This is a genomic window from Desulfofundulus sp. TPOSR (assembly GCF_011393055.1).
GTDB lineage: Bacteria > Bacillota > Desulfotomaculia > Desulfotomaculales > Desulfovirgulaceae > Desulfofundulus > Desulfofundulus kuznetsovii.
Map to the genome: position 1 here is coordinate 515389 of NZ_JAAOEF010000001.1, position 56187 is coordinate 571575.

General features: G+C 57.4%; 70 protein-coding genes (2 of these 70 cut by a window edge). 2 read left to right on the plus strand and 68 right to left on the minus strand.

Features of this window, described 5'->3' with window-relative positions; translation table 11 throughout:
* From G7K71_RS02630 to G7K71_RS02670, 9 genes are all read right to left on the minus strand, one after another.
* Positions 1-119, minus strand: the 5' portion of a protein-coding gene (locus G7K71_RS02630) for a hypothetical protein (RefSeq protein ID WP_166343247.1). Its footprint begins 49 nt before the window's first position; only the first 119 of its 168 coding nucleotides appear in the window; its start codon is at positions 117-119; the stop codon falls past the left edge of the window.
* A gap of 273 nt (positions 120-392) precedes the next feature.
* Complete coding sequence (locus tag G7K71_RS02635; protein ID WP_166343249.1) at positions 393-689, minus strand: hypothetical protein; 297 nt, start codon at positions 687-689, stop codon at positions 393-395.
* A gap of 376 nt (positions 690-1065) precedes the next feature.
* On the minus strand, positions 1066-1959 hold the full coding sequence (locus G7K71_RS02640) for a hypothetical protein (protein ID WP_166343251.1): 894 nt from the start codon (positions 1957-1959) through the stop codon (positions 1066-1068).
* Positions 1959-3179, minus strand: coding sequence for a restriction endonuclease subunit S (locus tag G7K71_RS02645; protein WP_166343253.1), 1221 nt, complete (start codon positions 3177-3179; stop codon positions 1959-1961). The genes G7K71_RS02640 and G7K71_RS02645 overlap by 1 nt, the downstream gene beginning before the upstream one ends.
* Positions 3172-4680, minus strand: coding sequence for a type I restriction-modification system subunit M (locus G7K71_RS02650; protein WP_166343254.1), 1509 nt, complete (start codon positions 4678-4680; stop codon positions 3172-3174). The genes G7K71_RS02645 and G7K71_RS02650 overlap by 8 nt, the downstream gene beginning before the upstream one ends.
* Positions 4677-7355, minus strand: a complete 2679-nt coding sequence (locus tag G7K71_RS02655; RefSeq protein ID WP_166343256.1) for a DEAD/DEAH box helicase family protein — start codon at positions 7353-7355, stop codon at positions 4677-4679. The genes G7K71_RS02650 and G7K71_RS02655 overlap by 4 nt, the downstream gene beginning before the upstream one ends.
* Positions 7356-7688: 333 nt before the next feature.
* Entirely contained in the window at positions 7689-8090 is a 402-nt protein-coding gene (locus G7K71_RS02660) for a hypothetical protein (protein WP_166343258.1), read from the minus strand.
* Between the two features lie 19 nt (positions 8091-8109).
* Positions 8110-9000, minus strand: coding sequence for an AAA family ATPase (locus G7K71_RS02665; protein WP_166343260.1), 891 nt, complete (start codon positions 8998-9000; stop codon positions 8110-8112).
* Between the two features lie 336 nt (positions 9001-9336).
* Positions 9337-10191, minus strand: a complete 855-nt coding sequence (locus G7K71_RS02670; RefSeq protein WP_166343262.1) for a tyrosine-type recombinase/integrase — start codon at positions 10189-10191, stop codon at positions 9337-9339.
* A gap of 350 nt (positions 10192-10541) precedes the next feature.
* On the opposite strand from G7K71_RS02670, the gene G7K71_RS02675 reads away from it, so the two are divergent.
* Positions 10542-11744 carry a stalk domain-containing protein gene (locus G7K71_RS02675; RefSeq protein ID WP_166343264.1) on the plus strand — a complete coding sequence of 401 codons (1203 nt, stop codon included), beginning with the start codon at positions 10542-10544 and terminating at the stop codon, positions 11742-11744.
* A 215-nt stretch (positions 11745-11959) separates the two neighbouring features.
* A complete protein-coding gene (locus tag G7K71_RS02680; RefSeq protein WP_166343266.1) occupies positions 11960-13270 on the plus strand; it encodes an IS110 family transposase in 1311 nt (436 codons plus the stop codon).
* A gap of 885 nt (positions 13271-14155) precedes the next feature.
* On the opposite strand, the gene G7K71_RS02685 is transcribed toward G7K71_RS02680, so the two are convergent.
* The 59 genes from G7K71_RS02685 to G7K71_RS02975 all read right to left on the minus strand — a co-directional run.
* Positions 14156-14974, minus strand: coding sequence for a hypothetical protein (locus tag G7K71_RS02685; RefSeq protein WP_166343268.1), 819 nt, complete (start codon positions 14972-14974; stop codon positions 14156-14158).
* A gap of 140 nt (positions 14975-15114) precedes the next feature.
* A complete protein-coding gene (locus G7K71_RS02690) occupies positions 15115-15558 on the minus strand; it encodes a zinc finger domain-containing protein (protein ID WP_166343270.1) in 444 nt (147 codons plus the stop codon).
* Between the two features lie 258 nt (positions 15559-15816).
* On the minus strand, positions 15817-16155 hold the full coding sequence (locus tag G7K71_RS02695) for a hypothetical protein (RefSeq protein WP_166343272.1): 339 nt from the start codon (positions 16153-16155) through the stop codon (positions 15817-15819).
* Positions 16156-16323: 168 nt separating this feature from the next.
* A complete protein-coding gene (locus G7K71_RS02700; protein WP_166343274.1) occupies positions 16324-16518 on the minus strand; it encodes a hypothetical protein in 195 nt (64 codons plus the stop codon).
* Between the two features lie 117 nt (positions 16519-16635).
* Positions 16636-18015 carry a hypothetical protein gene (locus G7K71_RS02705; protein ID WP_166343276.1) on the minus strand — a complete coding sequence of 460 codons (1380 nt, stop codon included), beginning with the start codon at positions 18013-18015 and terminating at the stop codon, positions 16636-16638.
* A gap of 66 nt (positions 18016-18081) precedes the next feature.
* On the minus strand, positions 18082-18495 hold the full coding sequence (locus tag G7K71_RS02710) for a hypothetical protein (RefSeq protein WP_166343278.1): 414 nt from the start codon (positions 18493-18495) through the stop codon (positions 18082-18084).
* Positions 18496-18548: 53 nt separating this feature from the next.
* Complete coding sequence (locus G7K71_RS02715; RefSeq protein ID WP_166343280.1) at positions 18549-18728, minus strand: hypothetical protein; 180 nt, start codon at positions 18726-18728, stop codon at positions 18549-18551.
* 124 nt (positions 18729-18852) lie between these two features.
* Positions 18853-19146: a CopG family antitoxin gene (locus G7K71_RS02720; protein WP_166343282.1), complete on the minus strand. Its 294-nt coding sequence runs from the start codon at positions 19144-19146 to the stop codon at positions 18853-18855.
* Between the two features lie 2 nt (positions 19147-19148).
* Positions 19149-19424 carry a BrnT family toxin gene (locus tag G7K71_RS02725; protein ID WP_313884870.1) on the minus strand — a complete coding sequence of 92 codons (276 nt, stop codon included), beginning with the start codon at positions 19422-19424 and terminating at the stop codon, positions 19149-19151.
* 101 nt (positions 19425-19525) lie between these two features.
* On the minus strand, positions 19526-19951 hold the full coding sequence (locus G7K71_RS02730; protein WP_166343286.1) for a reverse transcriptase-like protein: 426 nt from the start codon (positions 19949-19951) through the stop codon (positions 19526-19528).
* Between the two features lie 328 nt (positions 19952-20279).
* Positions 20280-21131 (minus strand): ArdC-like ssDNA-binding domain-containing protein, encoded by an 852-nt coding sequence (locus G7K71_RS02735; RefSeq protein ID WP_166343288.1) that lies wholly within the window; start codon positions 21129-21131, stop codon positions 20280-20282.
* A 76-nt stretch (positions 21132-21207) separates the two neighbouring features.
* Positions 21208-21630: a JAB domain-containing protein gene (locus G7K71_RS02740; protein ID WP_313884871.1), complete on the minus strand. Its 423-nt coding sequence runs from the start codon at positions 21628-21630 to the stop codon at positions 21208-21210.
* A 112-nt stretch (positions 21631-21742) separates the two neighbouring features.
* Positions 21743-21940, minus strand: a complete 198-nt coding sequence (locus tag G7K71_RS02745) for a hypothetical protein (protein WP_166343292.1) — start codon at positions 21938-21940, stop codon at positions 21743-21745.
* Positions 21933-22166 (minus strand): hypothetical protein, encoded by a 234-nt coding sequence (locus G7K71_RS02750; RefSeq protein WP_166343294.1) that lies wholly within the window; start codon positions 22164-22166, stop codon positions 21933-21935. Before G7K71_RS02750 ends, G7K71_RS02745 begins: the two co-directional genes overlap by 8 nt.
* Positions 22167-22536: 370 nt before the next feature.
* Positions 22537-23106, minus strand: coding sequence for a DUF6927 domain-containing protein (locus G7K71_RS02755; RefSeq protein WP_166343296.1), 570 nt, complete (start codon positions 23104-23106; stop codon positions 22537-22539).
* A gap of 85 nt (positions 23107-23191) precedes the next feature.
* Positions 23192-23509, minus strand: a complete 318-nt coding sequence (locus G7K71_RS02760) for a hypothetical protein (RefSeq protein WP_166343298.1) — start codon at positions 23507-23509, stop codon at positions 23192-23194.
* Positions 23510-23585: 76 nt separating this feature from the next.
* Positions 23586-24251 carry a hypothetical protein gene (locus G7K71_RS02765; protein WP_166343300.1) on the minus strand — a complete coding sequence of 222 codons (666 nt, stop codon included), beginning with the start codon at positions 24249-24251 and terminating at the stop codon, positions 23586-23588.
* A gap of 128 nt (positions 24252-24379) precedes the next feature.
* Positions 24380-24811: a hypothetical protein gene (locus tag G7K71_RS02770; protein ID WP_166343302.1), complete on the minus strand. Its 432-nt coding sequence runs from the start codon at positions 24809-24811 to the stop codon at positions 24380-24382.
* Between the two features lie 195 nt (positions 24812-25006).
* The gene (locus tag G7K71_RS02775) at positions 25007-25489 is read right to left on the minus strand and encodes a hypothetical protein (protein WP_166343304.1); all 483 of its coding nucleotides are present in this window, start codon (positions 25487-25489) and stop codon (positions 25007-25009) included.
* A 741-nt stretch (positions 25490-26230) separates the two neighbouring features.
* Entirely contained in the window at positions 26231-26563 is a 333-nt protein-coding gene (locus tag G7K71_RS02780; protein WP_166343306.1) for a hypothetical protein, read from the minus strand.
* Positions 26503-27000: a hypothetical protein gene (locus G7K71_RS02785; RefSeq protein WP_166343308.1), complete on the minus strand. Its 498-nt coding sequence runs from the start codon at positions 26998-27000 to the stop codon at positions 26503-26505. Before G7K71_RS02785 ends, G7K71_RS02780 begins: the two co-directional genes overlap by 61 nt.
* A gap of 15 nt (positions 27001-27015) precedes the next feature.
* Positions 27016-27837 carry a hypothetical protein gene (locus G7K71_RS02790; RefSeq protein ID WP_166343309.1) on the minus strand — a complete coding sequence of 274 codons (822 nt, stop codon included), beginning with the start codon at positions 27835-27837 and terminating at the stop codon, positions 27016-27018.
* A 140-nt stretch (positions 27838-27977) separates the two neighbouring features.
* Positions 27978-28172: a hypothetical protein gene (locus G7K71_RS02795; RefSeq protein ID WP_166343311.1), complete on the minus strand. Its 195-nt coding sequence runs from the start codon at positions 28170-28172 to the stop codon at positions 27978-27980.
* 75 nt (positions 28173-28247) lie between these two features.
* Positions 28248-28646, minus strand: coding sequence for a copper amine oxidase N-terminal domain-containing protein (locus G7K71_RS02800; RefSeq protein WP_166343313.1), 399 nt, complete (start codon positions 28644-28646; stop codon positions 28248-28250).
* Positions 28647-28711: 65 nt separating this feature from the next.
* Positions 28712-29515 carry a hypothetical protein gene (locus G7K71_RS02805; protein WP_166343315.1) on the minus strand — a complete coding sequence of 268 codons (804 nt, stop codon included), beginning with the start codon at positions 29513-29515 and terminating at the stop codon, positions 28712-28714.
* Between the two features lie 163 nt (positions 29516-29678).
* Complete coding sequence (locus tag G7K71_RS02810) at positions 29679-29999, minus strand: hypothetical protein (protein WP_166343317.1); 321 nt, start codon at positions 29997-29999, stop codon at positions 29679-29681.
* Positions 30000-30038: 39 nt separating this feature from the next.
* The gene (locus G7K71_RS02815; protein WP_166343319.1) at positions 30039-31136 is read right to left on the minus strand and encodes a hypothetical protein; all 1098 of its coding nucleotides are present in this window, start codon (positions 31134-31136) and stop codon (positions 30039-30041) included.
* A 25-nt stretch (positions 31137-31161) separates the two neighbouring features.
* Positions 31162-31878, minus strand: coding sequence for a BRO family protein (locus G7K71_RS02820; protein ID WP_166343321.1), 717 nt, complete (start codon positions 31876-31878; stop codon positions 31162-31164).
* 81 nt (positions 31879-31959) lie between these two features.
* Positions 31960-34629, minus strand: coding sequence for an AAA family ATPase (locus G7K71_RS02825; RefSeq protein ID WP_166343323.1), 2670 nt, complete (start codon positions 34627-34629; stop codon positions 31960-31962).
* On the minus strand, positions 34629-34889 hold the full coding sequence (locus tag G7K71_RS02830) for a hypothetical protein (RefSeq protein ID WP_166343325.1): 261 nt from the start codon (positions 34887-34889) through the stop codon (positions 34629-34631). Before G7K71_RS02830 ends, G7K71_RS02825 begins: the two co-directional genes overlap by 1 nt.
* A gap of 7 nt (positions 34890-34896) precedes the next feature.
* A complete protein-coding gene (locus tag G7K71_RS02835) occupies positions 34897-35457 on the minus strand; it encodes a hypothetical protein (protein ID WP_166343327.1) in 561 nt (186 codons plus the stop codon).
* On the minus strand, positions 35441-36268 hold the full coding sequence (locus G7K71_RS02840; RefSeq protein WP_166343329.1) for a hypothetical protein: 828 nt from the start codon (positions 36266-36268) through the stop codon (positions 35441-35443). The genes G7K71_RS02835 and G7K71_RS02840 overlap by 17 nt, the downstream gene beginning before the upstream one ends.
* Positions 36269-36289: 21 nt before the next feature.
* A complete protein-coding gene (locus G7K71_RS02845; RefSeq protein WP_166343331.1) occupies positions 36290-36712 on the minus strand; it encodes a hypothetical protein in 423 nt (140 codons plus the stop codon).
* Between the two features lie 60 nt (positions 36713-36772).
* On the minus strand, positions 36773-37114 hold the full coding sequence (locus G7K71_RS02850; RefSeq protein ID WP_166343333.1) for a TrbC/VirB2 family protein: 342 nt from the start codon (positions 37112-37114) through the stop codon (positions 36773-36775).
* A gap of 299 nt (positions 37115-37413) precedes the next feature.
* Complete coding sequence (locus tag G7K71_RS02855) at positions 37414-38253, minus strand: Bro-N domain-containing protein (protein ID WP_166343335.1); 840 nt, start codon at positions 38251-38253, stop codon at positions 37414-37416.
* A 158-nt stretch (positions 38254-38411) separates the two neighbouring features.
* Positions 38412-38972, minus strand: a complete 561-nt coding sequence (locus G7K71_RS02860) for a metal-dependent hydrolase (RefSeq protein ID WP_166343337.1) — start codon at positions 38970-38972, stop codon at positions 38412-38414.
* Between the two features lie 34 nt (positions 38973-39006).
* Positions 39007-40986: a type IV secretory system conjugative DNA transfer family protein gene (locus tag G7K71_RS02865; RefSeq protein ID WP_166343338.1), complete on the minus strand. Its 1980-nt coding sequence runs from the start codon at positions 40984-40986 to the stop codon at positions 39007-39009.
* Positions 40983-41237: a hypothetical protein gene (locus G7K71_RS02870; RefSeq protein ID WP_166343340.1), complete on the minus strand. Its 255-nt coding sequence runs from the start codon at positions 41235-41237 to the stop codon at positions 40983-40985. Before G7K71_RS02870 ends, G7K71_RS02865 begins: the two co-directional genes overlap by 4 nt.
* 6 nt (positions 41238-41243) lie before the next feature.
* A complete protein-coding gene (locus tag G7K71_RS02875; protein ID WP_166343342.1) occupies positions 41244-41708 on the minus strand; it encodes a hypothetical protein in 465 nt (154 codons plus the stop codon).
* Positions 41695-42003, minus strand: coding sequence for a hypothetical protein (locus G7K71_RS02880; RefSeq protein WP_166343344.1), 309 nt, complete (start codon positions 42001-42003; stop codon positions 41695-41697). The genes G7K71_RS02875 and G7K71_RS02880 overlap by 14 nt, the downstream gene beginning before the upstream one ends.
* A 375-nt stretch (positions 42004-42378) precedes the next feature.
* On the minus strand, positions 42379-42651 hold the full coding sequence (locus tag G7K71_RS02885; RefSeq protein ID WP_166343346.1) for an HU family DNA-binding protein: 273 nt from the start codon (positions 42649-42651) through the stop codon (positions 42379-42381).
* Between the two features lie 23 nt (positions 42652-42674).
* A complete protein-coding gene (locus G7K71_RS02890) occupies positions 42675-43046 on the minus strand; it encodes a hypothetical protein (protein WP_166343348.1) in 372 nt (123 codons plus the stop codon).
* A gap of 6 nt (positions 43047-43052) precedes the next feature.
* Positions 43053-43325 carry a hypothetical protein gene (locus G7K71_RS02895; protein ID WP_166343350.1) on the minus strand — a complete coding sequence of 91 codons (273 nt, stop codon included), beginning with the start codon at positions 43323-43325 and terminating at the stop codon, positions 43053-43055.
* Between the two features lie 63 nt (positions 43326-43388).
* Entirely contained in the window at positions 43389-43712 is a 324-nt protein-coding gene (locus G7K71_RS02900) for a hypothetical protein (RefSeq protein ID WP_166343352.1), read from the minus strand.
* A gap of 156 nt (positions 43713-43868) precedes the next feature.
* Entirely contained in the window at positions 43869-44015 is a 147-nt protein-coding gene (locus G7K71_RS02905; RefSeq protein WP_166343354.1) for a hypothetical protein, read from the minus strand.
* A gap of 52 nt (positions 44016-44067) precedes the next feature.
* Positions 44068-45051 carry a ParM/StbA family protein gene (locus G7K71_RS02910; protein ID WP_166343356.1) on the minus strand — a complete coding sequence of 328 codons (984 nt, stop codon included), beginning with the start codon at positions 45049-45051 and terminating at the stop codon, positions 44068-44070.
* On the minus strand, positions 45048-45329 hold the full coding sequence (locus tag G7K71_RS02915) for a hypothetical protein (protein WP_166343358.1): 282 nt from the start codon (positions 45327-45329) through the stop codon (positions 45048-45050). Before G7K71_RS02915 ends, G7K71_RS02910 begins: the two co-directional genes overlap by 4 nt.
* 13 nt (positions 45330-45342) lie before the next feature.
* On the minus strand, positions 45343-45612 hold the full coding sequence (locus tag G7K71_RS02920) for an HU family DNA-binding protein (protein WP_166343360.1): 270 nt from the start codon (positions 45610-45612) through the stop codon (positions 45343-45345).
* Between the two features lie 84 nt (positions 45613-45696).
* A complete protein-coding gene (locus G7K71_RS02925) occupies positions 45697-46164 on the minus strand; it encodes a hypothetical protein (protein ID WP_166343362.1) in 468 nt (155 codons plus the stop codon).
* A gap of 59 nt (positions 46165-46223) precedes the next feature.
* Complete coding sequence (locus tag G7K71_RS02930) at positions 46224-50180, minus strand: S-layer homology domain-containing protein (protein ID WP_166343364.1); 3957 nt, start codon at positions 50178-50180, stop codon at positions 46224-46226.
* 195 nt (positions 50181-50375) lie between these two features.
* Positions 50376-50540 (minus strand): hypothetical protein, encoded by a 165-nt coding sequence (locus tag G7K71_RS02935; RefSeq protein WP_166343366.1) that lies wholly within the window; start codon positions 50538-50540, stop codon positions 50376-50378.
* Between the two features lie 298 nt (positions 50541-50838).
* Positions 50839-51294: a hypothetical protein gene (locus tag G7K71_RS02940; RefSeq protein WP_166343368.1), complete on the minus strand. Its 456-nt coding sequence runs from the start codon at positions 51292-51294 to the stop codon at positions 50839-50841.
* Positions 51295-51406: 112 nt separating this feature from the next.
* A complete protein-coding gene (locus G7K71_RS02945) occupies positions 51407-51790 on the minus strand; it encodes a helix-turn-helix domain-containing protein (protein ID WP_207712602.1) in 384 nt (127 codons plus the stop codon).
* Positions 51791-51855: 65 nt separating this feature from the next.
* Positions 51856-52068, minus strand: a complete 213-nt coding sequence (locus G7K71_RS02950) for a hypothetical protein (protein WP_166343370.1) — start codon at positions 52066-52068, stop codon at positions 51856-51858.
* A gap of 76 nt (positions 52069-52144) precedes the next feature.
* The gene (locus tag G7K71_RS02955) at positions 52145-52504 is read right to left on the minus strand and encodes a DUF5615 family PIN-like protein (protein ID WP_166343372.1); all 360 of its coding nucleotides are present in this window, start codon (positions 52502-52504) and stop codon (positions 52145-52147) included.
* Entirely contained in the window at positions 52501-52839 is a 339-nt protein-coding gene (locus G7K71_RS02960; RefSeq protein WP_243174542.1) for a DUF433 domain-containing protein, read from the minus strand. Before G7K71_RS02960 ends, G7K71_RS02955 begins: the two co-directional genes overlap by 4 nt.
* Positions 52802-53371 (minus strand): hypothetical protein, encoded by a 570-nt coding sequence (locus tag G7K71_RS02965; RefSeq protein WP_166343374.1) that lies wholly within the window; start codon positions 53369-53371, stop codon positions 52802-52804. The genes G7K71_RS02960 and G7K71_RS02965 overlap by 38 nt, the downstream gene beginning before the upstream one ends.
* A complete protein-coding gene (locus G7K71_RS02970; protein ID WP_166343376.1) occupies positions 53368-55776 on the minus strand; it encodes a DnaB-like helicase C-terminal domain-containing protein in 2409 nt (802 codons plus the stop codon). Before G7K71_RS02970 ends, G7K71_RS02965 begins: the two co-directional genes overlap by 4 nt.
* Before the next feature lie 276 nt (positions 55777-56052).
* Positions 56053-56187, minus strand: the 3' end of a protein-coding gene (locus G7K71_RS02975; RefSeq protein WP_166343378.1) for a hypothetical protein. Its footprint extends 1014 nt past the window's final position; the window shows 135 of its 1149 coding nt (coding positions 1015-1149); its start codon lies beyond the right edge, outside the window; the stop codon is at positions 56053-56055.

Genomic DNA, 56187 nt, shown 5'->3' on the forward strand with positions numbered 1-56187 from the left:
AGGAAGGAGGCCAGCAGCGCGTAGGCACTCTGCAGTGCGGTCTCTCCCGCTGCAAAGTCATACACTACCTGCACCTTCAATTCCTCCTTTTTCGGCTTCTTGGCAGTTTTTTGAGCCAACGCTATCTCCCCCTTTTAAATTTCGCCTTTTAAGCGGTCTTATCCTGCCCCAGATAAAACAGAAAAAGACATGGCTGGCTCCCAAAATAAAAAAAGCCGGGCGTTTACAGCCCGGTCCCAATCAGCCGGAATGTGTCCCCCGGGGAACACTTTCCGGCAAACCCTGTTTCCCTGCCAGTATCTGGTTACCGACCTGCAAAATTTTGCAACTCGGGCATTTACAGCCCGGTTTCAGCAAAAATAAGTCCCGGAAATTTCTCCGGGACCCGCTGTTTACTCCACCCTCCCCAGGACCACCGTTCCCCACCGCCCGCAGTCGGCAAGCTCCCCGCCGCACCAGGGGCACCTGGTCGGAGGAGCGGCAGTCAGCCACATATCCACCCAAATGGACCTGTCGCATTCCTGGCACCGGTATTCACTGCACTCAGCCGCCTTCCGCTTCGGCATGTCGAAATTCCGGACCAGCCCGGCCACGAAAGCGTTCATGCTCTTGCCTTCCTGCCCGGCCAGCTCCTTCAGCCGCCGGTATTCCCGCTCTTCCAGGTACAGCATTACTTTCCTGTCCCGCATACTCCAAAGCCACCCCTGCACTAGTATATCACACTAGTATTATACCGGGGTGCGAACGGCGGGGCAAACTGCCGGTGTCAGCAGGTGTGAAAAAGTGTCATCCGGCGGTCAGCTTTACGCGCACGGTCACGTCATCTCCCCTGAAAAAGCGAAAGGCACAGGGATGAAACCCGTGCCTTTTGGGAGGACGTGTTGCGCCTCGCTGCCAGGTGCGCCGGGGTTAAAGCCCTTTGCTCACGGAAATTTGCCGCCGGTGGCAAACCTCTTCACTGCAGCTCCCCTGAAACACCTCGTATCAAGTTATTTATTTCACTCTGTGTGCTATTCCGTTTTCTGCCTATATCCAGAGATCTCTTGAAAGCAAAGAAAAAATCCCCTATAACAACCCCAAAAACCGTACGATCTCGCGTGCTACTGGATGGGGAGGCGCGATGTCAAGATGCCAGAATATTGCGCGCTCCAAAAATTCCTTGAAACTGATGCTCGTTGGCCTTTCAAGATCGAGGAGTCTCTTCTCGGCTAACCCCACCAGCACTAGACAAAGAAGCGCCGTGTCGAAGAAAAACGCTGACCAAAGTTTCACTGCTCTTGGTTCATAAACAGGGCCGTTACTTCCGCCCCATAGCCCAACATTGCTTGTAGGGACCCGATTGCCTTCCTCGTCCGTATAGAACGGGCGCCCATGGCTGAATCCACTCAAGCGACCATACAAAAAATCTACCCATCCATCTTTGCCACAGAGTTTATACTCTCCTGTTTCGAAAAAAGAGTAAGGTTCGATCTTGCTAAGCTTTTTACGGATTTCTCTTACCCAGAGCTGCCCTTCCCGAAGGCCATCGGCCCACTGCTGAACCTTGGTAGAGTTTGGGTATGCACGGAAATACGCTCCAGCCAATGTCTCCTCCAAAGCCATCCGCAAAGTAGCAATGGACTGTCGGTAAAAGCCAGTGAGCATCGTGTAAATGGAGGCTTGAAGATCGTCGTACACATCAAGGCAAGCCAGTGCAAGTGCGTCATCCCGAGGGTTCTGTATCAAAGATTGAATGTCAAGCACCATCTCTATCCAATGGCCCGTGAGCTGATTAGCTTTCCGCAAGAGCGTCCCGTGGTGCTCGCTGGTTCGTAAGGAAACATCATCTGTAAGCCACACGAGATCACGCCATGTTTTTTCATCTACCAGGTCACTAGGTTCTGGCTCTTTTTTTGGTCCGATAGCAAACGCCTCGGGAGGTAACTTATACCGCTTGAAGCGGAAGTCCCCTGTAACCATTACAATTCCCCCTTGAAGGCTCTATCCAAAATCGCCTGTTCCAGGCGCTTAAGTTCAACTTCGTTTTCGGCTTGAACGTACTTGAGCGCCGTTACCTGTTGCTGGACCTGATCCAGATAGGCCACGATGTGCTGCTGCTCCTCAAGGGGTGGGAGGGGGATAAATGCTTCCCATAAAGCGTCCATTCTCACTCGTGGCATCCGACTACCACTTGTATTGTGAGTCGCATATACAACAAATAATGGTGAGCGTAAGTATGCCCCCAGATAATCTGGAATTACTTCCTTCATAGGAACCATTGGTACAAACTCGGTAGATGCAATTCCTTCTTTTGAGCAGACAACCACTTTGTTGAGATTTGGGCGAAGCTTAGCATATAAAACATAACCAGTGTGGAAGCGAATACAGGAACTCCTTATCTCTGCGCCAGATACCCAATTTTCTCCTGGTTCAGCCCACTGACCTGCTTCAAGATGCTCCAAACCAATGTAATTAAATAATTTGCCTGGCTCCTTAGAGGGTTGAATAACATCTGATTTGCGAATAACCACTTCCCCCAATTTCACCCACCGCCAGCCGGTGGGCAGGTCCTGGCCTGGGCGGGGAAAAACTTCGGCCAAAACTGCCTGCATCAGGCGCTCGGCGTCTTTTTTGGCCTCGGCCCGCAGGCGGCGCGCCTCACGCACCCGCGCCATCAGGGCTTCTACCTTCGCCACGATGCGCCGCTGCTCGTCCAGGGGTGGGAGAGGTATCAAATATGACTCCAAAAATTCCTGGGGAACCCGTTGTTGGCCAACCCCTCCGCGAAATACTGCTTTCGCTGCTGCTCGGAAACTTTCCTGGCGAACAAGGCACCAAATCCACTCGGCAGAGGTGCCTGGTCGAGGACGCAAAACATGGAACTCTGTCGAACCGAATCCAATACCATCAATCAGGCCACGTGCAATCGTTGCTTTTCCATTCTCCATACAGGGAGTAATTTTTGCGAAGAGCACGTCGCCCTCTTGGAAATATCTATAACCCCTTTGCACTTCGACATAGGGACGGACTTCAAGGCCTATGATAGTTCCCCAGGTTTCATCCACCGCTGCCATTGGAACAAAAGATGTGGGGGTATTGAATTCTCGATTCAAATGTGGACGTCTCGGATTAATTTCACATGTTTCACCCAGCCTCACCCACCGCCAGCCTTCGGGCAACTTGTAAGGACCGTCAGTCATGGCGCTCCCTTCCATTATGGCTGTTGCTCAAAAGTTCATCTAATTCCTCTATAATGCTCAAAATCTCGCGCTCTTTTTCCAACAACCCAGCCACGATTTCCACTGGCGATGGCAGGGTCTCACCTTCCGGGCGGTTCGGGTTGCGGGCGGTGAAGTCGTAGCCGCGACTCTTGACCTCTTCGATGGGCACAATCCAGGAATGCTCCGAAAGACAGGCTTCACGGGTCCCCAGCCCCTTCCGGTAGATGTCCCACTTTTTCCATAGTTGCCGCGCTTCGGCGAAATGTGCATCCTGGATGGGATTGCCCTTGCTGAACTTCTTAAAACCATCGGGCAAGGGTAGCTCGTAGTACCAGACTTCCCTTGTCGGGCCTGGCCGTTCGAAGAAGATCAAAGCCGTCTTGACATCCGAATAAGGAGCAAAGGTGCCCGGTGGAAGGCTTACAATGGTATGTAAGTTAAACTGCTCCAATAGGTCACGTTTCACCTCGGCAAACGCCCCGCCGCGGAAAAGAGTACCCTCGGGTATAACCATGCCGCAGCGGGTACCGTCGCGGGGTTTGAGCTTTTTCATGATGTGCTGGAGAAAGAGTAGTTCCGTTGCATTCGACTGAATGGGAAAGTTCTGCTGGATGTGCCGTCCTTCTGTCCCTCCAAAGGGCGGATTGGTCATCACCACATCGAAGCGTTCGGAAACGTTCCGGATATTCTCTTCCAGGGTGTTCTTGCGCATCACACGTGGCGCGGCCACCCCGTGCAGAACCATATTCATGAGACCTAAAAGCGCCGGGACAGGCTTTTTTTCCTGACCGAAAAAGGTACGTTCTTGCAAGGTGCGGTGATCCTCTATAGTTTTTTCTTTTTGTTTCATCCAAAGGTAAGCCTGGGCAAGGAAACCGCAAGTGCCGCAGGCCGGGTCGTAAACCGTCTCGCCGATTACGGGATCCACCAGTTCAACGATAAAGCGCACCACCGGACGGGGGGTATAGAACTCACCGGCTAGGCGGTTTTCATTTCCCAGCCGCCGCAGTAATTCTTCGTAAACTTGAGAGACAGTAAAGATATCGTCTTGACTGTGAAAGTCAATGCCATTCACGATTTCGAGTACGTCTTTAAGATTGTAGCCCGAAGCACAAACGATAACGTTGCGCTCGGCGAAAATGCTGCGGATGGTTTCCCTCAGAGGGTCGCCACCCAAGGTCTGCAGGTAGGGAATAAGGCGGCCGTGGACAAAGGCAAGGAGATCATCGGCAGGTAAGTCTTTGGTGGCCCAGTTGCGCCAGCGGTACTCTGTATCCAGAACGGGTTTATAGGTACGTCCGGCTAACTGCGCCTGGATTTCCCATTCTTCCTCCTGGGCGTCCAGGAAGCGCAAAAAAAACAACCAAGACAGGTGCTCTATGTACTCCATAATGCCGCCGCAGTTATTGTCGCGGCGCAGGATATCGCAAGCCCGCCAAATTTCATTTGCAAGGGCTTCACGGGTCTGAGGTCCGTTCATGCTTTCACCTCTGTTTCAGGGTATATTCGCTGTTGCATTTCGCTTATGGCCGCACGCAGAGCCTGAGGCGTGCCGAACCAACGGCTGATAGTGAAGGCGCCACCCCACTCCCGGAACGGCGATAAGCTGAACACCTCGGGTTGCAATTCCTCAATGCCACCGACGCGGTATTTCTCCAAAAGCTCCAGGATGACCCGGCGGGCGTTTTCGCCAAAGCCGTAGATGAAAGCCTGCTCGCGGTTGTGGAAGGCTGTCGCCCGCTCGCTGCGGGTGCGGATAAGGGCTCCAAAGGCCAGGTGGGCCAGGAGGTCGAAGGTATCCGCTTCTGATTGGTCCATCACTTCGGCTAGCACTTCGGGGTGGATGCTTTGGCGGCGCAAATCCTCCAGGAAAGCGCGGCGCTTGAGTGGATCCACCCAGATCGCCCGCAAGGTTTGAAAAGTTGGAGCCGTACGGACAATGTGTCGGCGCGTGTAGTCCCGGTACTCGGCTAACGTCAACTGTTGCCCCGTTTCTTCGATGAGGAAGACTGCCTCATCAGCAATGGTGACCTCCAGCCCTGCAACGCGGATCCTGGCAGCACTCTTGCGGGCCGGTTTAAGCGGTACTTCTACGGTAACTGTCTCGTCGGCCAGAGTCTCGACCCGGAGTTCCCGGGAGGCGAAACCTGGCGCGCTGCATATTACAGTAAGGTGGCCAGCAGGCAGATGGGTGAAGTTAAAGGCACCGTTTTCATCGGTGAGAATAGGCCCTTGTTGGGTATTGGGGCCGGTGCGAACCGAAATCCGTGCTCCGACGATGCGTTCCCCCGTTTGGGAGTGGAAGACGTAGCCGGTCAAGATGGCGGTGAATGGCCCAACAGGTGATTGCGGCGGTGGCCCAGCGGGGCGGTCCCATTGGTCGAAAAGGTGTGTGGCCCCGGCGAAGTCAATAATACGGAACCAGTATTTCTCCGTGGCTTGGTCAATACGGCTGCCGCGTCCAATGATTTGCTTAAAGAGAATTGGCGAAGAAAGGGTCTTCATGAAAACGATGTTTTTGCAGGCAGGGACATCTACGCCAGTGGAAAGGAGTTCGGCCGTGGTGGCAACCACCGGCGACTTTTTGTCAGAGTCGGCAAAATCCTCCAGCCAGCGCCGTGCCTGCTCCCCCTCCTCGGAAACGATGGGTACAGCATAGTTGTCCAGTCCGGTCTCCGGCCCAAATTCATCCTGCAGGAGCCGCGCCACCAGCCGGGCATGTTCGGTGTCTACACAGAAAACCATCGTCTTATCCATCGGACCGAAACGGCGCATGAGTTTGGCCAGGTGCTGGACCATAGCGCGAGTACGGTCCGGAAGAGTTATCTCGCGTTCGAACTGGGGTGTGGTATAAACTTCGCGCGGTTCTACTTCTTCGGGAATAAAAACCTCGGCCCCCTGCTCAATAGCATCTTGCAGATGCAAGCCCGTCTTGTCTAACGTGGTGCGGACACGGTGAACTTTATATGTGGCCAGAAAACCGTCCTCAATACCCCGCCCGAGGCTGTACTGGAATGCGGGCGGGCGCCAGGTACCATGTTCGGGATGCTCAGGGTCAACGGCCACCTCTGGCTCTTCGGTACAAAAGTAGGCGTAAGTGTCCACGTTTTCATCCTGCTTGGGTGTAGCCGTCATACCCAGGTGAATAGCACTTCCGAAATGATCGAGGATCTCCCGCCAAGTGCCCCAACCAGAACGGTGACATTCGTCAATGATGACTAGGTCGAAAAAGTTAGCCGGGAAGCGTTCAAATAGCCGCATACCGTGTTCGTCGGGGCTCCACAATGTCTGATAAATCCCGAAGTAGAGATCTCGGTTAAGGTTAGGTGGGTGGCCTTCGATGAGGTAGCGCGGATCGCTGGTACCATCGGCAAAAGGAGAAAAAACGTTATAAGCTTGATCGCGCAAGACCACCCGGTCGGCCAGGAAGAGAACCCGAGCGGGGCGTTCGGGATGGCGCAGTTTCAGCCAACCAGATTTTATAAGTTTCCACACGATCTGGAAGGCGACAAACGTCTTTCCTGTCCCGGTTGCCATGGCCAAAAGTACGCGGCGCTGTCCCCGCATCAGGCGTTTGATGGCTTCCCGGATTGCTACTTCTTGAAAATAGAAAGGGCTACGGCCACAAATGGATTTGGGACAATAAGGATAGAGAAGCGGGTTACCTTCCCACCGTGCGCCCGGGACGTGGTAAGATGCCCGGGCTTCCGCAACCCGTTCTTGTTTCGGCGCCGCCAAACCCGTGTTAAGCTTCCACCTTTGCCAAAGTTCTTCCGGTCGAGGGAAACTGTCTAAAGTCCTACTCGACTTGGTAAAAAAATCATATTCGATAATCTGATGACCGTTGGTGGAGTAGGCAAAAGCCAGGCTCAGATCCATCGCGTATTCTTTGGCCTGCTCAAGCCCTGCTTCAGGTGGTTTACTTTCGGCTTCCGCCTCCACCACGGCAATAGGAAAACTTTCGGAAACGCGGAGGAGGTAATCCACTTTACGTGGTTTGCCGCGGCGAACCCGATCACCGACGAGAATAATACGCCCGCGTGTGTACTGGTGGTCTCGATTGTAGTAAAACTCACGAGTGACTTGCTGATCCGTCCAACCGGCAACTTTGAGTTTAGGTTCGATCAGTCTTGCCCGGGTATCCGCTTCATTCATGCCTTCACCCTCATCCGGCACCTATTCCATATTGTGGGCGGATCCTAGAGGGTACCCCCTAGAATCTGTTTTCAAGAGTTGGGAGAGCCAGCGCGTGTCTAGCCACATGTAACTCCGTTCTCACTTAAACAGCTTTCCCAGCGCCCTGTCCACAGCCTTCCCCGAAACCTTGCACTTGCGTGCTGTCTTTTTCGCCACAGCCTGAAAGCAAAATGAAGTCCTGTGCAAAGTGTGCAAGTTTTATACGGCTTCCCATCCCCCCAAGGTGATACTGAGGGCGGCAGAATTGCCGTACTTGTAGTGTATTTAGGCAACAAACAGGCGGCATTCTTCTTACCGTTCCAATTCCCGGTCACCCCTTAGAATCCGATGTCCCGTTTCAAAATCGTAGTAATGCCAAAGGATCTGGTCAATTAGCCATTTCTTAGGTTTTTTGCGATCTCTACTTGGGCCAATAGTGCTGAATATATTACCCAACTCTTCATGTTTCAATCCTTCAAGCAGCCTTTCCGCCTCTTCCCGGCTAATAGTTTTGAGTTTGAGTTTTTCTATGATGTGGGCTGGATCTTCTCGGAGTGGGGGTTCTTTCTTCTTTTGAGCTGTGCTCGCCGATCCCTCGTCCATTAAATTAGCCAGGGTCTTGAACTGTTGGGCTAAGGTCTCCAAGGTTTTCGATATTTCGATAAGTTGGGCTCTTGCTGTTCTCTTGATTTCACCTTCCATTTTTCTTTCCATAAGATTCTGATCCCCTCCCCTAAGGAGCTGTAAGACGGTCGTAGAATTCTTCAGCCACTTCCGCCATGCGTTGCTCGTAGGCGCGGTCGGCGGCGTAGCCCGATACTGCTATGGGTATTTTTTGCGATAGACCCGGCCTTTCGGCAATTCTTGTCGACCTCGGGATTTTCGTCTTGAACACCTTGTCTCCATACTGCATCTCGATCCTTATCATTGTTGTCTCCTCGGCAACCGTTCCGCGTTCCTGTGAGTATAATCGGTTAAATATTATTCCGACCAATTCCGGGACCCTGAATCTTGCCGCCGACCCGGCCATTCCCAATCTTTCGTTTGCATCGTCGAATATCTTACCGATAGCCCTCTGAATATATGATATTCCGACAGTCGAGAGATACTCTGCAAGCGCGACTATAACATAGCCATCACTAGCAAACAAACCGTTCTGAGTAGCCAGATATAGGTTTGGGGGACAGTCAATGAGCACGTAATCGTAGTCCGACTGGAGGTCCTTCAGGGCATCCCTCAAGAATAACTTCGGCTTTAAATCACCGTGACCGAACCTTGTTGCCAGTTCTAAATCTATGCCGAATAACTCAAGACTCGATGGCAACAAGTCAAAATTTTTAAGCTGCCAGTGGTTTACAGGTGCCTTAACCACTATTTGGGACAGGTCGAACACCTCACCTTTTAGACTGGCTGAAAAAAAATTGTAAAGAGAGCCTTTAGTCTCACAGTGTTCCTTCCAGTCCTTCTCCCTCATTAGATAAAGGGTTGCGTTGGTCTGAGGATCAAGATCTATCAATAGAACCCTTTCATTAAACTTAGACGCAAGGGACGCTCCAATCTCCACGCACAAAGTGGTTTTTCCGACGCCGCCCTTAAAGTTGATAAATGAAATCGTTGTGGCCACTTACATCCCTCCCCGAAAACGAACACCCCAAACTCATTTCCACGAACTATGCCAATGATTGATAAGGCTATCCCGAAAACCAACAATGGGTTTTTTCAGCCCCTTTTATTCCAAGTAGGTACCGCTTCCCGCTTTTCGAACGCCAGTGCTTTTTAATCTTCTTCGGCCCGTGACTGAGCAGAGGGTGACGTCCCTCTGGTGGCCGCTTCGTAAATGGGTGATGCTTCATCCTCCTTACTATTGGCGCCCCCATTTATTTAACCCCAGCAGTCCTCCGGCGTGTATCATACCCGCGAGACAGACATAAAGTGCTCATCGCTCCTGAAGATCCTTCCGTTACTCCCACGCAATCTTCTCCACCGCCGCCTCCAGGTCGGCCCTGCCGGGCCTGGTGTACCTGGCCGTGGTGTTCATGTTTTCATGTCCCGCAAGCATTGCTACTCTATCCAACGCTTCCCCCGCGTCCACCAGCATCTTGCAGAATGTGTGCCTTAACCGGTGCGGTGTCGCCTCCACCCCTGCTAATCGGGCGTACTTCGCCAGGGCCTTCTCCGCCGCCCGCCTGGTCATGGGGCCGCCGTTCCTGCCGGGGAAAAGCCACTCCCCCGAAAGGGTTGCCAGGTACTCACCCAGGGTACGCCTTGCCGTAACGTTCAGGGGCACCTCCCGGTACTTGCCGCCCTTGCCATGTCGCACCACCACGTGGCCGGAACGCTCCCGGATAACCACGTCCTGCACCCGCAGGGAAATTGCTTCGGAAACCCGCAGCCCGGTGTGTAAAAGGAGCGTGACCAGGGCCTGGTCTCTCCTGCTCCCGTACTTCTGGACCGCCCGCACCAGGGCGCCCAGCTCTCTCCTGGAAAGCCACTTCGGGGCCGGTTTCTGCTCCGGCAGCCGCTTCACGCCCTCCGTGGGGTCGGCCTGGACGATACCGGCTTCCTTCGCCCAGGCGAAGAAGCTGCCGATGGCGTCCAGGGCGTTGTTCACCGTGGCCGGTTTCCTGTTCCGGTTCTGCAGGAAGCGCCGGTAGTCGGCCACATCCAGGGGAGTGACCGCCGCCGGGTCAGGTTCGCCGTAGGTCTCTTCCACCCACGCGAAGAACCGGCGCAAGTGGCCTAAATATATGGCCGCCGTACCGGGGGAAAGCCCTCTCGCCAGCAGGCTATTTTTGAAACTGGTCAGTATATCCATTCGACGTTTCCCTCCATTTTCCTTTTGCGAATTGAAATTCCGGCCTTAAATGCTTTCTACAGCCTCCCTTTTGCGTCCTTTTCGGGGCAATTAATTCACAAAAGGTGCATTTTACGAAAAAAGTTAACAACCATTTCTTTGTCGTTTTTTTGTAAATTATGTCGATAAGTTTATTTATAACTGGTAGAGGATTTACAACCATAATGCCGTAAGAAAAACAAAAAAAGTCTTAAGGGAGGTTCGTTGCTATGTGAGAATGTGTATGTCAATCAATAATGTAATAATTGCTTCCAAATATTGTTAAAGATTGCTTAAAGAGAGTATCGCTAATTCCAAACGAGGTGTTAAAAATGCGAAGGATACTAGTTTTCCTAGGAACAATGTTGGGTGTTTTCGTAATTTGCTTGATGTTCGCATGGAAAGCTGAAGCAGCAATTGAAGTTGCAAAGTTCATAGTGGGAGAAAAAAGTTACTATGTTAAAGGCAAGCAATATAATATGGATGTAGCCCCATTTATTGACGCGAATGGTCGTGTACAAGTGCCAGTTCGTTTTCTCGCTTATTCGATTGGAATTCCTGAAAATGGGATAAGTTTTGAGATACCTCCTGGGTATTCAAATGATCAAGGCATGGTAGCTCTTACTAAAGGCAATGTTACTATGCGATTATCAGCAGGGAGCAAGACCTTTGGAGTCGTCGGTGCTTACGGGTGGGGATTAGAAGAAATGGATACTGCTCCAGTTTCGTACAATGGTCGGGTTTTTCTTCCTGCGCGCTATGTGGCTAATGTGTTTGGTTATGAGGTAAAATGGAACGCCCTGGGCAATGCAGTTGAAATTTTGGATTTCAGCAATGATCCTCCTTTATATGAAACTGCGGTTGCTACCCCTACACGCTTAGAGGAAGGAGTTTATAATTATCTAGAAAAACGGCTTACCCCACTCCAACTTAAAGGTGCCCAAGTTGGAGATGGAGCCATCACGGAACTAAACTCCAAGACAAATGAGGTTACGATAGAACTTCAGCGAGCAATTGATCCTTTACTGGTAAATAAAAAAATCACGCTTCAAGTAGACAATGATTCTGTTTTAATAGTAAATAATTACGATATTACAGGTATTATTACCAACATTGCTGATATGTTTGAAACAGGGCAACAAGTAAGCGTCTGGTTTAAAGAAAACCGGATACTTGCAATAGAAAAAGTAGGTGTTATATCATCACCGCGACTATATGGGGAAGTACTGCAAGCGAAACCGGATGAGTTGATCATAAAAATAATCCGATACTATGTCGCTCCAAATGATAAGGTTATTCAAAAAATAGAGGAAAAGCGTTATGGCGTTTACTACAATATTGGTCGACGCATTGTTCTTCGTCCAAGTAAATGGACAACTATACGAAAAGGGGATCAAATTTTATATCCCCCGAATTGGATGGTATCTCCTCCCCCACCAAAATTCTCTTTTGATTTAACTAAAGTTTTTAGACCAGGTATGACCATAAATATTCTAGCTACATTTGGTATTCTTGAGAACATAGATTTTGAATAAGTTACATCAAGGCACAATCCTCAATTAAGTTTATCTCTTTGGTTCTTCGTTGTTATGAGTGGGTAGAACCAGGAAATTATGTACAGGGACTACCCACTCAATATATTTTAGTAGCATTCCTGTAATCAGGAGTAGTGGGGCTTGAGGGAAAGAAAAAATCCTGGTATGGTGTAAATGCCAAAACCCAAAACCACCAATACCAGGAGGGATCAGCGATGTACAATCCCCTTTCCCAGAAGCTTGCCATGATCACACCTGAAACCTTAATTGTGGGTGTAGACGTGGCCAAGCATACCCACTACGCCCAAATGATCAATTTCCGGGGGGAGGGACTGCACAAGCCGTTCCCATTCCAGAATACCATATCCGGCATTGGTGATCTAGTCCAGCAAATCAGGACGGTCCAGTTTAAACACGGCCTGTCTAAAGTTCTGGTGGCCATGGAGCCTACCGGCCATTACTGGCTCCCCTTAGCCTGTGTCTTAAAAACGCAAGGGATTACGGTGGTCCTGGTCAACCCGCACCATGTCAAAAAGGCCAAGGAACTGGACGACAATTCACCAACCAAACGGGATGACAAGGATGCCGGGGTAATTGCCCGCCTGGCCAGGGATGGTCGTTTCTACATCCCGCACATTCCAGCCGGCGTAATAGCGGATATCCGTAATCTCGTCAACTTCCGGGAACGGTTAAACAAAGAACTTCAACAAAGCGAAGCGCGAATCAACACCCTTCTGGACCTGTATTTTCCGGAGTTTCAAGACGTTTTCAAGTCTGTTGAAGGAAAGGCCGCCATGGCTGCCCTGGATAATTTCCCTTTCCCGGCTGACCTCATTGAAAAGCCGGTAGATGAAGTGGCTGCCGTTTTAAGTCAGGCCACTCATAACCGGGTCGGGCTCAAGCATGCTGAGCTCCTAAAGGATAAAGCCAGGACCTCGGTGGGTGTAAGAGATGGCCTTGAAGGCGCCAGGATGGAGCTCCGCTACCAGCTACGCCGGGTCAAGGAAATCCTCAAGGAATGCGAGCTGGTTGAGGCCCGCCTGGCAGAACTGTTGAGGGAAATCCCTTATGCCGGGTACCTGCTCACCATCCCGGGAATGAGCATACTGCAAGTGGCCACCATAGTTTCCGAAGTGGGCGACCTGAACAACTACCGCAATGCCAGGCAGTTAATAAAGCTGGCCGGCCTGAACCTGGTGGAAAACAGTTCAGGCACCCACAAGGGAAGGACCCGCATCAGCAAGCGGGGCAGAGCAAAGCTGCGCTGCGCGCTCTTCCGGGTAGCCCTGGTTTTGGTGGCCAGAACGCAGGAATTTTCGATACTTCACCACTATTACACCACCAGGCCCAACAACCCATTGAAAGGAAAGCAGTCCTTGGTGGCCATTTGCTGCAGGCTTTTGCGCATCATCTTTGCCCTGGCACGTAAGGGAATGGCGTATAACCGGGATTTGGTTTTGCCTGAAAGCCATCCGGCCTTAGTACATGCCGAACCGGTTAGACCAGTGGCAAAAGTAGCCGCTTAGGCCGGTATCCAGGCAACGGCCTGTACCTGCCACGGCTTTCCTTCCGTTCTACCGGGCTGCAGGCGGAAGGTGCTGGCTGCATCATAACATTGTACCGTTATAATGCCCTTGCCACATGGACCTTGACAATCATGCAGCGCGGAGAGCCAAAAATCAAACCATGAGGGTAAGTAGACCCTGTTAGGTAGCACAATGGCCTCCACCCCTGGACAGGTGGGACGAAGGAAAGTCCGGAGCCGGTACGGTTCATTGGTATCCCGGGAGACATGAGAGGGTATATCGCCAGGGTAAAGTGTGGAGAAAAGAGCGCGCGAAAAATTGTCACACAAGCAGCCCTGGTATTTCTGTATACACCACCTTCCAGACAAAGGCATAACTGGGCATCATTATCAGTCATAGCCCTGCTGAAAAATGAAAATGGCTGAAATTGTGAGATTAACGAAGATTTTTCAACCTTATTGAGAGAGGCAACTTATCTCCTTAGTTTTAACCTCCGAAGGCACCCGTTACTTAACACCATTGCAAACAGAGTAGCAAATGCATTACTCCCACGCTATTTTTTCCACCGCCGCCTCCAGGTCGGTCCTGTTGGGCCAACTGCCCATGTTTCTTCAGGGCCTTTTCCGCAGCCCTGGCCGTCAGATCGCTTTTCAATAATTAACTGTATAAGTTAAGCGGTGTCAAAGCCCTTTTTGCTCGGGGCACGCGGCCTTGTCTTAATTTATTGTATCGCCCCTTAACTTTCCTTCAACACCTTCCCCAGACGCAAAGCAAACCAGGCCGGGGTGCGCGGCCCGACCACCAGGGATCGCCGGGCAAAACTCGTCCGGGTCACCAGCCGTCCGAAGGGGGCAAGACCAGCCCGGTCAGCCTGCACCCCGAATACTAGTGTTGGGTACTAGTATTACCCTGACACCCGATAAAAACCCTGTCGAACCATGCCAGCACTCTTTCGTCCGGCGGCCCCGGGCTGGCCAGGTAGCTGTCCGCGTCCGGGCGTATCCCGGTCACCCGCCAGGCGGCCCAGTAGGCGAAGTCCTCCGCGAACCACTCCCCGGCCCGCTCCCCCCAGGGCAGGGCCGCCTGGGAAACGCCGTTGAGCGGCCTGTCCTGCGGGTAGCCGCGCAGGGCCAGGTATTCCCGCCGCAGGGCGGCCTTTTCCCCCGTGCCGCCCGGCCACCAGTAGCCCGCCGTGCCCAGCACCCTGTCCGCCAGGTGGTGGCCCAGCTCGTGGAGGAACGTCTGGTCGGCGGCGTTTATCCACAGCCCGGCCAGGACCACCGCCCCCTCCCGGTAGACCCCTGCCACGACGCGCGGGCTTTCCGGGTCCCGCTCCTGGCCGAGCAGCGCCAGGGTATAGGCGGGCAGGGCGTACACCTCCAGCCCGCGCAGGGTTTCCGGGTCCAGGCCCGCTCCGACCAGCGCCCCCAGCAGGGCGTCCAGTCTCCCCGCCAGGCCGGGGGACCACGCTTCGGCGTCCCCGTCGGGGGTCCACGTGCCGGCCGGTACCGTGGTGAGGGAGCCGTCCGGGAGGCGGACCACGGCGGTATCCGGGGTTATGTCACCGGCCCCGGCCAGGGCGTCCGACCAGGTGTAAATGGTCGGGCCGTAGACGGATTTAACTACCGAAGCCTCACCCCGGCCCACCGGAGTGAGCATGACCGCGGCGGCCAGGAGCAGGGCGAACAGTGCGGTTTTCCGCACGGCGCGTCACCTCCCTCCTGAAACAAAAAAAGCCGGGCCTTCAGCCCGACACAGGAGGGGTTGGGCCGGGGTACGCCCCGCCCGGCTATCTTCCCGCCAGGGCCGCATCCGCGCGGCAAGACGTTCGAGCGGGTGCACTGTCATTGCTTCTCTTTGCGCCTTTTCTCCCGCCGAATGATTTTTGCGCATTCGGGACAATATCTCTGCCGGTTGCTGACGGCTTCGATAGGGTTGCCGCAGCGTTCGCACTTACTCCCCGCGCGTCCCACCGGGTCAAACGGGACCTGAGACTTGTTGGGGTCCCCTACAATAACGCCGGTCTCCCACGGGAACGGCCTGTCGTATTTCCGGCGGCTCTTCTCCACGGCGCGGACAAATTTGTCCAGCGCGTCATCGGACCACAGGCCGTTGAACTGCCGCACGTAGAAGTCCCGCTCGGAAATGCCGCACCCCATACACCGGGCGTACCCCAAACGGCTGTCCAGGCCGAAAGGTTTTTCCTCCCCACAGTAAGGGCACCAGGCCAGGGCCTTCTGCAAAGCCAGGGAAAAACCTTCAGGCGGTCTAATCACCGGCGTTTTCACGGATAACCACCCCCTTGCTATTTATCGTAATATCACGATATTACGGTAAAAGCCCTTTGTAGGCCATTCTAGAAAGCCGTCTAAAAAACTGAATCCGGGAAGCCTTGATTTTACTGGCTTCCCGGATTGGTATAAAATGGCACAAATCTGACGGGTATTATCATATAGGCTTGGTTCACAATTTGAAATGTACATGCCCGGAAGCCTTGATTTACAAGGCTTCCAGAAGCCGGCCTCCGGTCGTTTTCGTCTAAGTGATTACGCACCGGGGCACCCTGTCACCCGGCATTTTGCCCGCCACTTTTTCATGTACAGGGCGCGGGTGTCGCGGTAGCCGTTTTTCCGGCATTTCTCGCACCAGACCTGGCGGTTGCTCGACGGGTCGAGCTTCCTGCCGCAGTACAGGCACCGCTTTTCTTTCTTCTGCCGGTCGTTCTTTTTACCGGCTTTCTTTTTCCGCTCCAGCTGCTTCCGCTTCCGCTCCCGCGCCCGCGCCCTCTCCACTTCCGGGTCGGAACGGCAATCGTCGCAATACTTCTGGCTGTTCTTACGCGGCTTAAATTCTTTCCCGCACCAGCGGCAGGTAACCAGCTTCACCCGGCACTCACCCTTTCCTGCCCTCTTTCTGTAAGGGTTTTTAAGAGGGGGTTTTTGATGATAGGTATTTCTATATAGGCTTGGTTCACAATTTGAAATGTACATGCCCGGAAGCCTTGATTTGCAAGGCTTCCAGAAACCGGCCTCCGGTCGTTTTCGTCTAAATGATTACGCGGGGGTATACTTTTTCACCACTTCCCGCACCGCCTCCCTGTCTCCCACAAACTGCTTCGCGAACAGCACCCCATCGGGCCGCCGGTACTCGGCCATCGGCTTCAGCCCGGCTTCCAGGGCGGCCTGCCACACCCGGCCGTCCTCGGAGTACAGGACGGCCTTATCGCCGTAAGCCCACGTCTCGACCACTGCACGCCACCTCCTTTCGCGCCGGAACCGGCCCTTAAAAAGCAAAAACGCCCGGCCAGGGCTTTATCCCCTAACCGGGCGCCTTAATTATTATTCAGTTGGCCGGATAAGCCGGTCTCAATCCTCTTCTCTTTCAGCGTTCCCATTCTTCCGCTCCCGGTACGCCGCAAGCTGCTCTTCGTAGCTCCTTGAGCTGTCAAAAAGCCAATCTTCCGGCTCCGGCGGCGTCTCCGCTTCGGGAAGCTCCGGGGCCTCCACGCTGATTTCGTTCACCGCCTTCTCTACGGCTTGCCGTAACTCTTCCAGCTCCAGGGAATACTCGTATAAATCATCTTCCATCCGGCACTTCAGGTCGTAAAGTTTGTCCTGGTAGTACCTTGCCACAATTTCTACTTTTTCCCTCAACTCGTCCAGTTTGCCCCGGTACGGCAAGACGTTTTTCTTCCATGCCTCTTCCAAACGCCGCTCAAACTCTCTCTTCGCCTCCTGGACTTTCCGGGCCAGTTTTTCGTCCCTGAACCGCCTGATGTTCTCAGCCACTATCCGCGCCAGTTCACCGGGGTAAAGGGCCTCCAGCGCGTCCAGCTCCACAGCGCCTTCACCGTAGCGTTCCTCGAAATGCGCTTTCCGCCGGTCGGAGTCCTTGACCGGGATCCGGGGCAGGCGGTGCTTTTCCACCTGCTCCCTGGTCAGGACGATGGGGTTGAGCTTCACGTCCAGGCCCGGCGCGTACTGGTTCAGCCAGTATTCGATCTGCCTGGCCACGGCCACCGGCATCCCGTCCCCCGCCGGGTCGAAGTCGGACACGTAGAAAATCCTGGTCGGCTTCCTCGACCCGGCAACCCGCCGGATCAGGGCGATGACGCTGGTAATGCTCATGAAGCCCAGGCCGGTCACCAGGTTGACGCCGTAACCCCGGCAAATTGGGATGAGCACGTCGTCCATCGTGCTTTTTTCCACCCAAACCTCCAGGTGGTACGGCTGCATGGATTCACTGTACTCAAACCCGGTAATTTCAAACCAGGGCAGCGACCAGTCCAGGTCCCCGGAAAGGTCGGCCCGGATCTCAGGCATGAACCACCAGCATCCGGTAGAGCGCCAGCCGGGGCGCTCAGGGTAATCGGCAGGCCGGAAGATGTGCGGCTCCGGGTTCCTCCGGTCAACGAAGGCTTCCGGGTCCACCAGGCCCAGGTAGCGGGCCTGTTTACCCGCCTCGCATAAGTCTTTCCAGTTGTTTTCGGTGTTCTCGTAGGGCCTGCCGTCCCACCTTAAAGGGTCCGGCTGGCTCACAAGCTGGTAGTGCACCCGGCGCAGGTGAATGCCGGTCTTGCCTTCGTAACCGAAACTGCGCCACAGGCTGGCGAACCACTCCGCTTTCTGCCTGCTCCCCTCACTTCCCGCGTAGTAAGGGTCGTTCTTGGGGGCCAGGGCCAGCAGGTCCCTTACCGGGCAGTTCCTATCCCTGGCCAGGGCTTTAATTTTTTCGTAGCCGGTCATTCGAGCATCCCTCCCTGAAAAATTAAAAAGGCCGGAAGTTTTTTCTTCCGGCCCAACTCTCCTTTTCTAGTTAATGAAACTGTCTGGCTGAGTATATGCCGCCAGCAGCGCGACCGTACCAGCAATCATGTCGTACAGCTCACCCAAAAAGCCCGGGTCAACGCGCCCCGTAACCTTCAAGTAGGCGGCCACAGCGATAATATCCGACAGGACCAGCAGAAATTCGTCCATGTCGTCCGCGTCCAGGGCCTTCTGTCCGATCTCTACCAGCCCCATCACCAGCAGCCTCGCTACCTGCTCGCTGGTCAGGTCCTCCTGCTCGATCATAGGGATTAAGTCTCGAATGAAATACTCTTCCGCAGGTGTTACTTCCCTGGTCTCCGCATACTGGCACGCGACATGGATCATGCTGATAGCGGCCACGTTTCGCTCAGACATCCCCCTGGACATTTCACCAGTTAAAAACTCATTTACCTGCATTCTTCATTCCTCCCTGGATTTTAATTTTACAGGCCGGAAGTTTTTCTACCGGCCTAACTCTCCTTTGTTTCAGCTTTCGCCCGCTCCCGGAGTAGCCTGTAAAACAGATCCGGGGCGTAGTGAGCGATCACCATCATGGCCCCGTCCCACACCCCACGGCAGTACGGGTCGTCCCGGTAGTGGGGCAGGCGGGACATGAGTTCAGCGATAATCTCTTCCAGGTCTCTCCCCATCCGCTACGTCACCTCCCAAAAAAGAAAGGCCGGGGTTTTCGTAAACTCCCGGCATCTCTTCGCAGAGAGATAAGGCCGGGTAAAAATACCCGGCCAGTGGTCTCCCTCTGGTCTTTGGTTTATGTTATGCCCCGCCGCCCTGCTCCCGGCGTATGGCTTCCGCAATCCACGACCGGATCAGGGTCTGGTAGGGGATGTCCTTCCTCCTGGCTATCTCTTTTACCGCCTCTATCTGGGACACCCGCAGACGCAGGGTCACCTGTTTGGTCCGTGCCCGCTCGCGGATTTTTGCGGCCAGTTCGGGGTCAAGCTCCATTTCAACGGGTTCATCGCTTTCAATGTAGTCCAGGGAATTGTGTGTATCCCAGAATTCAGCCTCTTCTTTTTCGCTTTTAAACTCCGGAAGGGTTTTCGCCATTGTTAATTTCGCCTCCTTTGCAGGTAGTATCGGCGCTCCCACCTGTTCATGTCCCTCGCAGTGACAACGCGGATAACACCGCCGGGCTTGATTTGGAAAATCACCGTCAGGTAACGGCCTCCCTCCGTCTGTCCGTAGGCGGCGAACCTTCCACCCCGGACCCTGCGGACCACCGGGCGGTCGGAAAAGACTCCTTCAACCTCTTCAGGGGTAAGCCCGTGTCTTTCTTCAATGTGCCCGGCATTCCACTTGTCCCACTCAAACCGGCTTATTTTCACCGACAACACCCATTTCCATTTTAAGTCCGCATATTGCTATTGTCAATACAATAGCCCTAATTAATGAAAGGGCCGGGGTATAAGTTCTCCCGGCCCAGACCTCAAGCATACTTCCTTGCCGCCCGGCAGAGCATGTCGGCCTGCCGGTTTCTTTCTCTCGGCACCCACTGAAACCAAACGCTGCCGATCAGTTTTACCAGCGCCGCCACCCGCCGGATAAACCGGGCATATTTCCCGCCCGGTCGGGCACCAGCGCGGACCATCCTGACCAGCGCCATGCAGTCGGTAAAGACCACCACGTGCTGGTACCCCTTCTTGACTGCCCACCTCAAGGCCCTTATGACCGCCTGAAACTCCGCTTCCAGGGAATCGGCGGCCTTTACCCGGCCCTTCCACCGGCGGGTAATCTGGCCGTCAACCCTGGCTTCGTAGCCCCCATAGGCGGTACCGTTCCAGGGCAGGTGGGAACCGTCGCAGTGGATCTCGACGTGTTTCATGTATACGGGCACGGGCCACACGGCCCGCACCCTTCCTCCTTTCGGGAATTGGGTTTGGGCCGTAATGGCCTGACTATTACGCCGCCTTCACTTTCCAGTCGGGGTTTTACCCCCTGACCGGGCCATCTCGATTAGCCTTTTATCCTCATATACTTGTCGTAACACGCTTTTATCTCTCGGTCACTCAGACCGAGCTTGTGCCACTCACGGGCTGTTTTCCGTGAGCGGCAAACCTCGTAGCCCTGGCTACCCTTCCATAATATCAGGCAGCCATGGCCTAACCCGGCACGGTAGCCGTTCGGAAACTCGACAACCATCGGCCTACCGTTGGCTGCAGCGGAAACTACGTTGTAGTGTATCACGCCGCTTCCCTCCCTTCTCCTTCTTCCGCCGCGCCCAGGATAACGTCCAGCACCTTTTCCACGTCGGCCAGGACGCCCATTACGGCCTTCAGGGCCTTCCGCTCGTCCTGACCGGCGTAGTGCCGGATGTATTCCCACCCGTGCCAGATGTAGCCGGAAAAGCCGTACATCTCGCACAGGGCGGCGGCCACTACTTCGGCCACAATTTCCTGGTCCGCGTGCTGGCCCGGCTTTAACCCGCCCGGCTTCACCTGGTGGTGGACGGCGTGGGCCAGCTCGTGGAAGAAGGTATGCGCGTCGTGGGTACTCAGGACTATCTCACCCCTGGCGGGGTCGAAATAGCCGTAATACCTGCCCACGAAGGGCCGGTATTTCACGTCACCCACAAATTTCCGGGCCACGTCGAACAGGGGCGGCGGTTCCGGGGGAGTATAGTCCGCTTCCGGCAGGGGTTTACCTTCGGTATCTTCGTACCGAAAGACCGGGACGCACCGGAAGCCGGTGATGACCGTGCGCTCCCGCTCCACTTCCCGGACCTCGCCGGTCTCCGTGTCCACCTCCCGCTCCCTGACCGTTTTCTTCCTGGTGCAGGGCGCCAGGATGTAGAATGCCTTGGCGCCCTTCCTGACATGCCTGCCTACCTCTTCCCACTGCCTGAACCCCCTGGCATCCTCCGTCCCGGCCAGGTACATAAGCAGTCGGTTGCCCAGGCTCCACCTGTCGGACGGCCTCTCGTACCCGGCCTTCGCCCGGATGACGGTCCGGGCTACGGCGGCGGGCAGGTCTCCGGTGCGGAACATCTCCAAAAGGCGGTTCAGAGCTTCTTGCACTTTCTCGGTAATCGTCATGGACTGCGGGGCGGACCGTCCCGGCCCGCCCCATTTCCTCCTTTCCGTGGAAATGGTTTGGGCCGGTCGGCCCTGGTTAAATTAACCCCCGTCCTTTCAGCGAAACAAACTCCCCGTCCCTGCCGACCACGATGTGATCAAGCAGCTCAACCCCGAGCACATTCCCCGCTTCGACCAGTCTCTTCGTTGCGGCTACATCTTCCGGTGAAGGGGCAGGATCACCGCTCGGGTGGTTGTGGACCAGGATCACCGCCGCCGCGTTGCAGAGCAGGGCGGCCTTAAACACTTCCCGCGGGTGCAGCGGTGACGAATTTAAAGTGCCCACGCTGACCACGTGGATCGCGTTGGGTTCGTTCTTGTTGTTCAGGTATACCGCCAGGCACTTCTCCCGGTCGGCGTCCTCCAGAAACCTCCCGGTAAGGTCAATAACGTCCTCCGGGCTTTTTATTCTCCGTGCGGAGTACATCACGTTTGATTCCCTGATCATCTTTAAGCTCACTATTTGTACTCTCTTTGCGGGCATACTTATGGGGCGGACCCATCCGGCCCGCCCCATTCCCTCCTTTCCGTGGGAATTTTGGCGGGCCGGGTAGCCCGGTCAGGCTCCTGATTTAACTTTCTGCTCCCGCACATTGAGGGCATAAGAAGCCGCACAGGTTGCCGTCCCGGTCGTAATCACCGTGGACCAGACAACCCCCGAAACGGTCTGATCTGGCCCATTCCCTGGCCGGGCGCAGGCAGGCTTCGCAGTAGCCCCCTTTAAGAAGCCGCTGCGCGTCATCGCCCTGCAGGTACTCGGTTTTAGCCATTTCCCCTTCCCCCTTCTACTTTCACTGGGATGACTTCCTCATCCCGGCAAAAGTGCACCAGGTGGTCGGTCTCCACTGCTCTTGCGTTCCATACGGCAATGGTGCCGCACGTGGAGCAGGGACCGAGTTCCGGCCACGGCTGGGGGTCCGGGACTTTATAAAACAGGTGTTCCTTGTGCCACGGAGTGCGGAACAGCACCCCCGGCTTGATCCTCTCAAATTTCATTCTTTCCGGGACGGGCCTTCATCCGGCCCGCCCCATTCCTCCTTTCTTGAGAATGGTTTGGGCCGGAAAAGACCCGATATTAATTTTCACGCACCCACTCGCGCTGGCGGATTACCTTCACTTGCCCGTCCAGGCTTCTTATGACGCGGTAATCGCCGTGGCCGTACACCAAAACGTATGGGGATTTTGTGTACCCATACGCCTTCAGGACGGCCTCTTCTGCCGTAGGTGCTTCTATTAGCATTTTTTCATAGCTATCCGTGTAACAGCTTATTTCGTACATAGTTCCAGGGCGGGACTCCCGGCAGCCCGCCCCAATCACCCCCTCGAAAAGATTTTTGGGTGAAGGCGGGCCGGGCCGCCGGAAGTCCTATGCTCCCTGGACCAATTTCCACTCTCTCTCCCGCAAAGTCGAACGGCGCAGTTTAAACCTCATACCGCCGCTTTCAAAGACCAACCGGCGCGGGTCAATCACGCGGAAAGTCCTTTCCTGCCGCCCACTCCTGAAAGTGATAGGCTCAGTAAATTCGATTACCGCGCCCTTTACCAGCCTGGGGCGGGCCTTGCGGGTACGTATGTTCTCCCAGCACTTCTCCCGCCACCGGAGGGCGCTTTCATTGTCCGTGGGCGTCAGCAGCTTTAAAATGCGCTCCGGGCAGTCGTAGTAGTACGGGTGCATGTTTTCGGTCATGTCCTTGTAGCCGAAGTTGCAGCCGTCCGGGGCGTTCGGGACGAACCTGAGAAGGCACACAATAGCGGTCACTTCCCGTTTTCCCGTGCCGTCTCCCATTTCGTAGGCAATATAGGCGGTGCTCAAGTTGACCACGGCGCAGTCGATGACCCTACCATACCTGCCGTCATCCCGCCGGTAGTCAAACTCCTTTTTGAAAAACTCCTTAATGCTTTCCCCGTGGTATTTCTGCGTAAATGTCCATCCCATAACCTCAAGGGCAGGCCCCCGGCGGCCCGCCCCTCTCACCTCCCTGATTGAAGTGAGTTTGAGGCGGGCCGGGCCGCCTGGGAAACTACTGCAACAGTCCGCTCTTACCGACTTTCACGCCACGGGCTATGAGCTCCGTGGTGATATAAACCAGTATCTTTCGGGCCTCCTCTGCCGAATATAGCAGCCTCATTCGCTCCTGGCCGGTAGCCAGGTCGGCGTCCCATTTAAGCTCATCAGCTACCTCGCCAACAAGGTAGTAAAACTCCCACAGCTTCCGCGTAGGCCATTTCCTGAAGAACCTTACCGGCTTGTACGGTAACGCGATATAGAATTCTCCAGCCGCTATGTTCCTGCCTATCGGAGATATTCTGTCTCCTTTCAGGCTTCCCACCGGTTTCATGCGCCAGGGGACGGCCCGGCCCGTCCCCTTCGCACCTCCTTTCGGAAGGTTGAAGGCGGGCCGGGCCGCCTGAAACCTATCTTATCCGCCGGTCATCCGGCAGTCCGGTATTACTAGTTTGGACAGGGGAAACTGAAAGGGCAATCAACCCTTTCTCACCCTGCCGGTACCTGATCTTTACCATCTTGCCCACAGTCAAAGCCTGGCCTGCGCCGTTTTTGGCGTAGACGGCGTGTTTGGTGCCGTCTATGGCCTGGCAGTAGGCCCGGACCACGCCGGGGGACTTGCCGGACCGGACTTCCAGCACCGTGAAGGTGCCGGTCTCGGTGCCGTCGTTGGCCTGGGCATTTTGGGCCGGTTGGCTGTCGGCCTGGCCCTGCTTGGCCGGTGGCACCTGCTTCTCGCCCAGCGCCTCCGCTATGGCCGCTTCCAGCTCAACGGTGTCCTTCCCGGCCTGTACCATCGCGGCCAGCAGATTCGCCAGCGCGACGGCACCGGCGTGGCGGGCCTTTAACGCCTCCAGCTTCGCTTCGCTGGCGGCGTACTCGGCCCGCGCCTGGTTGAGCTCCTGGTGGAGCTTCACCAGCTCGGGGGAGCTGGTACGCTGGTTCGGGGGGATGGCCGCCTCCAGGGCCTTGATCCGGGCGTCTAGGTCGTAGATTTTGCACCTGGACGCATAGGCACGGTGGGCGGCGGTCTCTATCTCGGCGGTGTTAATCAACACTCCCATAAGTTTTTGCATAGGGGTTCTCCTTTCCGATATTGGAATTTTAAGGCCGCCAGGTGGTTTAACCACCAGCGGCGGCCTTAATTATACACACATGACTCTCTTCCTTTGTCCCTCTTAATTTCTTGCGGCGGTTTTGCGTTCTACTTTTCGCGCCTGACCCAGTACATTATTTCGGGCGATGCTGCCGGATCTGCGTGTTCTAAAAGAAGAGAAAGGATTTTGATAATCTGATCTCCAGCCCACCCGGGGTAGGTATACAACTGCCACATTTCTCTTCCCAATCTCGTGTTATACAGCGGCGAACAATAAAGAGCATGTTTCCACTTACCTAACAAGGCTTCCACCTGGTCGGTAATGGAACGATAAACCGCTGCCGCTTCTTTCACATCATGTACCATCTTCTCCAAATCACTCCGGCTGAAGCCCGTTTTTAAGTCATTTTGCCCGAAGGCGCACGTCGAGCACAGGGTTGAGGATGACCCCTCCAGGTCAACCTCACGATGCAGCTCCGCCGCCTGGCACACTTGGCAGATAGGATGATTTCCCGCATGCTTGATCACTTTGTCCCACATTTTAAAATCCCCCTTTTTTGTTTTTTCAGGCCATTAAATAGCCCTTCTCACAATTTGATTCCCCCGGCCTGGACCCCGCCGCCGGACGGTGCCCCTCTCTTACCCGGTGTCGCCCGGTCGGACGGGGGTGCTGCTCCGCGGCCCGGCGGTGCCCCGTCAATGCGGTGTCGCCGGGCGGTGCGATCAGTGGCGCGTTTAATACGGCCGGGTTATTTCGTCAAAGTCCAGCCCGAATTTCCGGGTCAGGACTTTTCTCGCCCATTTACCCACCATCAGGAAAAGCCCTGCCAGCAGGTATGCCGCCGCTACCGCCGCAAAAAATACCGCCAGCGCAGGTATTCCCGCCAGGATAAACGCGACCACAAGCCACCCTGGTTCTGCCTTTTTGCCGGCCAGCCCCAGGGAAGCCCGCGTAATTCTTTTTACTACGCGCGGGTACTGCACGCGGTTAAGGCGCAACAGCGCCTTTTCAGCCAGCAGGCCCGCGACGACCAACAGCGACAGGGTTACCAGTGCCAGCGTGACGGCAACCGCCGCTACAGCGGCACCCACCTCCCTGGCAGTAGGGATGACCTGCTTTTCTAAAAGCCGCCGCGCCCTGTAACGGAAGGGGGCGCGACGTTCACTGACGTAATACCCGCGCTTGTAATCCCAAATAAGATTTAAAACTGCTCCCATCGGCACCGGGGCACGCCTTTCCGGCCAGGCGACCCCTTCAACCACCCCTTTCTAAGAGTGATTTTTCTGGGGCCGCCGCCCCTGGTCTATGTAAACGCAAAGACGGCCAGCCAACGTGAGCTGCCGGAATCTCCATGCGTTAGGAGAAACTCACGCGGCTGGCCGTCCTGCACTTGTTTTATATACCGGCGAAAACCGCCGGTAAAGTGTCAGCTCGCTCCGGCGCGTCTCCTGACCAGCACCCAGGCACCAGTGCGTGCAACCCAGGCCGCCAGGATAAGCGCCACAGTCCCGATAAACATGCCGCCCGGCGCGGGCACCCCCACGCATACCCGCGCCCTATCCCTCCCCTCGGGAAGAATAAAAGGCGCGGGTGTGGGGACGCCCGCTGTATATCTAGCCTAACGGCTGTATACCTGCCGGGAAAACAAAAACGCCCCTGTTGTGCAAGGACGTCTCGTCTCACATGGTTAAGATTTCAGGCTTGCGCCTGACTCCGCCTCTTCGCTGGGCGCTGCGGGCACGTCGCGCTGTCAAAGGACAACCACGTGCCTCTAGCCGGGAGACCGGCCAGACTGCGGTGCTAAGACCGCCCAAACGGCCTTCACCCGAAAGGGTGAAGTGTTCGCCTGAAGGCGAATGTTTAAAAACGGCCAGGAAAACCCTGTACTACCAGTATAGCACAGCGCCCCAAAAAGTCAACACCGTTTTTATGTACTCCGGCCCCCGCCGGGCCGGAAATCAGAAAAGGTACCGCTGCGCGACGGGGAGCAGTTTGCCCAGCCCGACCAGGACGCCCAGCAGCAGCCCTGCCAGCCGGAGCCGGAAGTTGTCATCTTCTTCCAGGCGGCACTGGTTTAAAAACGCAAAGCCGCCCAGCACGCTGCCCAGCACGAAAGCGTGCACCCGGTGCGCGTCCACTGCTGCCCAGGCCGCCAGAAGGCCGCAGCTCAGGGCCAGCGCCGCGACCACTGCCCCGCGTATCATGGCAGCCACGAAAACCAGCGGCCATATTACTGCATCAGCGCGTCTTTCAGCTTCAGTGTCCTTAGTCTTTCCAGCGTCGTCCACCACAGCTGTCCACCCCCCTTCGGCGTTTTACCGTTCACTGACACCACCACCGCCGGGCAGTCCGGCAGCACCCCCGGCCACCAGGCCATTTTATACACCTGCCCGCCGGGGAACTTTACATATCCCGCAGACACCCTGCACCCCGCCTCCTTCGCCCGGCAGGCCAGCCAGCCCAGGGCCAACCGGCCCATGTAGGTCTCCTTCACGGGTACCGGGCTGCTGGCCGGTACCCACAGGGGTTCCTGTCCCGGTAAAAAGCACCGCCGGACGTAGCCGGTCCCGCGAAGGATTTTCAAACATCCGGCTGCGTCCGGGAACACCAGCGCCAGGGCCTTCTCGGAGGCCCCGGCGCACTGCTCCAGGAAGTCCAGCACTGCCGCCGCCCGGCGGGAAGTGAGTATGCCGGGCGGCTTCGCCGGGTCAACGCTGACGTACGCCACCCGGACCACCGCCTTCTACCGGGCCAGCCTGCCCCTGATCCTCATGTGCAGTTTTTTGGCCGCCGGGTCAAAGACAGTGATCATGCAGGCCACTCTCTCACCCCTGCGCAAAACGCCCCGCAGGGGTGCGGGAGCTATGCCTACCAGGCCGGGCTTCACTTCCACGAACACCGTGCTGCCCTGCTGCGTCAGCACCGTACCGGCCACTACGTCCCCGCGCTTATAAGAACCGGCCCACGGGTCGGCCTCCAGGGCGGCTATGTCCAGCCGGATGGTGCCGGTCTGGGCGTCCACCTGCACCACTTTGGCCTTTACCGCCTGACCCGGCCTGAACAACTCGCTCAATTTGGCTGCGCGGTTTCTCGTGGCCTTAGCCCGCGGGACTTCTACCAGCACGCCGCCCCCGGCGTCCACCACCAGACGGGACGGCTTGCCGTTCACGGGGTCGGGCGGCAGGACGGCCTTCACAACCACATCCACCACCATGTCCGGCTTCAGGGCCGCGAACAGCTTTTCAGCGGCGTCCGCCACGGCTTCCCTCCGGGAGCAGGCGACAATGCCGTTCTCCCGGTCAAGGGCCTTAATTTTAACGTGCACGGTCTGACCGACATAGCGGAGCATTAACGATTGGTCGTCCAGGCCCGATTCGCTGGCCGGTACAATGCCTTTAACCCCGCCGCCCAGGTCCAGCTCCCAGACTGCGGTGTTCAGGGTTTCGGGAAAGGTCACCTTCTCCACCACGGCAGGGACGGTATAGCCCTGCTGCTTCGCAAAATGAAGATACTCCCAGCGATTGGCTTCCTGCGTGAATCCTTCAGGCTTGATAATGGTACTCATTGTTAATCTCACTCCCCTGTCTGTTTATTTTCAGGGCGGCAGGCCGCCAACAATATCACCCGCCTTCCCCGGCAGTTTCAGCCGCCCCTGAAAATAAAAAAACCGGCCTTTTCAGCCGGAATTTTAAACGAAAAGCAGCTTCATCCGCCGTCACCCGCCTTTTTGACCAGGCCATAGTCCGTCACGTGTATGGTCGTCCTGTAGCCGCCGGTAGTCCAGACAACGGCAAATTTCGGGTACACCTTCTCTATCACACCGGTAAAGGTTTTCGGGTACAGGCCGGTGTCCCGGTAGGAAACCTCCACCACAGAACCGGGTCTGATGAGGTGGCCCACTGCTGCCAACTCCTTTCTGCTGATTTTTAAAAAAGAGAAAGCCCGCACGGAAATTGTTCCGTACGGGCCTCACTGCTATATCCGCGTGGCCAGGAGCGCGAACTGCACCGGCACGAAGAGCCTGCCGTCCCTGACCTCGGCGGGCGCAGGCATGGGGATTTCGACGCCCCTCACCCACGCTTTAGCCTGGCCGACCCGGAAAACGGTCACCCGCTCCAGCGTCCTGCCCGGCTTGACCGGCACGTAAAACACGTCCAGTACGGGCGGTTCCACCTTCCGGGTGGTCACCATCACACTGCCGTCGGTACCCACCAGCAGGTCCGCACCGTTAGCTTCAGCCAGCCACCGGAGGGGCACCATGAAAACACCCCCGGTTGTGGTGTACGGCGCGGGGCCTTCGTAGGCGAAGGCAGGTACGGCAGCAGCCAGGACGATTAAGGCCAGCAGCAACACAAAAACAGCTTTACCGCGCATGGCGTATTCACCTCCTTCTCGAAAAGCTCTACAAAAAGAAAAAGCCCGGCTGTAAAAAGCCGGACTTAATAAAATTTCTCTTTGACCCACTTCCGGGCCATCTCCATACACTTTTCTTTTCTCTTCTCGGCTGAAGGTTCTTCGTAAGCAGTCTCAGGAAGCCGCCTGCCCACGTACTCATATCTCACCCCTTTCTCTTTATCTTTGACTACCCTGTACCAGTAAGGGCCTGCAAAGCTGCCGTCCTTCCGCTGGCGGAAACGCGCCTGGTACGTGCTGCTGTCGGTGTAAATTTCTTGAAACCGCTTCTGTACGGCGTAAAATTCTTCGTACCGCTGGTAGCCGGTCTCCGTTCTGCTGTATCCAGCTTCGTTCAACAGTTGTATAAAAGCCGCGTAAACCGCCGGGTTGTGGTCATTTTCTTTAAAAACATTCGAGAGCATTTCTTTAAACCTGGACACGTCACGCTTAAAGGCTGCCTTCGCTCCTTTAGTATATAACCTTAAAGCCTCTCTACGTTTTTTGCGTTCTTCTCGTTGTTTCTTCCATTCATCCCATTCTTCATTTTGCTGCCTTTCTTGTTCACCCCTGCGGGATTCTTCATACCGCCTGCGCAGGTGCTCCCATATATCCGCCCCAAAACCGGAAAAGCCGGATGATGTGCCGGAGAAGAAGTTGGGACCGGTCCACCCATTTTTTATCGCATCCATTACCACGTCCCTGGCCTGGTTGAGCCGCACCATTTCTTCCATACTCCCCCCGGCGTCCGGGTGGCACTCCTTCGCCCTGCGCCGGTAGGCTGCTGCAACCGCCTCAGCGGTATATTCGCCGTCGAGCCGGAGAATTTCTAACGCTTCTGCCAGCGTCATTACTGCCGCCCCCATTCATGTGCAACTTATACATTCTGGTTGCATACATGATTATATCATAAGGAGGCGGTTGTGTGTAAATATTTTAAGGGAGTTGCACATAGACTTTACGGGGCGTGTGCAACCCCCTTACAAAAAATTGCACAAAATACCCTGTAAAAAGTCACCTGCCCGCGACCAGCCTGGACACGTAATCCCACCCCGCCGTGATGTACCCGGCAGCCTGGTTGAGCAGGTGAATATGGCCGCCGGTGAGATAATTCGCCCCAAGAATCGTCACGGTCACGAAACAGAGAATACCCGCCGCCCACAGCAGGCTCTCCACCGTCCACCAGATAAGCGCGTAGGTACGCCAGAGCGCCCTGCACACCCGTTTCAGACCGGCGGCCACGTCCCGCATGTCCACGGCTGGTTTTGCGCGGGTGGGTCCGCCTTCCGCAGCCGTCCGGTCCGTTTTGATTGCTTCCTGTGTATTTGTTTTCATGCTCCCCCTCCTTTACCTGGGCTTTCAGGCCCGACAGGATTATGCCGGGCCTGCGGAATCAACGGTGACAGACTTTTCTCTGGACAGGTTCCGGTACTTCCGCACCTGCACCGTGACCGTCCCGGCAAACCCCGGCGGGAGTTCAACCTGCCTGGTCTCACCTTTCGACAGGGTTATTTCGGCCAATGTACCGGTACCTGCCCGTAGCTGTGCCGTTACCTGTTTCGGCCCCCGCTTCGGTTCGTAGGTGACCGCCACGGTGCCGGGCGCAGTCTCCTGAAGCGACAGCGATACGTATACAGCCCTGAAAGGCGGCAGCAGCGGCAACCACTTCTTCCGGGTCAGCCAGGCCGCGCCTGCAAGGAGCGCACCGAGTGCTGAAGCAGCAGGCAGGCTGCTGTGGCCGGGTTTGGTCGGCTGTTCCGGCTGTTTGGGCGGTTTGGGCGGCGGTTCCGGTGTTTTCTTTACTTTGTCCAGCCAGGCTTGCACGCTGGCCGGGCAGAAGGGGAAACCGAAGGCAGGACCACGGACAGTGCCGGAAGTAACTTCAGGCATTTGATAGGACAGGTGCATTGTGCCGTCAAGAAGCCCGCCGTCGGCAGCTCGGTATCCCCAAATGTCGCGGTGCCGGTAATAGTCATCCTGAAGCTGTTCTGTCGCTTTTTTATTCAGCACGATATTTCCCGTAGCCGACAGACTGTACGGCAAAGTGTAGCTTATTCTGAAATCAGGAAGTTTTATAACCGGCTTCCCTGAAACGGCGCTGTCGACGTGTATCACCTCTTTTCTGCCGCCGATGTCGACGACGACATCGCCGGTCCCGGAAAGCGCGGCCACCATTAAGCTGAAACTGTAATCTCTGCCGCTGCTTTTCAGATTGTACGTGCCGGATTCCGTGACCGGGGTGAACACCGCCGTTTCCAGATCGGACCTGACCATTTGGCCGTAAACTTTCACCCCCGGCGGGATGTGAAGGGTGATGTGGTCGCTGCGCCAGTAATCGTAGGCGTATAAAATACCGTCTTTGTATAAAACCGTGCTTTGAAAGTCCAACCTATCCGACGAACCGGCAAATGCCGCCAAGGGTACAACTACCGCCAGTAACGCCGCGATAATCGATACTGCCAGCTTTTTCATGATAATCCCCTCCTTGTTTGATTTTTTACCTACCAGACTTTTCGACCAGCACAGGGTACCTGAAGAAATCAAACAAATACTTTTTAACCTGCTCGTAGCCCGCGCCCGCGTCAACCAGCGCGTGGGCCAGTTTTTCCGCCTTCTCGACACGGGATAGCTGGAAACTGTCAAGGTAGTCCCGGACATTCGCGTCAACAGGCAGTCCGCGCGTTTCCCGGTACTGCCTGGCGGTCATGCCCAGCACTGCTTTGTAGACCAGATCAGTCACCGCTTTGTAGCCCCACCCGTGCATTTCTTCATTCAGGCCGGACTCTTTGATGCTGTCGGTCAGGGTACGCCTGGTGATCTTGCCGACGGCCCGCTGTACTTCGTATGTTATCCGGCCCTGACGGATGGCTTCCGGTACATCCCAAACCCAGTCAATGAATTTGTTGGCCTTTGGCTTATTACTCCAACGGCAGATTTCGTAGACGTCCTTCCATGTGTATAAAACCACCTTTTGGATTCCGCCAGAGGGTAGCTCAATTTGGGCTACCCTTAAAAATTTGTCTAGCCGCTCCCGATACCGCATGTGGATGTTTTTGATAGCGTTTTCCGGATATTTATACTCCAGCGCTTCCCCTATCTGCCGCCTGGTCAACCACACTTCGCCGTTTCTGGACTCGTAGAAATTACAGACAACAGTGCCGAACGGTTCGGACTTGACCAGCCTGTATTCAGACTGCTTTCTCGGGCCTTTCATGCCGGTCTCACCTCCTTCCGCTAAAAAAAGAAAAAAGCCCGGCCTTTTCAGCCGGGTGCACTTCGGACAATTTGACCGATGTTAGCTCTGCGCGAAGTCCTCCGGTTCCAGCGTGTCCGCCCTGCCAGCCAGCACCGCCTTCCTGACCGCCTGTTCCACCAGCTTGCGGGCGTACCTGCCGTTGCCCAGGCTGCCGGTATCAGCCTGCCGGAATATTTCCAGCAGGACGGGTCCCACGCTGTCACTCAGGACAAACCCCTGCTTCCTGGCCTCCAGCCGGGCAATTTCCACCAGTTCTTCAGGCGTATAGTCGGGAAACTCGCAAGTGAACGCTATCCGGCTTTCAAGGCCGGAGTTCAGCCGGAACAGGTCCTGCATTTCCCTGGTGTAACCGGCCAGGATAACCACCAGCTTATCTCTATAGTCCTCCATAGCCTTTATAATGGTGTCCAACGCTTCGGCCCCGAAGTCCTGCGGGCCGCCGCGGGCCAGGGAATACGCCTCGTCGATAAACAGCACGCCGCCCATAGCCCTGTCCAGCACTTCCCGCACCTTCTGCGCCGTCTGGCCCACATAGCCCGCCACCAGGCTGGAGCGGTCAACTTCCACCAGGTGGCCCGAAGGCAAAGCGCCCAGGGCCGCCAGCAGTTCTCCTACCAGGCGGGCAACGGTGGTCTTGCCCGTACCAGGGTTGCCTAAAAAGCACATGTGCATGGACTGCTTCAGGGACGGCAGGCCCTTCTCCCGGCGGGCGACGTTGGCCTTTGCAACGGCCTCCACTTCGCGGAGGAAGGATTTCACGCTGGAGAGGCCCACCAGGCTGTCGATTTCGGCCCAGATTTCATCCAGGGAGCGGGTTTTCGCCACCGCCTGGCCTACAGCCGCCGCGACGTCGGCCCCGGTGATCATACTGGACGCCGGATCTCTCTCGATGGCCGCCGAAATAGCTTTTTCCACGACATTCCGGGCGTAACGGCCATTGCCCAACCGACCAATCTGGCCTTCCACCTGCCGGAAGTGGGCCAGGAGAACGGTCTGCGCGTCGTCGGCCAGGGCAAACCCCTGCCCCTTCGCGACCAGGGCAGCAATTTGAGCCAGTTCAACAGCCTTGTAGTCGTCGAAGGCGATTATTTGGCCGATACGGGACTTGAAGCCTTCATTCACCTTGTTGAGTTTTTCAACCACGTCGCTGTACCCCGCCACGATGACCACCAGGCGGTCCCGCTGGTTCTCCATCGCTTGGATAATCTCAGTAATAGCTTCACTGCCGAACCCCTGGTCGGCCAGCTCATACGCTTCGTCGATGAACAGCACGCCGTCAAGGGCCTTCTCGATGACCCGCCTGGCCGCCCCGCTGGTCTGGCCCACGTAACCGGCCACCAGGTCAGACTTGGACGCCGTGACCAGGTGCCCGGAGTTCAAAAGGCCCAGACCGGCGAAAAGCTCCCCGATGAGCTTCGCAACGGTGGTCTTACCCGTGCCGGGGTTGCCGACAAAGGCCATGTGCAGGCTCTGCTTCAACGGCGGCAGCCCCTGCTCCCTTCTCTTCACCTGCGCCTCGGCCAGCGCCATGAGCCTCCGCACCTGCTGCTTCACCCCTGCCAGCCCCGGCATGGCGTCCAGCTCTTTTAAGACTTCCTCCACCGGGCGGGCGTTCACCTGCGCGCCCCTCCCGGTGACGTCCCTCAGGGCGTCCAGCACGTGCTGGCGGGTGATCTCGACGCCCTCTTTGGCCGCGAACAGGGCCGCCCGGTCAACCGCCGCCCGTATCCCGGCGGGGGACGTGCCGTCCGTGACACGGGCCAGGTACTTCAGGTCGTCCCTGCTCACATTATTGGGCCGGTCTTTCAGGTACAACTCGAACAGCTTCAACCTGGCCTTCTCGTCCGGGTTGCCGATTTCCACCTTCAGATCGAAGCGCCCCGGCCTGGTCAACGCTTCGTCCAGGGTATCCGGCCTGTTCGTGGCCGCGATGACGAACACCCCGTCACTGCCGGAGAAACCGTCCAGGCAGGCTAAAAGGGTGTTTATGGCCAGGTCGGACGGGCTGTTGATTGAATGCCCAGTCCTCTTCTGGCCGATGGCGTCAAACTCGTCAAAGAAGATGACGCTGGGCTGGTTGGCCTTGGCGTAGGCGAATAAACTCCTGATATTTTCTTCCGTCCCGCCCACGTAGCCGGAAATAATACTGCTGGCGTTCACCACATAAAACGCCGTGCCGTACATCTCAGCGGCAGCCCGCGCAAATGATGTTTTCCCAGTACCGGGAGGGCCGTACAACAATAGCCCTTTTGGCGGCCTGATACCGTACCGCTGGAATTTCTCCCGCTGTGCCGGGTCCAGGGCGGCAACGAGCGCGTCCCTGGTGGCCTCCTTAGCCTTCTCTAAACCGATGATCCTGTCAAAGGCCGCAGGGTCGGGCTGCTTCTTCGGGAAGTATTCCACACCTGCAGGCAGCCGGTTTCCACCGGCCAGCGGCTGCCCCTGCGGGACGCCCTCCGGCTGGGGTTGGGAAAGCGCGTCCTCCGGGACGGGCGGGAGGAACCGGTACTCGTAGAGCGCACCGGCCCCCACCATGAGCACTGCCGCCGCGCCCGCCAGCCCGTTTTGCAACAGGGCCACAAGGAGCAGTCCCACCAGGGCCGAAAAGGACACCGGCCAGTGGCGGCACATGAAGTCCGCCGCCCGCAGGACGTAGTAGGCGCTGGTGTCCAGCCAGTCCGGTTGGACGTACTGGGGATTCCTGTTCATTACTCACTCACCTTCCTTGTAATTAGAATCCTGAAGTGCCGCTTCCACGTAGGCCAGGCCGAAGGGTATCGGCTGAAGAACCGGTACGTGACGGCCGCAGAAAATACTGTTATACCGACCAGGGCCGCCAGGAAGCCGTTGCGCGTGGCCCCGGAAATCAGGGACCACGCTATCAGACCGGCTCCCAGGGGCCACGCCTGGACGTAGAGAAACATGAATGCCCGCATCATGAGTTCCAACAGGGTACCGAATCCGTGCATGACCCAATCACTCCCCTATCATCCTGGAAAATTCGGTGCCGCCTACCATGTAAATCTTTTTCGACTCGGTCCGGGATACGGTGTCCCACTGGTGGTGCTCACCGGGTTGAGCCGTACCCTTGACCACGGTATACTGGCAGGCCCACTCCAACCCCGGTGCCAGGTTGTGCCCCGTTTTTACCCTGCCGTCCGCCTGCTGGTAGTAATACGGGGCGTCCTGGTCCGCCCGTACGATGAGGCTGTCACCAATACGCGCGGTGAAGGTAAATTTCTCTCCAGGGTCCAGTCTGGCGTCCTCCGGCGGAGTATTGTCCAGGTGCGTCACGCTGACCAGTAAAGGAAACAAGCCGTCACCGTAGTACAGCGTATAGGTCTCAGCCGCCCCGCGCGGAGACATATTCTCCACCGCGCCCTTCACGGCCCCCTGGCCGCTGACCGCGCCTTTCACTGCGCCGGTAGCAGCCCTGGAAGCTGTGGAAGCGGTTTTCATTGCAGCGTGTACTGTAAAAACCGTTAGGATGACAGCCACCAGGACGGCGGCCACCAGGAAATTAGTTCTGAACCGCACTGACGCTCTCTCCTTTCTGTTTCAGGGTGAAATTGAGGTCGGCTAAAACCACCGGCATGAACGGCCCGTACTGGTCCGTAGTGCTGGTGTAGCCGTCTTTTTCAACCTTCTTCCCGTGGGTGGCCAGCCTGACCACAAGCTGGTTTTTACCGGCCAACTCGATGGTCACCGGCTCGTCTTTAGAAACCAGCGCGTCCTTCATTATATCCCGGTTCAGGACTCTTTCCCCGTCCACGCTGATCTCCAGGGCCGTGCCGTAGGCGTATTGATTTAAGTTCCCCATGCTATTGGGCTGTGCCAAAGTAAACGTGACCCTGGAATACCGCCCGCCCAGGGGAAAAACGACTGACACTGTATAGTCGCTCCCGCTGTTCTTGCCGGGCCGGATCAGCAGGCCGGGATGGGAATAGTCCGTACCGGCCAGGGACGTCCCGTTAAACAGGACCAGTTCCACCGGACCGGCAACCTGCGGGTAAATGCCCTGCCAGCTCACCACGGCCTGGCCGCCGGACTGCTGCTGTTCCTGCTGCTGTTGTGGTTGTTGCGGTTGTTGCGTTTGCTGTTGCGGTTGCTGTTGCGCCTGCTGCGGCTGCGGCCGTCCCTCTCGCTGCGCGGCCTGCTCCTGGCGCACCGGCTGGTTGACCGGTTGACTGACCGGCGGGTTCGGGTGTACTCTACCGATAAGAGTTACCACTATCACCAGCAGGGCAAACAGCCCTATCCCCCCTATAAAAACCAGGTGGGGGGACTTCTGCCAGAGCGTTTTTATCCTGTCTACCATTTCCTGGATAAATTTTCGTACAGCTTCCAATGACACTCCCTCCTTTACTTGCTACTGCGCCAGGTCGCCCCGGTCGTCAGTACGGTACGTCACCGGGGATCCCGGCGTGACCGTACCGCTGACCCGGTGCCTGCCGATGGAGATTTCTCCCCGGTAGCTCACGGGTCCGGGGTCCGGCGTGCTAACAGTTATAGTGCCGTTTCTGGGGCCTGGGAAAACACAAGGAGCCTGGTACGTCCTGGTGCCGCTGGCGTCCGTCACTGTGACGATTAGTCTACCCCCGGACGCCTGTATGCTGGACTTCAGCGCCGGGGTTGACTGCCCCTGCACCACGCCTGAAATCAGTGCCAGGGCCAGCAGGAGTGCCGCCCCCAGGCCGACCAGCCCGCCCAACCCCTTCTTCGGCGGTCCCGGCGTTTCCGCCAGCTCCCGCCGCTGTTCCTGCACTGCTCCAATCTCCGTTTCAGTCCTCATCTTCCCACTCTCCTTTATTGGTTTTGCCGGGCCGGGAAAAAACCCGACCCGGCGGGTAAGTTAGCGGCCCAGCAGGTCGCGGATAAGCATCACCACTAACTGCCAGCCGCCCAGGATTATCAGGGCACCCACCGCCACGGCGATGAGCAGCTTCTTGCCCTGTTCGCGGGCCACCATGAAAACTATGCCCGCCACTATAAGCATGACGACTACCAGGGCGCTGCCTATCGCGGTCAGCCGCTCCTGCAGGCCCTGTAGGAAGCTGCCGGTATCGGTCTGCTGCGGCGCGGTGGTCACCACCGGGGGCGCGGTCTGCGCGTTGGTCTCCGTGGCGAAAGCAGGGGCCGCGACCAGGGCGAGGACCATGAGCGCGAGAATTGCGACGACCACTGTTTTTTGCATTGCCTTTCACCTCCTTCCGAAAACTTTTCCGGAGCCGCCCAGCTTGATTACATCCCTCCTTCCCGCCGGAAAAGCTGGCCCCTATAAAAATAGAAAAACCGGCCTCCACCGCCGGTCTGCGGAAGTCTTACCTTTTTCCATACCGGTAACGGTACTTACTTTGTGGCCTCCACAATGAAGGTTACAAACCGATCCCGGAAGGAGAGAATAACAGCATGTCACTCAACTCAAAATTGAGCCAACCAGACACTCTCCGCCAATCCCTCAATTTTGAGGGGTTGGCCCTTCCAGGTCCCGCCTCAGCCCGCAGGCTCCCCACCGGCCTTCTTCCCCTTCCTTCGCTTCTTCTTCTCGTTTTCGGCCTTCAGTTCCGCCGCCAGCTCCAGGAGCCTCTTCCTGCCGCGCTCGTTGTACCGGAAGGTGACCACCTGCTTGTCGCTGTACGGGGACTTGTCCAGGACGTATTTCCCGTATTCTTCCGTTTTCAGGTTGTGGGCCTCCGCCAGCCTGCCTACCATATTGGCCGAAAGGCCCGCCTCTCTCCCGATGTCCCCGGCGGAGTATGTCTTTTCGGTTTCGGGCAGGGGCAGGAAAGACGCTCCGGCTACGATCTCAGCGGCCTTGCACACCATTAACTGGATACTCTCGGGGGAGAGGATGTTTTGGTATTTTTCAGCGACTCCTAAAAGGATTTTTGCGCGTTCGTTTTTGATTTTCTCCATGTCCACATCCGCGCGGGTTAGTTTTTCCACCCCTTTCCTTCCTGGAAGCTCGTACCCGCCGGTCTTTCTGATCTCCGGCACAACGTCGCGGCGAATCCACTTTTTAAAGCGTTTGCCTTCCGGCTTGTCGGTGTAGGTTAAAAACCCGTACAAGCCTTCCTCGTAAAAAATAGTCAAATTCGGCGTCTTTGAACTGATGGGATTTAATCCAATCACATAATTTACCATTTCTTTAAACTTCTTTAAATCGCTTCCTTTGAGGACTTCGTACTCAAACCCCGGTTCAAATTCTTCCGCTTCGATGCAGTTTCTGACAGCCGATGCAGGATCATCGTACCCAAGGACTTCCGCGATCTCCCCCGCAATCCAGCAAAGCCTACCGTTCCAGATAAAAGTGTGAACCGTTTTTTCCCTCAAACTGTTTCGTCAGCACGACAGGGCTGTTTTCGCTCATCTGGGTTCCCCCTTTCAAAAATCTTCCAGGACCACCGGCCTATCCTCACCCCTCCTTCCCGCCGGAAACTGGCCCCTGTAAAATAAAAAGTCCGGCCTTTTCAGCCGGACACTGCCTGCGCCTACACCCCGGACATGAGCAGGACGGCGGCCAGAATGACCAGGCAGGCAGCAAATACCTGCGTCTCCCGCGCGTCCTGCCCGGTTTTTATCTCCCAACAGTACCGCTTTTCCGCCCAGCGGTGCGCTTCCCACCGGGAAACCAGGGCGTTCCACTTTCCCGCTGCCGGTGCTCTCTCCGGCAGCCGGGGCAGGTATACACGCCAGGGCTGCACCCCCGAACGGGTCATGCCATCAAGCATGATATGGGATACGCCGCCCAGGACACCGGCCAGCACCAGCAGGAAAGCTTTCAGAGCTATGGCCGCCGCTGTTCCTACCGCCAGCCCGGCCAGGGCCGCGAAAAATACAGTGTGTGTCGGACTTTCCCGGTGACCCCATTTTTCTTCCAGGTAGCAGGCCAGCAGGCGCAGGCGTCTCCCGGCATAGCTGCCGGGGTGGTCCACGTCCGGCAGCAGTGCCGCTACGCCGCCGATTATTGCGCCCACCAGCGGCTGCCCCGCAAGCGTACCGGCAGCAGCACCCAGGGCAGCACCGGCGGTGAAATGGGTCGTACCGGTCATGGAGTTTCACCCCCTTTAAACAAAACGCCCGGCTTCAATCGAAGTCGGGCGTCCCGGAAAACAGGTCGTCTACACTTACACTGCCGCCCCCGGACCGCTTCCGCTTCCGGTCAGGTGGGTCGGGTGTGTCTTCCCCCGCTTCCGGTATCGGCGGCACCGGCACGTCCCCCGATACTGGGGGCGCGTAGTCGGATATACTGCGCGGTTCCTGTGGTAATTCCCGGTACTCCTTCAGGTCGGAAAAAGCCACCGTGGTCATAAACAGCGGCCTCTTTGTGGGTATCCGGGCCGTGGCTGTGTAGAACGGCAGCTCCAGCATCTGCGGGGGTTCCATTAAGGCCATTTCCTTTACGGATTCGGTCCGCTTCGTGATTTCCGTTGCCCGCTGCCAGGGCATTGTCACGTCCCGACGGGCCGTGGTTTCTAACACCTTCGCCTTCCCGAACATTTCACAGAAATACCGGGCGGTCTTGATGTCGTTTACTCTTAATGACATACGCACGTCCATCTGTCCCAGTATCGTGTCCGCATCCGCCGCACCGTATAAGCTGGCAAACTGGGTCAGGGCCTGCATAATAACCACATAGGTAATTCCCAAACCCCGGTCAAAACTGACCCGCTGGTTGAAGTCCGGTATTCTACCGATGTTCGCAAATTCGTCCAGGATAAACCTGACCGGCACCGGCAGAGTTCCCCGGTTCTCTTCGGCAAAGTTGACCAGCCTTTTGAACATTAAAAAGTAAAAGGCGGTCAAAACCGGCCTCAAATCCCCCATAGTCGGAAGAATGCAAAACAGCGCCGTTTTCTTTTTTGCCACCTGCAGCAGGTCGATATCGTGCTTCGCCAGAACTCCGGCCAGCAGGCCGTCCGTCATCACGGCCACTTTATTCGCCACGCCGGTCGCAAAGTTGTTGAACATCGTTTTGCTGCTATTCCATTTTTCGTAGAAATATACGGGTAAATTTCCTGCCCGGTACTCCCGTTCAAACTCCGCGTCCAAAGCTTCTACCGGCCAGGCCAAAAGGGAAAACACCGTCCGCATGTGCCGCCACTCGTCGCGGAATTGAGAGTTATACCGGACCAGCCCGCATAATGCCGTGAACAGGTTGGTCTCGCCGCCCGCGAAGAACGGACTCTCTTTCCCGGCGCACTGTATCATTGCCTCACAAACCTGGCGAAATTCACCATCGTTTTGTGCTTCCATGATAGGGTTCCAGCCGTTCGAACCGCTAGCCGGATTTTTCAGGTTGAACACCAGGATGTCGTAATTGTGCCGCTTCAGAAATTCCGCTATCCCCGGTTCATACTCGCCCTGTTTGTTGTACTTCCCGGCAAGCAACTCACCCTTCGGGTCGCTGAGCACGATTGACGCGCCGTCGTAAACCGCTGAAATAATATTGGGGTAAACGAACCCGAAGGTCTTGCCGGAACCGCTTGACCCGAATACCGCAGTGTGGCAGGCCATGCCCTTTTTACCGATGGGCAAGCGGACAATCCTGCCGTCAACCCTGCCCAGGACTATACCGCCGCCGTTTTTCCCTTCCTTCGGCGGCCCGAATTCGCACAGGTCGGCCAGGTGTTTGTCGTCGGCCCACCCGCCTTCCACCACAGGGCGGCCCTGCACTACCCCGGGGCCGTGCATTTTCATCGCTTTCCGTCCACCGGCCAGGGCCAGCACCGCCCCGCCCAGGGCGCCCAAAATCAACCCGGCCCTGGCCGCCCGGTTGGCCGGGTCCAGGACATCCATTGTTAGCCACCCGGCTACGTCCAGGGGCACGGCGGGTCTCGCTCCCCCCAGGTGCTTCAGGGTGTTCAGCAGGTCAGCCGCGCACCAGAACGCCAGCGCCAGCCCCACCCCCAGGGCCAGGGGGAACAGGGCGGCAGCGGCCCGGCGGGTGTACAGGTACGCGCCAAAAGCCGCCGCACCCACCAGTACACCAACCGGGAGCGCTGCGACCAGGGCCAGGCCCGCCAGCCCCAGGACAGCGAAGGTCGCTATTTTCGCCTTGCTCATGCAGCCGTCCCTCCTTTTAATTGGTCAGCTCCCCGGCGGATGGCTTCCACCACCCTCCTGTAGTACGCCTCTATTCCCGGACCATCCGGGTCGCGCTCCACGTAAACGACCAGGGACACCGGGTCGGTACCCCAGTGGCTGACGGTCACCCTGTCGGCCAGGGCCACCGATTTATCCGCCAGGAACTCGTTGGCCCGGCGCTCCACTTCTTCCGGCGGGCCGGTAAAAATTTTCAGGACTTGCTCGCGCATTTCGCGTCACCTCCCTCTTTCTCTTGTCCTTTCTCTCGGTCTGGACGGGAGCAACAGCTGCAGGTCGGCCAGGTCCCGCTTCGTCACCCGGAACACTGCGCTCCTGCCCGTCTGCACGGAGTACCCTTTCGTTTTGACCACCAGGTAGGTTTTCCACCTTTCCCCGTGCTGCGGCGGGAGACCGCCCGCCCAGTCAAGCACCATGCCGTGGTTTCTCTCCAATAAAGCCCCCGCCCGGTTGACCAGGCCCACCGGGTCGGGTACCGGCACCTGGAACACCACCACGACCACTTTCGGCATGCTGCGGCCGGTGTAGTAGGTCTCCGGCACCCACCACTGCCCCGGCGTCATCCCCGACTGTTCATCATTCCACAGCGGGCTGATGCGCCTGAGCAGCCGCATCACTTCTTCCGGGTTGTACAGCGGAAAAACAACGACACGCCACTTCCGGCTCTGTTCATGTGTCGGCACCCCCACCACCTTCCTTCAGCCTGCTAATTACAGCCTCCAGCAGCCGGTCCGGGTCCAGGTCCGCCTTCCGCCCGCACGCTATTTGCGCCGCTATGACCGCCGCCGCCTTCGCGTACAGCTTCACTTCCGCTAAGTCGGCCCCCGGACCAGCCCCTAGCTCCCGGTAGAGACTGAGCGCCTCCACCAGGATGTCCGTCACCGTCCGGCCTTCGCCTTTCGCCTTCTCCTGCGCCCACCGGGCCAGCTTCTCCGGCACCCGGAAGGTCACCCGGACGGTCCTGCCCGCTTTTTTCACCGTCCCCACCTGCCTTTTTTGTTTTTTTTACCGCACCCCCCGGCCCTGCCGGGCCGCCCCCACGCTATTCAACCCCAAGGTAGACCGGGTTCCCCGCCTCCCCGGGCACGCCTGCGCCAGGCACCCCGGCCCGTCAGCTCACGGTACCAGCCATGTCAGACAGGACCGGCGGCCGGGATTAGGGGCCTGGTAAGCGTCAGACAACCGGTATATCGCAATATGACGATAAAACGCTGAACCGCCGGGCGCGCGGACGGCCATACACCAACAGTCTAGCTTGGGGTTTTACGTGGTTGGTGGACGCCGACGACAGGAGGCGGGGGGCCGTATAAAAAAAGAAAACCGGCAACCTGGAAATGGCTGCCGGTATACCGGTTAGTTCACCGCTTCCCGCAGTTCCTTCCCGGCCCGGAAGGCCACCACCTTCCTCGCAGGGATGGTGATGACTTCCCCGGTCCGCAAGTCCCGGCCCTGCCTTTCTGCCCGCTCCCGCACGATAAAAGCTCCGAAACCGGGATTACGCACTTCTTCGCCGCGTGCCACGGCTTCCTGCACCGCTTCCAGCAGGGCGTCCACCGCGCGGGCCGCGTCCTTCTGGGTCATGACGGCCTTTTCGGCCACGGCTTTGATCAGGTCGGTCTTGGTCAAGGCCCTTTCACCTCCTTTCCTGGTCAAAACGGGAACGCGCCGAGCAGTTGGTTCACAGCGCCGTTTACGGCACCGTCGATCACTCCGCTGAAGTCGGGCAAGCCTCCCGCGCCGCCGATAAACTGCGAAGCCACGGCGTAAGAGTAGTTTACCGCCGCCATCCCCAGGGCCGGGTGGGTGAGCAGCGCGGCAGCGAACATCCACACGCACAGGTTCGCCACCAGCCCGGCAAACTTCCCGAGTACCGGCGTCAGCAGCGCCCACAGGACCGTCCGGGCCAGGGAGGCCAGGACGACCAGCACGAACAGCCCGACGGCAAACTCCTCGAGCTGGGACACCATACCCTGCAGGTCGTTGAGAAAGCTCGTGTCGAAAAATGGCATCGGTATTGGCATTTTCCCTTACCCCCTCAAGAAAAGTTTTTGGATGAACAAGCAGGCAACCATGCTCACCGCCGCCCCCGTCAGCATCACCACCGGCCAGGCCAGCCAAACGAACCAGGCCGACCGGGACGGCTTCAAGTCCTTCAGCCAGTGCACCGTACTGAAAATCCCCCCGCCCAGGACCACGGCGTACCAGGTCAGGAATTTGTCAGGCCCCGCGACCAGGTAGCACGGCCCGGCCAGCAGTCCCAGCGCGGAAGCCAGGGCAATTTCGCGCTTCTCGGGTTTCACTGCACCACCTCCAAACAACCCGGTTTCCCTGATGGTACCACCGCGCCCCTGCCCGGCGCAAGCCTACTCGAACGCCGCCAGAAAACCGTCCGGGTCGGGTATGGTGGCGGTCTCTCCCTCTCCCGGCCTGACCCCAGGCTCCGCCGGGCGGCCCCCGGCCAGGGCCTCTTCCAGCCGGGCGCCCATCCGGACCAGGGCCTCTTCCAGGGAGACCAGGCGGCCCTCTATGGTGGCAAAACGGGCGTCTACAACAGCCAAAATCTCTTCCATGCGGGTGCCCAGGTCCAGGCAGGCCACTACGAAAGCAGTCCGACTCCCTTTAGGCACCCGCCAGATGGGATGCTCTTCCGGGACCAAAACTTCCAGTCTTTTCCGCTTTTTCTCCATTTTTTAACACCACTCTTTCCGGGTAGGTGTGACCGGGCCAGAGACCGCCCCTAGACCGGCCCGGAAACGGCCCGGAAAGTCGCCTTTAAAACACACCTCTATCTCTCACCGTGCCGGGCCTCCCGGTAGCCGGAAACCCACCGGGAGGAGAAGGGTCTAACTCCTTCTCCCGGCGGCACGGGCGACACGGCGGAGGGCGGAAAAGCGGAAGTTTTGGGCGTGCAGGCGCTCGGCAATACTGGTAACGAACGGCTTCGGCGGTTTGCGGTCCCTTTTCTTTTTTCGTACGCGCTTGTCAACCATTTATTTCTATCCCCTTTCTCCTACTTCATTAAAACGGGGTTGGCCGGGTAACCTACCCGGCCACCATTCGCAGATAACCCAGGGCGTTAGCGAAAACTGGGTCCCCTACCAAGACCGGGTTCGGGAAGGCCCGAGCCAGGCGCTCGCCCAGGAGCAAGGCGCCGCCCCCGGCCAGGTAGGTCACGGCCACGGAGTCCGTAAAGTCCCGCCAGGCGGACAAAACCTGTCGGGCCACCGCCTCCGCAGTGTCGTCCACAGCCTCCCGGTACTCCGTTGAAAGGTCCAGCTCCCGCCCCCGGAAAACCACTTTCCCGCCCTCGGCCAGGTCGTCCAGTATTCTCCGCTCCATACGGGGCGGAAGCGGCCTGCCGGTTTTTGCCAGATAAGCCTGCGCCACCCGCTGGCCCACCAGATGGCACCCGGCTTCTACGGAACCGGAAGCCTCCACCACCGGCCTGCCGGTGCGCAGGTCCACCAGGAGAAAGTCGGTGGTGTACTGGCCTATATCTATCACTCCGGCGAAGCCCCGGCCCTTCGGGAGGCCCTGTGCGAACACAACCCCGGCCCCCTGGGGCACCACCATCACCCGCCTGAAGCTGATGTACCGCTCCGACCCGCTGTCCACGCTCACCCACGCTGCCAGGGCCTCCAGTCTCGTTTTGAGTACATCCTTCTGCGCCCGATAGAAGGCCAGCGGCAGACCCACGGCCAGGTCCACCTGTACTGGCGGGAACCCCGTGGTTCCGGCCCCAACCAGGTAGGCCGCAGTCAGGAGTAATAAGTCATGAAGTTCGGCGGGCTTCTCGGCACCCAGGAAGCCGGACGCCAGGAAGCTCCCCTGCGCCGCCTCGCCCACCAGGTAGGATTCGGCCTGCCCGTTGACCCTGCGCACCGTCACCTTATAGCCGGGAGCGGGGCCGCCGAAGCCCAGGTCCAGGTCGACACCCGCAGGGGCGGCCAGCGAAGGAAAACATACCTTCTGTCCGGTGAGAGAGACGGCCTTCACAAAACCGTACCCAACATCAACTCCCATCATTTTTCCATACCCCCAAAAACGAGAGTGTGCAGGCGGTCAATATCCCTCATTAGAGGTTCAGCCTGCCGGGCAAATATTTCAACGCTTTCCGCTATCTCTGGTATGCGGCACCCTTGTAAAAGCAGCAGTAAATCAGCTACCACAGCAAGCCGCGCGGCGTTAACCAGCGCGTCCACCGGCACGGACAGTTCCGGATAAGCATTTTTTATCCGGCTGGAAAGTTCTGCTATAACGTTCTCTGCCAAATCCTTATATGATTTGAAATCCGCGTTGTTCATAAAAACCCCCTCTTTATTCTTGATTGCCTTTTTCTTGCACGGCCCGTATGAGGCCCCGCGCGGGTTTAAACGCCACCCGCAGGCCCTTCCTGCCCCGACGTGGGTAAAACGTCCCCAGGCCCGCTAGGTGGACCTTCTTGCCCGCGGACACCGCCTCCACCAGGACGGCGGGAAAGTGCTCCAGTAAAAGCTCCCGGGCGTCCTTATGGTAGCAGCCCATTTTTTTGGCTACAAGGGCAACAGCTTCTTTCGTGTTCACCGTCACCGCTTCACGCTTCAGCATTTATTACCTCACCTCCAGAAAAAAATTTAAAAAATCTGCTTCCCCAGTCAGCTTGGTGACTGGGGAAGCGAAATTTTAAAAATCTCACCGCTCCACCACTGCCATCCTCATCTCCTGGTCCCACGTCACCCGGTACCCCGCCGTTTGGAAAACTTGGCGCAGGGGCAGTATGCACTCCGCCCACGCCCCGGCGTCCCCCTGCTGCAGCTTTTCCACTACCCGTTTCGTGGCGGGCACGCGGTACAGGTCCCCGGTGGGGAACGTGATCACCGCACAGTCGCCGCTGAGATCCACCGAGGAGTCCATTATCTGGCACACGGCGTCCAGGGGCACGTACATACGCCCGCCCCGCAGCTCAGGTGGGGTGGAAATCTCCAGGAAGCGCGGTTCGGGGCCGTTATCCAGGTAGATTTCCACCCGCGCCGCGCCGGGCCGGAACACCGCCTTCGTCACGGTGGGCGCTATCTCCTGCGCCGAAACCGCCGGGGAAACAGCGGCCAGGAAAAAGAACATTAAAATTAAAACTGCCGCGGCTTTTTGTATTTTCCGCATTTTTCGATTCACCTCCCTAATAAAAAAAGGCCCCGGCATTAAACCGGAGCCTTTCTACCTTACCAACCTAAAGCCCGCAACAAGCGCAGGAGCGTGGTCAGGGCTTCCGCACGGGTGATGTGCATGTTCGGCTTCAGGCTGCCGTCCGGGTAACCGCCCAACACACCGTCACTCACCGCCGCCTTCGCCCACTCGGGCACGTCGGCGGCGTCCCGGAAGCCTGACAGGTCGGCGGGTTTATAGCCGGGTATTTTCGCCAGGGCGTTCGAGACCATCACCGCGGCTTCAATCCGGGTAATCGGCGCGTCACCCGCGAAGTCCCCGTCAGAACGCCCCTTCGCCAGCCCGGAAGCCAGGGCAGTCGCCACGGCGTCCCGGCACCACCCGGGCACGCCTTTGACGCCTGCCAGTATGCGGGCCTTCTCTTCGGGCGTGGGTTGCCGTAGGATGTCGTATAGCTTTTGCTCGCCTTCGGGGAGCAGGCCCAACGCGCGGGTCAAAACGGCGGTAAACTCCGCTCTGGTCACGTCCCTGTCCGGGCCAGCGGGGCGCTCCAGGCTGGCGGGGTTTTCAGGGTTCGGATAGCCCTCCACCAGGGCCAGGCCGTTCATTCTGTTAATGGTCGCTTCGGCCCAGTGACTCTGGACGTCGGTAAACTTCGGCTGCCGCACCGCGAACACCGCCACCCAGCCGGAGTAGCCGCCGTCGTTCATCGCCCGTACCTTGTCGCCTTCGGGGTAGCTGGCCAGGGCCACCCACTTGCCGTAGCGTTCGTTCCAGTAGTAGGCACGTGGGGTCAGCCCCTTCGCTTCGGCCTCGGCCAGGCGGTCGGTTTTAGTGATGTCTACGGTAAACTCCGGCTCAGGCTTCTCCAGCTTTTCACCGGTAACCGCATAGCCAACCTTGCTGGCCTGCGCCACCAGGGGCACGTGGCCCGGCCAGCGGGCGATGAATACCGAAGCGTCCAGGTTCTCCACGGGCGGCGGGGTTTCTTCCTGGCCTCCGCCGGAGTCGCCGGAGCTTTCACTAGAACCGCTACTACCCCCACCGCCTCCGCCGGAGCTGCCTCCACCGCCGCCGGTCGGCGGGGGCGCAACGTCCACCACCTTCAGTAGGGCCTTACCTTCCAAACCTTGCCAGGCGGCGGTGACGTCTATCTGCCCGGCGCTGATGCCGGTCGCCAGGCCAGCATTGATACTGGCAACGGTCTGGTCAGAGACGGCCCAGGTGGATTCGGCGGTCACGTCCCGCTCGGTGTTGTCGCTGAACGTAGCAACCGCCTTAAACTGCCCTGTTTCGTTCACTTTCAGTGTCATCTCCGGCGGCTCGACACGCAGGGACACCGGCGCAGGGGGTTGAACAGGCGGCTGCGGTTGTTCGGCGTCAGCGTACTTGACCACCGAGCTGTAGGCGGCTACGTACAGCGACCCGAAAGCCACCGGGAGGGTGTTTTCTGCGTCTACCGGAAACACAGAATCTTTTACTACCACTTCACTGCCGTCCTGCCGGTTGAGGAAGATCAGCGGCTCCCATGGGCGCGCCACCAGCAGCCAGCCGTCGTCCGTAGCGGCCCGGACGCCCACCACGTTTCCGGCACCGTCCCGCACCAGGTCGGCAGTCCCGGTGGCGGGGTCGACGGCGTAGGGGCCGAAGTAAACTTTGTCAGCCAGCACCATGTAATTTGTCCATCCCTGGTCAGACGGCTGGAGTACAGCGGTCCAGCCCCGCGTGCCGTCCGGGTTAAATTTATACAGACGCACGGGTTTTAAATTATCAGCGACGTCGTTTTCATTTACCGCTACATAGAAACTGCCGTCCCCGGCGGCACCCACAGCGTGGACGTAGTGCCGGTACTGGCTTATCTCCGCCTGGAAGTCTACCCGTGAGACCACCAGGGGGTCCAGGGCGCTCCCGGCATACTCTCCCGTCTCCGGTAGCCGGAGCACCGCCGCGCCGTCCACGCCCGCGACAGCGACTAAGCCGGAAGAGCTGGAGGCCGCATAGACGGGATCAATGTTATCGTAGCCCACCAGGGAGGACACGTCCAGGGCCGCCTTGAGCGTACCGTCACGCCCGTAACGCTGCACCAGTGTGCCGCCACCGGTAGTACCGAAGCCTAGGTCCCAGCTCTGCACGGCCACCACTATGTCGCCGTTCACCACCACGGGGGCACGCAGCGGGCTGTAGGCCAGCGTCTGAGTGTTTGCCGGGAGCAAGACCTTCCACCGCAGCGTCCCGTCAGGGTTCCATGCCTCCAGGTACGTCTTGCTGTCGGCTTTGTCCACTTCCACCGCGTAGAGCGCCCCGTCCACGGGGTCAATCGCGGGTGCAGTGAAATAGCCGCCTCCCTTAGCCGGGACGCTCCAGAGCAGCCTCCCGTCGAAGGACACCGCCGCCAACTGCCCGCCGCCCAGGTACACCGCGTCGGCACCCTTCACTATGGAGTTGACGGGGTTCGGCAGGTCTACCGTCCACTCCCTAGCCAGGTTTTTCAGTGCCCTCTTCGGTGCGCCCACGGGCGGGTTACCGGGCACCACATTACCGCGCTCGGTCTCCGAATTGACCGTGAAGGAAAACGCTAACTCGCTGGTGTTTATCGCATCCTGGCTCCCGGCGTGCCGCAGGGCGCCCGGCCCGAATATCATCCGCACCTGGCCGGTCATCGCCGGTCCCAGGACGGCCAGGTTGGTGTAATTACTGTCAGGTTTGACCATGTTAGCCTCAGTTTTGGCCGTCCAGTTGCTGCCGGCAACGTACATATGCTGACCGGTAGGAGTGGTTACCTCGATCCTGATTTTCGTTGGGTCCACCACTTCCACGGGCACGTCAAAGTAAGCAGCTAAACGCTGCTGTTGTAAGCCCGCTGTTGGAACGGAAAGGTCACCGAAGAACCCGGTCAGGTCCGCGTAAGCGGCCCCCGCAGGCGTCCCTTCCACCAGGTGCGGCTCCTGGGGTGTAACGGTAAAGGAAGTGGACACGTCGGAAGCCAGCCGCGCCCCGTCGCTTCCTGTCACATCGAACACCCCGAGCCTGACCCCTTCCACGCTCCCGGCGGGCCACATGCAGTCCGGGTTCTGGGCGGTGGGGTAGAAAGGTTCGCCCCCGATACTGCGGTTCATCTTGAGCACCACCGTGCAGGGGTCGTTGGGGTCAATCGTCCACCTGCCCGTAAGCCCGTAGTCGCGGCCGTAAGGCGGGTAATACCCCAGCGGGGTGCCGTCCAGCTTCACCGGCCGGTCAAACCTGACCCTCACCGGCTGGTGGGCGTCTACCGTGGAGCCGGGAGCAGGGATGATTTCCACTATTTTCAGCTCCGGCACGGTCCTGAAGCGCACCGTTACGTCCTGCGCCGGGCCGGTGATACCGCTGGCGGCGTCCTTCACGGCGTTCGCCTTAATTACCAGGGTATAGTCTGTCCCCAGCTTCAGGCTTCCACTGGTATACACCAGATTGACCACGTTCCCGCTGGCCGAAGGGGACAACTGCACCGCCGTGCCGGTAGCGGTCTCCGTCAGCGAGAAGCCAGCCGGGTCGGCTATGGTCACCGGGCGGTCGAACGTCACCGCCAGGCTGTACTTACCCACCGGGTCCAGCACCGCCCCGTCCGCCGGGTCGGTAGAAACGACCGAAGGCACGCCACTGGCGGGTTGCGAAGCCTGCACCGTCACCGTAGTGTTCCCGGTTACAGCCGTGCCGTAAATGCTGGCAGTCACCGTCACTTCCCCAGGTTCCTGCGGGGCAGTAAAGGTGACTTTAACCTGGCCTTGGGCGTCGGTCACCGCGCTGGCGGGATCAACACTGCCTACCGAAGCCGAGAAGTCCACCTGCACGCCCGGCACGGGCTGGCCGTAGACGTCAGACACCACAGAAGTAACCGTCGCCGTCCCGCTCGACACGACCGCAGCGGGGTCGACGGTCAGGGTTACAGCGGCGGGTTCCGCCGCAAACGCCGCGCCCGCAAAGGTCAGGACCAGCAGGGTGAGCGCGGCAAGCAAAACAGAAAGTTTACTACGCATAACAGACAAACCCCTCCTTTTCGATTTCGGCCCCTCCCCCGCGCCCCGCCCGGCTTTGTGCATTTCCACCCCCTTCCCGCCGGAGGATTGGGGCCAAAGAAAGGCTCCCAAAAATAAAAAGGCCGGGCCAACGTGCCCGGTAGGGAATCAACTCCGTCTCCTTTAAATTGTCACTCATTTTTATACCCCTTTTGTTTAATGTAAAATTTTAGAATTTTTGGGTTTTCTCCAGTACCGTTTTTGCTGCAACTGTACCCGCCTGGTCCGCTTGACAGGTTTTGGTTCTATGCCCAGCTCCCGACCGAGCGCGGGGAGCAGGCCCCGGACCGGCCCTGCGTAGGCAAAGATCATGCGCTGCACCCTGTATCACCCCCTGAAATAAAAAAGCCGGGCTAACGTGCCCGGTGCGGTCAAAATTACTAACATTCCTCTTTCAAAAACCTGTACATTTCTTCAACCGAACTGAATCCCAACTCCCTTGTGGCAATTTTCTGCACCAACCCCGAACCTACATTTCCTTTGTGCTTTGCGTGGATTATACACGTACGCTTAACCCCGTCCGGTCCCACGCCCTTCCATACCGAAGTTTTGCCCTGTCTTTTCATCCCCAGCTTCCGGCAGATTTTCTCAATGTCGTCCCATGTGAAGGTATATCCCATCAGTCCACCAGCGCCTTTTCCAGGCCCAGGACGCGGAAAAGTTTCTTCCTGTCCCCTTCGCACCGGAGGACGCGCCTTAAGTACCAGTAGTGTCCCCGCCTGCCCCCGGACGGGCTTAAATAAAACGGCAAGTCGTCAAAATAAACCCGCGCGTAATCCAGAATGTTGTCGATAAAGTCTTCAACTGCCTCCTGTTTGGTCGAACCGACCCCGTAAACGCCCGTCTCCACGTTATACAGGGTGTAATGGTCGCTCTCCTCTCCCGGACGGTCCAGCCACTCGTAGCTAAACGTCTTTGTCTCGCAAAGCTCGTCAAGCAAACCGGTAGAGATGAGGGATACCGGGCAGTCATCCTTCCGCCTGGCGTCGGACAGGAGAAATTCTTTACCGGCAGCGGCTTCGCGGCGCAAAACCGTGAGCCTGTTTTTCGCTTCGTGAACAGATACCTGAAGCACGGTGCCACCGCCCTTCTAAAAGTCTCATCCCCATTATATCAGATTTTAGCTATAATGGCTATAATACAGTAGGCGGAACATAGGCGGCGGTCATCGCGAAGAAAAACGACGTCTAACACTTCCCTGCGGTCAGGTTTTCCAAAAACAGCAAATAGGCCGCCCGGAGCAGTCTCTCGTCCACCACCGGCATCCCCTGTTCCAGGCGGGCTATCCGCTGTGGGGATACCCCCAGGGTTTTAGCCAGGGCCGTCCGGCTCACACCAGCCTGTTCGCGCAGGCTTTGAAGCCGGGCGCCTTCTTCAGCCCACTCCCGGGCGTGGTTGGCGGCGTACACAATCGCCCGGGTGCGCCGCCGAGCGGGATCGATAAGATTTAAGAGATTTTCCTGAAACTCGTTTAGTGCGGCGTCCATCGCCCGCAGGCCCTCTTCCCTTTCACGGGCACGGCGGGCAGCATTCTCTCGAAGGTGGAAGATGGAAATCACCTTGTCGTCCAATTATTTACCCCCCTTTTTTTTGGTCCTTTAAAAAAAATAAAAAGCCGAGTGCGTGGCCCGGCCAATCAAATATTAATATCAGGACCTACCATAAAAACCCGGAACTTAGCGATTTCCAGGTAAGCCCGCAATTCCAGGGAGTTTAACACGATCCCCTCCTCCAGAAACCCGGACTCCAACAACTCAGGGCGACGCACCTTCTCAACCCGATAACACCGACCAAAACCACCTAGCCACCGCACTATCATGTCCGCGTTCTCCGCAGAAGTGACGATCACCCGAACCCACCTCCACCGCATGGTCTTAAAAAAAACCGGGCATTACGCCCGGTTTTTTCTCCCAGGAAAATGACACTCAGTCTCTAGCGGTAAGTTTCCTCACCCTTATACGTTTTTCGGTCGCAGTGATAATGCTGCCCTTCTCCAAGTCCTCCTTGTACCGGGCCAGCACCGCGGTCAGAACCCGTCTCCTTTCCTCGAAAGGAATGTCAGGCAAACGAACGATGCTGGCGCGTGCCGTTCCGGTAGCTACAGCGAGTTGCCCGAAATCTTTGTCCAGCGTGATTATGACCCGTCGCTCTCTTGCTCCCCACGCCATAACCTCATCGTCGGTCATGCGGCAGTTTATGCTCTTTACTTCCACCACGTCATGGCCCATTTCACGGAGCCAACCGGCCAGCTTACTGCCAGCGCAAACGTCAACAAGAAACTTCATTGAGTCGCCTCCACGCGGACCGCGCTCAAATCCTCGTTTGCCACCAAGTGCCTGGCATAAGCAATACAGGCCCTGATGTCGTCCGGCTCCAGTTCAGGATAGTCCTCCAGGATATCCTGTATCGTCACACCCTGTTCCAGGAGGGCCAGCACGTTCTCTACTTTGATACGCATGCCCCGAATAATGGGTTTCCCTTGAAAAATAGCAGGATTGACGGTAATACGTTGCAGAAGTTCCTCCCTTTCTTTCATCTCCGCACCTTCCCCTGTGTACAGTCTTGTTTTTAGTTTAACAGGATTAGTCCTGTCCGGCAACAGGCTTGAACGCTCGTTCAATTTTTCCACCTCCAAAAAGCTCCAACCGCTCCGCCCACTCCCCGGCGGAATACCAGCCCCGGCGGGTGCGAACCAGCACGGGGCCTTTCTGGGCGAAAAGCCTGTCCAGGGCGGCGGCCTGGGCGGGGGTGAGGTCCCAGGTATGTTCGAAGCCATCGAACAACTGTTCAGCTAAGGTAAAACCATCCAAATGCTCCTGCCCGGTCTCCAACACCCCCCGCATAGCCTCCTGCCCGGCGGCCACCGCCTGGGCCAGGGCCGATTCATCGGCGGCCAGCTCCTCCGGGTACCCGGCTTCGGCGTACCACCAAGCGGCTTCGGCCTCTTTCCCGGCCCGCCGAATTCGGGCCAGCAGGTCGGATTCTGGGGCGGGTGGGGCCGGTGGGGGGCCAGGTTCGGGTTCCATTATCGACAACTCAACTGCTTGTACTTTTGGCTTAACTACCTGGGCGGGAGCGATTAATTTTTGTACTCCCGCCCAGGGAACGTAAGGGGCCGGTTTGCCCCGGCCTGAACGTCTGTACTTTTTCATTTTTTCCTCGCTCCCCGTGCTCCCCGTTTGAGCATTGTCACCTTTCTACTTTCATCCCTACCCTCATCTTTTTCTTTCCATAACGGTCCCGGCACAGTGGGCAATTCTACTATCCTGCCCGCCGCAGGATACAGAAGCAGCGGCACCGCTTTGCCTACGTTCCCGCGAAGTCGATGTTTTAAGACCGAAACCTCCAGGAGCACCCCGCCGTGACTTTCCGCCATCGCAACTGCCGGTCCGGCCTCCTGCGCGTCATCGGCACTCCAGTACCATCCCTCAGACGGGGCGGCGGGGCCGGCTTCGACTTCGCGTTTCCCCGCAATGCTTGAGTTCCACAGGCCGAAAACTGCACTGGACCACTGTTCTATACCGCCTGATTCGCGTAAATCAGTTAACCTCGGCCTTTCTTTGTATTGGAAATTATTCCTGCTTATTTGCGCAAAAGCCACGACCGGGACAGATAGCGAACCGGCTAAAACATGTAAAGCTTTTGCCACAGCGCTAACTTCCTGTTCGCGGTTAGGATACCGACCGCCATCGGGTTTTTCCGGAGGGGAAAGTTGTTGCAAGTAGTCAACAAAAACTGCTGTTACCTCTTGCCGCCGGGCAACATTTTTCACCGCTACTGCCAACTCGTCCACGCCGACGATATTTTGTTTGAGAGCATCAATGATTATCAGCCTATCGGCCCACTTTGCCAATTTCTCGCGGGCATCCATCTGCTCCCGGCTGAACTCACCGCGGCGAAAAGCAGCTATCGTGGCGCTAAACTCCGTACCCGCTAAAATGGAAATTAAACGCGCGTAGATAAGCATTGCCGCCATCTCGCCGCTCCACAAAATCACTGTCCCGGGATAGTTTGCCAGACAATGCAAGATGAGATTGAAACAAAACGTACTCTTTCCGTGATGTGTCCCAGCAGCAACAGTGACAAGCCCCGCTGAATCAATCCGAGTTAGTTTAGTCACTCCTGCCCAGGGAAACGCCAGGCCTTCCGGAAAAGCTAGAAGTTCACTTTCGATATCAGCTACGTTCAGTGATACGGGTGGTTCTTGCAACGTTGCCGCCGCTTCTTCCCTTGCCCGTTCCATTATCCGAGCTACCGCCGCCGGACCGCTACCGGTTTCAACGTCCTCCGGGTCACGCGGAAGTAGTGCTTTACGCGCCTTTTCTAATGCGTCCAACCAGATTTGTTGCGCCCGCTCACGCCGACGCTTTTCAGAGAGCCGTTCCACTGCTTCGGCCAGTGCCGCTTCCGAGAGCGCCAGCTTTCCGGCAGTTTCTGTAATAATCTCGGAAGCCGCCACCGGGTCAAACCTAGTGAACGTTTCTGCTAGGTCCAGCGCCTTTTCAAGCGCGGCGTCCCGGGCCAAGTCCGACAACTCACCGTCAGGCACCAGCCGCCGGGCCAGCCACCTATGCCCGGCAACCGCCCTTCGAGCCAGGTCAGCGAAAGCGGCCACACCGTGCACCCGGGCGTATTCGTCTGGGTCTTTAGCTCCAGCAAAATCCGGGATGACGAAGGTTTTCACGCCCTTCGCCACCAGCTTCATTATCGCTTTTTCCGTGCCCCGCCTCCCGGCATCGTCTGCGTCCAGGGCCAGAATCACCCGGCGGTGGCGGGCCAGGAGATCGGCCTGGGTGTCGGAAAGGTCGGAACCGCCCAACGCCACAATTCCACGGATGTTTCCGGCAGCAATGTATTCAGAATCAATCACACCTTCGACGGCGACCGGCACATCTTCACGGCACAGTCGATGGAAACCCCATAAAATAGAAGTCTTTGAAAGGCCAGGGCTGTACTGATACTTCGGTTCTTTCCCGTCTATCCGGCGGCCAGCGAAGCCGATTATACGCCCCGCCCGGTTTCTGGCTGGAAGGAGTAGCACGTATTCCGGCGGCGGCAGTTTTACTCCGGCGGGCAACGGTTCCAGGTGCGTGGTGCCAATGTCCATCGCACGGATTACATCGTTGGTATAGCCGCGCCCATGTAGGTACGCCAAGACGTTTTCTTTAGCCGGGTCAAAAAGAGCGGCGCGGGCCTTCTGCCACCACTCTTCCATTTTTTCCGCTTCTTCCGCCGCCTTTTTCGCTTCCTCCGGGTCGGCACCAGAAGCCGGGAGCGGCGGCACTCCAGCCAAGTGAGCCAGTTCCCGGATGACCTGCTGGCCGGTCAACCCTTTCATTTCCAGGTACTTCCACCAAGAGAGAGTCTGGCCGCACCCGAAGCAGTGGCCGAACGGCCTGCCGTCCGGCATAGAAAAACTGGGGGTACTCTCCGCGTGGACCGGGCACAGGGCCACGTACCCCCGCCCTACACGCCGGAAACCGGGCAGGTCGCCGAAAATTTTTTCGTGCGACAACCGCGGGTAAACTTCCGTATCTAACCAATCAGTCAAATTCACAAAACCACCTCCACATAAAAAAAAAGAGCCCCGGGTCACCATCCGGCGGCCCCGGGGTGGAGGTGGTTTTATAAGAAAAAGGCGGTTTTACCCGCCCGCCCATCCCGTTAGGGTGGGCGGCGGTAAAACCGCCGCACCTAAGATATCTTAAGAGTCTTAGATATCTTAGAGGGTTTTTCGATCCCTGGAAGCCTTGAAACACAAGGCTTTCAGGGATCGGGTATGTCCTTATTACGTCTCAAAAATGTCCTTATTACGTCTCAATCCACGTCCCTATTACGTCTCATTTTTGTCCTTATAACGTCTCACTCTCTTATTGTCATAAATGGGATTACCTGCCAGAATAATTTCGTAACCGTCATATGCGTAGTTGTAATCTTCTATCATTATCGAATAAAGTTTGGACAAAAC

Excerpts from the sequence above, each read along its gene's own strand:
- G7K71_RS02830 (WP_166343325.1), bottom strand. The coding sequence starts at position 34,889 with ATGCACGGATTCGGTACCCTGTTGGAACTCATGATGCGGGCATTCATG.
- G7K71_RS02790 (WP_166343309.1), bottom strand. The coding sequence starts at position 27,837 with ATGAGTACCATTATCAAGCCTGAAGGATTCACGCAGGAAGCCAATCGC.
- G7K71_RS02955 (WP_166343372.1), bottom strand. The coding sequence starts at position 52,504 with ATGAAGTTTCTTGTTGACGTTTGCGCTGGCAGTAAGCTGGCCGGTTGG.
- G7K71_RS02745 (WP_166343292.1), bottom strand. The coding sequence starts at position 21,940 with ATGGCTAAAACCGAGTACCTGCAGGGCGATGACGCGCAGCGGCTTCTT.
- G7K71_RS02755 (WP_166343296.1), bottom strand. The coding sequence starts at position 23,106 with ATGGGATGGACATTTACGCAGAAATACCACGGGGAAAGCATTAAGGAG.
- G7K71_RS02920 (WP_166343360.1), bottom strand. The coding sequence starts at position 45,612 with ATGCTGAAGCGTGAAGCGGTGACGGTGAACACGAAAGAAGCTGTTGCC.
- G7K71_RS02870 (WP_166343340.1), bottom strand. The coding sequence starts at position 41,237 with ATGCGCGAGCAAGTCCTGAAAATTTTTACCGGCCCGCCGGAAGAAGTG.
- G7K71_RS02865 (WP_166343338.1), bottom strand. The coding sequence starts at position 40,986 with ATGAGCAAGGCGAAAATAGCGACCTTCGCTGTCCTGGGGCTGGCGGGC.
- G7K71_RS02770 (WP_166343302.1), bottom strand. The coding sequence starts at position 24,811 with ATGTGGGACAAAGTGATCAAGCATGCGGGAAATCATCCTATCTGCCAA.
- G7K71_RS02930 (WP_166343364.1), bottom strand. The coding sequence starts at position 50,180 with ATGCGTAGTAAACTTTCTGTTTTGCTTGCCGCGCTCACCCTGCTGGTC.
- G7K71_RS02735 (WP_166343288.1), bottom strand. The coding sequence starts at position 21,131 with ATGACGATTACCGAGAAAGTGCAAGAAGCTCTGAACCGCCTTTTGGAG.
- G7K71_RS02720 (WP_166343282.1), bottom strand. The coding sequence starts at position 19,146 with ATGGCGAAAACCCTTCCGGAGTTTAAAAGCGAAAAAGAAGAGGCTGAA.
- G7K71_RS02965 (WP_166343374.1), bottom strand. The coding sequence starts at position 53,371 with ATGAAAAAGTACAGACGTTCAGGCCGGGGCAAACCGGCCCCTTACGTT.
- G7K71_RS02845 (WP_166343331.1), bottom strand. The coding sequence starts at position 36,712 with ATGAGGACTGAAACGGAGATTGGAGCAGTGCAGGAACAGCGGCGGGAG.
- G7K71_RS02815 (WP_166343319.1), bottom strand. The coding sequence starts at position 31,136 with ATGAAAAAGCTGGCAGTATCGATTATCGCGGCGTTACTGGCGGTAGTT.
- G7K71_RS02850 (WP_166343333.1), bottom strand. The coding sequence starts at position 37,114 with ATGCAAAAAACAGTGGTCGTCGCAATTCTCGCGCTCATGGTCCTCGCC.
- G7K71_RS02775 (WP_166343304.1), bottom strand. The coding sequence starts at position 25,489 with ATGGGAGCAGTTTTAAATCTTATTTGGGATTACAAGCGCGGGTATTAC.
- G7K71_RS02675 (WP_166343264.1), top strand. The coding sequence starts at position 10,542 with ATGCGAAGGATACTAGTTTTCCTAGGAACAATGTTGGGTGTTTTCGTA.
- G7K71_RS02860 (WP_166343337.1), bottom strand. The coding sequence starts at position 38,972 with ATGACCGGTACGACCCATTTCACCGCCGGTGCTGCCCTGGGTGCTGCT.
- G7K71_RS02760 (WP_166343298.1), bottom strand. The coding sequence starts at position 23,509 with ATGAAACCGGTGGGAAGCCTGAAAGGAGACAGAATATCTCCGATAGGC.
- G7K71_RS02900 (WP_166343352.1), bottom strand. The coding sequence starts at position 43,712 with ATGGAGAAAAAGCGGAAAAGACTGGAAGTTTTGGTCCCGGAAGAGCAT.
- G7K71_RS02810 (WP_166343317.1), bottom strand. The coding sequence starts at position 29,999 with ATGAAAACAAATACACAGGAAGCAATCAAAACGGACCGGACGGCTGCG.
- G7K71_RS02915 (WP_166343358.1), bottom strand. The coding sequence starts at position 45,329 with ATGAACAACGCGGATTTCAAATCATATAAGGATTTGGCAGAGAACGTT.
- G7K71_RS02680 (WP_166343266.1), top strand. The coding sequence starts at position 11,960 with ATGTACAATCCCCTTTCCCAGAAGCTTGCCATGATCACACCTGAAACC.
- G7K71_RS02910 (WP_166343356.1), bottom strand. The coding sequence starts at position 45,051 with ATGATGGGAGTTGATGTTGGGTACGGTTTTGTGAAGGCCGTCTCTCTC.
- G7K71_RS02640 (WP_166343251.1), bottom strand. The coding sequence starts at position 1,959 with ATGGTTACAGGGGACTTCCGCTTCAAGCGGTATAAGTTACCTCCCGAG.
- G7K71_RS02655 (WP_166343256.1), bottom strand. The coding sequence starts at position 7,355 with ATGAATGAAGCGGATACCCGGGCAAGACTGATCGAACCTAAACTCAAA.
- G7K71_RS02715 (WP_166343280.1), bottom strand. The coding sequence starts at position 18,728 with ATGGGGAGAGACCTGGAAGAGATTATCGCTGAACTCATGTCCCGCCTG.
- G7K71_RS02820 (WP_166343321.1), bottom strand. The coding sequence starts at position 31,878 with ATGAAAGGCCCGAGAAAGCAGTCTGAATACAGGCTGGTCAAGTCCGAA.
- G7K71_RS02670 (WP_166343262.1), bottom strand. The coding sequence starts at position 10,191 with ATGGATATACTGACCAGTTTCAAAAATAGCCTGCTGGCGAGAGGGCTT.
- G7K71_RS02750 (WP_166343294.1), bottom strand. The coding sequence starts at position 22,166 with ATGAAATTTGAGAGGATCAAGCCGGGGGTGCTGTTCCGCACTCCGTGG.
- G7K71_RS02660 (WP_166343258.1), bottom strand. The coding sequence starts at position 8,090 with ATGGAAAGAAAAATGGAAGGTGAAATCAAGAGAACAGCAAGAGCCCAA.
- G7K71_RS02825 (WP_166343323.1), bottom strand. The coding sequence starts at position 34,629 with ATGAACAGGAATCCCCAGTACGTCCAACCGGACTGGCTGGACACCAGC.
- G7K71_RS02635 (WP_166343249.1), bottom strand. The coding sequence starts at position 689 with ATGCGGGACAGGAAAGTAATGCTGTACCTGGAAGAGCGGGAATACCGG.
- G7K71_RS02905 (WP_166343354.1), bottom strand. The coding sequence starts at position 44,015 with ATGGTTGACAAGCGCGTACGAAAAAAGAAAAGGGACCGCAAACCGCCG.
- G7K71_RS02650 (WP_166343254.1), bottom strand. The coding sequence starts at position 4,680 with ATGAACGGACCTCAGACCCGTGAAGCCCTTGCAAATGAAATTTGGCGG.
- G7K71_RS02805 (WP_166343315.1), bottom strand. The coding sequence starts at position 29,515 with ATGACGCTGGCAGAAGCGTTAGAAATTCTCCGGCTCGACGGCGAATAT.
- G7K71_RS02765 (WP_166343300.1), bottom strand. The coding sequence starts at position 24,251 with ATGCAAAAACTTATGGGAGTGTTGATTAACACCGCCGAGATAGAGACC.
- G7K71_RS02645 (WP_166343253.1), bottom strand. The coding sequence starts at position 3,179 with ATGACTGACGGTCCTTACAAGTTGCCCGAAGGCTGGCGGTGGGTGAGG.
- G7K71_RS02925 (WP_166343362.1), bottom strand. The coding sequence starts at position 46,164 with ATGCGGAAAATACAAAAAGCCGCGGCAGTTTTAATTTTAATGTTCTTT.
- G7K71_RS02710 (WP_166343278.1), bottom strand. The coding sequence starts at position 18,495 with ATGCAGGTAAATGAGTTTTTAACTGGTGAAATGTCCAGGGGGATGTCT.
- G7K71_RS02800 (WP_166343313.1), bottom strand. The coding sequence starts at position 28,646 with ATGCGCGGTAAAGCTGTTTTTGTGTTGCTGCTGGCCTTAATCGTCCTG.
- G7K71_RS02705 (WP_166343276.1), bottom strand. The coding sequence starts at position 18,015 with ATGACCGGCTACGAAAAAATTAAAGCCCTGGCCAGGGATAGGAACTGC.
- G7K71_RS02890 (WP_166343348.1), bottom strand. The coding sequence starts at position 43,046 with ATGCCAATACCGATGCCATTTTTCGACACGAGCTTTCTCAACGACCTG.